The organism is Streptomyces sp. NPDC002566, assembly GCF_042889585.1.
Lineage (GTDB): Bacteria > Actinomycetota > Actinomycetes > Streptomycetales > Streptomycetaceae > Streptomyces.
On sequence record NZ_JBIARD010000008.1, the window covers coordinates 113151 to 169101 of the forward strand.

The 55951-nt window shown below is 72.1% G+C and carries 50 protein-coding genes, 4 tRNA genes and 1 pseudogene (1 of these 55 running past the window's edge); 34 read left to right on the forward strand and 21 right to left on the reverse strand.

Annotation, left to right across the window (positions count from 1 at the left end):
* The 7 genes from ACFYXA_RS29390 to ACFYXA_RS29420 form a co-directional block, all read left to right on the forward strand.
* Positions 1-580, forward strand: the 3' portion of a protein-coding gene (locus ACFYXA_RS29390) for an ABC transporter substrate-binding protein (protein WP_389038517.1). The gene continues 467 nt to the left of window position 1, outside the view; 580 of the gene's 1047 nt are visible here — the last part of the coding sequence; the start codon falls outside the window, past its left edge; the stop codon is at positions 578-580.
* A gap of 133 nt (positions 581-713) precedes the next feature.
* On the forward strand, positions 714-1577 hold the full coding sequence (locus ACFYXA_RS29395) for a siderophore-interacting protein (protein WP_389038520.1): 864 nt from the start codon (positions 714-716) through the stop codon (positions 1575-1577).
* Positions 1578-1768: 191 nt separating this feature from the next.
* Entirely contained in the window at positions 1769-3235 is a 1467-nt protein-coding gene (desA, locus tag ACFYXA_RS29400) for a lysine decarboxylase DesA (RefSeq protein ID WP_389038523.1), read from the forward strand.
* Positions 3219-4496 carry a lysine N(6)-hydroxylase/L-ornithine N(5)-oxygenase family protein gene (locus tag ACFYXA_RS29405; RefSeq protein ID WP_389038525.1) on the forward strand — a complete coding sequence of 426 codons (1278 nt, stop codon included), beginning with the start codon at positions 3219-3221 and terminating at the stop codon, positions 4494-4496. Before desA ends, ACFYXA_RS29405 begins: the two co-directional genes overlap by 17 nt.
* A complete protein-coding gene (locus ACFYXA_RS29410; protein ID WP_389038528.1) occupies positions 4493-5056 on the forward strand; it encodes a GNAT family N-acetyltransferase in 564 nt (187 codons plus the stop codon). The genes ACFYXA_RS29405 and ACFYXA_RS29410 overlap by 4 nt, the downstream gene beginning before the upstream one ends.
* A complete protein-coding gene (locus tag ACFYXA_RS29415) occupies positions 5053-6828 on the forward strand; it encodes an IucA/IucC family protein (protein WP_389038531.1) in 1776 nt (591 codons plus the stop codon). Before ACFYXA_RS29410 ends, ACFYXA_RS29415 begins: the two co-directional genes overlap by 4 nt.
* A gap of 70 nt (positions 6829-6898) precedes the next feature.
* A complete protein-coding gene (locus ACFYXA_RS29420) occupies positions 6899-7786 on the forward strand; it encodes a DUF4429 domain-containing protein (protein WP_352249711.1) in 888 nt (295 codons plus the stop codon).
* Positions 7787-7807: 21 nt separating this feature from the next.
* Here ACFYXA_RS29420 and ACFYXA_RS29425 read toward each other — a convergent pair whose 3' ends face one another.
* Positions 7808-9370, reverse strand: coding sequence for a purple acid phosphatase family protein (locus ACFYXA_RS29425; RefSeq protein WP_389038534.1), 1563 nt, complete (start codon positions 9368-9370; stop codon positions 7808-7810).
* A 186-nt stretch (positions 9371-9556) separates the two neighbouring features.
* Here ACFYXA_RS29425 and ACFYXA_RS29430 point away from each other — a divergent pair, with 186 nt between their 5' ends.
* Together ACFYXA_RS29430 and glmS are read left to right on the forward strand one after the other, a co-directional pair.
* On the forward strand, positions 9557-9814 hold the full coding sequence (locus tag ACFYXA_RS29430) for a hypothetical protein (protein ID WP_130437517.1): 258 nt from the start codon (positions 9557-9559) through the stop codon (positions 9812-9814).
* 24 nt (positions 9815-9838) lie between these two features.
* Complete coding sequence (gene glmS, locus ACFYXA_RS29435) at positions 9839-11656, forward strand: glutamine--fructose-6-phosphate transaminase (isomerizing) (RefSeq protein ID WP_130436637.1); 1818 nt, start codon at positions 9839-9841, stop codon at positions 11654-11656.
* Between the two features lie 92 nt (positions 11657-11748).
* Here glmS and ACFYXA_RS29440 read toward each other — a convergent pair whose 3' ends face one another.
* A complete protein-coding gene (locus tag ACFYXA_RS29440) occupies positions 11749-12276 on the reverse strand; it encodes a universal stress protein (protein ID WP_130436636.1) in 528 nt (175 codons plus the stop codon).
* Between the two features lie 310 nt (positions 12277-12586).
* On the opposite strand from ACFYXA_RS29440, the gene ACFYXA_RS29445 reads away from it, so the two are divergent.
* The 4 genes from ACFYXA_RS29445 (at position 12587) to ACFYXA_RS29460 (ending at position 15541) form a co-directional block, all read left to right on the forward strand.
* The gene (locus ACFYXA_RS29445) at positions 12587-12979 is read left to right on the forward strand and encodes a hypothetical protein (RefSeq protein ID WP_352249706.1); all 393 of its coding nucleotides are present in this window, start codon (positions 12587-12589) and stop codon (positions 12977-12979) included.
* 385 nt (positions 12980-13364) lie between these two features.
* Positions 13365-14627: a helix-turn-helix domain-containing protein gene (locus ACFYXA_RS29450; protein WP_352249704.1), complete on the forward strand. Its 1263-nt coding sequence runs from the start codon at positions 13365-13367 to the stop codon at positions 14625-14627.
* A 131-nt stretch (positions 14628-14758) separates the two neighbouring features.
* The gene (orn, locus tag ACFYXA_RS29455) at positions 14759-15361 is read left to right on the forward strand and encodes an oligoribonuclease (RefSeq protein WP_351090687.1); all 603 of its coding nucleotides are present in this window, start codon (positions 14759-14761) and stop codon (positions 15359-15361) included.
* A 107-nt stretch (positions 15362-15468) separates the two neighbouring features.
* Positions 15469-15541 (forward strand) — tRNA-His (locus ACFYXA_RS29460).
* 156 nt (positions 15542-15697) lie between these two features.
* Here the strand turns inward: ACFYXA_RS29460 and ACFYXA_RS29465 are convergent.
* Positions 15698-16753: a LacI family DNA-binding transcriptional regulator gene (locus ACFYXA_RS29465; protein ID WP_352249702.1), complete on the reverse strand. Its 1056-nt coding sequence runs from the start codon at positions 16751-16753 to the stop codon at positions 15698-15700.
* A gap of 390 nt (positions 16754-17143) precedes the next feature.
* On the opposite strand from ACFYXA_RS29465, the gene ACFYXA_RS29470 reads away from it, so the two are divergent.
* The 4 genes from ACFYXA_RS29470 (at position 17144) to ACFYXA_RS29485 (ending at position 22014) form a co-directional block, all read left to right on the forward strand.
* Complete coding sequence (locus tag ACFYXA_RS29470) at positions 17144-18514, forward strand: extracellular solute-binding protein (protein WP_352249700.1); 1371 nt, start codon at positions 17144-17146, stop codon at positions 18512-18514.
* Between the two features lie 5 nt (positions 18515-18519).
* Positions 18520-19530, forward strand: a complete 1011-nt coding sequence (locus tag ACFYXA_RS29475) for a carbohydrate ABC transporter permease (protein ID WP_389038895.1) — start codon at positions 18520-18522, stop codon at positions 19528-19530.
* 11 nt (positions 19531-19541) lie between these two features.
* Positions 19542-20444, forward strand: a complete 903-nt coding sequence (locus ACFYXA_RS29480) for a carbohydrate ABC transporter permease (protein ID WP_352249698.1) — start codon at positions 19542-19544, stop codon at positions 20442-20444.
* A gap of 133 nt (positions 20445-20577) precedes the next feature.
* Entirely contained in the window at positions 20578-22014 is a 1437-nt protein-coding gene (locus ACFYXA_RS29485) for a GH1 family beta-glucosidase (protein ID WP_389038543.1), read from the forward strand.
* A gap of 64 nt (positions 22015-22078) precedes the next feature.
* On the opposite strand, the pseudogene ACFYXA_RS29490 reads toward ACFYXA_RS29485, so the two are convergent.
* The 5 genes and pseudogenes from ACFYXA_RS29490 to ACFYXA_RS29510 form a co-directional block, all read right to left on the reverse strand.
* Positions 22079-22891 (reverse strand): annotated as a pseudogene (locus tag ACFYXA_RS29490) (carbohydrate ABC transporter permease); the annotation flags it as partial.
* Positions 22888-23808: a sugar ABC transporter permease gene (locus ACFYXA_RS29495; protein ID WP_352249692.1), complete on the reverse strand. Its 921-nt coding sequence runs from the start codon at positions 23806-23808 to the stop codon at positions 22888-22890. The pseudogene ACFYXA_RS29490 and the gene ACFYXA_RS29495, both read right to left, overlap by 4 nt.
* Positions 23808-25124, reverse strand: coding sequence for an ABC transporter substrate-binding protein (locus ACFYXA_RS29500; protein ID WP_389038546.1), 1317 nt, complete (start codon positions 25122-25124; stop codon positions 23808-23810). Before ACFYXA_RS29500 ends, ACFYXA_RS29495 begins: the two co-directional genes overlap by 1 nt.
* A gap of 203 nt (positions 25125-25327) precedes the next feature.
* The gene (locus tag ACFYXA_RS29505; RefSeq protein ID WP_389038549.1) at positions 25328-26725 is read right to left on the reverse strand and encodes an ATP-binding protein; all 1398 of its coding nucleotides are present in this window, start codon (positions 26723-26725) and stop codon (positions 25328-25330) included.
* On the reverse strand, positions 26722-27447 hold the full coding sequence (locus ACFYXA_RS29510) for a response regulator transcription factor (protein ID WP_389038552.1): 726 nt from the start codon (positions 27445-27447) through the stop codon (positions 26722-26724). Before ACFYXA_RS29510 ends, ACFYXA_RS29505 begins: the two co-directional genes overlap by 4 nt.
* Before the next feature lie 133 nt (positions 27448-27580).
* Between ACFYXA_RS29510 and ACFYXA_RS29515 the strand changes: the two genes are divergently transcribed.
* Entirely contained in the window at positions 27581-28177 is a 597-nt protein-coding gene (locus ACFYXA_RS29515; protein ID WP_389038898.1) for a hypothetical protein, read from the forward strand.
* Positions 28178-28199: 22 nt separating this feature from the next.
* Here the strand turns inward: ACFYXA_RS29515 and ACFYXA_RS29520 are convergent, their stop codons facing one another.
* On the reverse strand, positions 28200-29066 hold the full coding sequence (locus tag ACFYXA_RS29520) for a spermidine synthase (protein WP_389038555.1): 867 nt from the start codon (positions 29064-29066) through the stop codon (positions 28200-28202).
* 68 nt (positions 29067-29134) lie between these two features.
* On the reverse strand, positions 29135-29527 hold the full coding sequence (locus tag ACFYXA_RS29525) for a hypothetical protein (RefSeq protein ID WP_352249682.1): 393 nt from the start codon (positions 29525-29527) through the stop codon (positions 29135-29137).
* Positions 29528-29824: 297 nt separating this feature from the next.
* Here ACFYXA_RS29525 and ACFYXA_RS29530 point away from each other — a divergent pair, with 297 nt between their 5' ends.
* A complete protein-coding gene (locus ACFYXA_RS29530; protein WP_352249680.1) occupies positions 29825-31294 on the forward strand; it encodes a tetratricopeptide repeat protein in 1470 nt (489 codons plus the stop codon).
* A 93-nt stretch (positions 31295-31387) separates the two neighbouring features.
* Here ACFYXA_RS29530 and ACFYXA_RS29535 read toward each other — a convergent pair whose 3' ends face one another.
* Positions 31388-31981, reverse strand: coding sequence for a histidine phosphatase family protein (locus ACFYXA_RS29535; RefSeq protein WP_352249678.1), 594 nt, complete (start codon positions 31979-31981; stop codon positions 31388-31390).
* Positions 31982-32193: 212 nt separating this feature from the next.
* Here ACFYXA_RS29535 and ACFYXA_RS29540 point away from each other — a divergent pair, with 212 nt between their 5' ends.
* The 7 genes from ACFYXA_RS29540 (at position 32194) to ACFYXA_RS29570 (ending at position 38557) form a co-directional block, all read left to right on the forward strand.
* Positions 32194-33150: a phosphatase PAP2 family protein gene (locus ACFYXA_RS29540; protein WP_352249676.1), complete on the forward strand. Its 957-nt coding sequence runs from the start codon at positions 32194-32196 to the stop codon at positions 33148-33150.
* Entirely contained in the window at positions 33101-34222 is a 1122-nt protein-coding gene (locus ACFYXA_RS29545) for a hypothetical protein (RefSeq protein WP_352249674.1), read from the forward strand. The genes ACFYXA_RS29540 and ACFYXA_RS29545 overlap by 50 nt, the downstream gene beginning before the upstream one ends.
* Positions 34213-35826 carry a hypothetical protein gene (locus tag ACFYXA_RS29550; RefSeq protein ID WP_352249672.1) on the forward strand — a complete coding sequence of 538 codons (1614 nt, stop codon included), beginning with the start codon at positions 34213-34215 and terminating at the stop codon, positions 35824-35826. The genes ACFYXA_RS29545 and ACFYXA_RS29550 overlap by 10 nt, the downstream gene beginning before the upstream one ends.
* Positions 35823-37163: an AAA domain-containing protein gene (locus ACFYXA_RS29555; protein ID WP_389038564.1), complete on the forward strand. Its 1341-nt coding sequence runs from the start codon at positions 35823-35825 to the stop codon at positions 37161-37163. Before ACFYXA_RS29550 ends, ACFYXA_RS29555 begins: the two co-directional genes overlap by 4 nt.
* Positions 37164-37341: 178 nt before the next feature.
* Complete coding sequence (locus ACFYXA_RS29560; protein ID WP_352249668.1) at positions 37342-37710, forward strand: hypothetical protein; 369 nt, start codon at positions 37342-37344, stop codon at positions 37708-37710.
* Positions 37711-37863: 153 nt separating this feature from the next.
* On the forward strand, positions 37864-38493 hold the full coding sequence (locus ACFYXA_RS29565) for a bifunctional DNA primase/polymerase (protein WP_352249666.1): 630 nt from the start codon (positions 37864-37866) through the stop codon (positions 38491-38493).
* Positions 38484-38557: transfer RNA gene (locus ACFYXA_RS29570), tRNA-Lys, on the forward strand. Before ACFYXA_RS29565 ends, ACFYXA_RS29570 begins: the two co-directional genes overlap by 10 nt.
* A gap of 88 nt (positions 38558-38645) precedes the next feature.
* Here ACFYXA_RS29570 and ACFYXA_RS29575 read toward each other — a convergent pair.
* A complete protein-coding gene (locus ACFYXA_RS29575; RefSeq protein WP_352249664.1) occupies positions 38646-39944 on the reverse strand; it encodes a M6 family metalloprotease domain-containing protein in 1299 nt (432 codons plus the stop codon).
* A 284-nt stretch (positions 39945-40228) separates the two neighbouring features.
* Between ACFYXA_RS29575 and ACFYXA_RS29580 the strand changes: the two genes are divergently transcribed.
* On the forward strand, positions 40229-42097 hold the full coding sequence (locus tag ACFYXA_RS29580; RefSeq protein WP_389038571.1) for a putative bifunctional diguanylate cyclase/phosphodiesterase: 1869 nt from the start codon (positions 40229-40231) through the stop codon (positions 42095-42097).
* Here ACFYXA_RS29580 and ACFYXA_RS29585 read toward each other — a convergent pair.
* A complete protein-coding gene (locus ACFYXA_RS29585; protein WP_389038574.1) occupies positions 42076-43242 on the reverse strand; it encodes an LLM class flavin-dependent oxidoreductase in 1167 nt (388 codons plus the stop codon). The genes ACFYXA_RS29580 and ACFYXA_RS29585 overlap by 22 nt on opposite strands.
* 97 nt (positions 43243-43339) lie before the next feature.
* Complete coding sequence (locus tag ACFYXA_RS29590; RefSeq protein WP_389038577.1) at positions 43340-44071, reverse strand: decarboxylase; 732 nt, start codon at positions 44069-44071, stop codon at positions 43340-43342.
* Between the two features lie 331 nt (positions 44072-44402).
* Between ACFYXA_RS29590 and ehuB the strand changes: the two genes are divergently transcribed.
* The 6 genes from ehuB (at position 44403) to ACFYXA_RS29620 (ending at position 48473) form a co-directional block, all read left to right on the forward strand.
* Positions 44403-45320 carry an ectoine/hydroxyectoine ABC transporter substrate-binding protein EhuB gene (gene ehuB, locus ACFYXA_RS29595; RefSeq protein WP_352249658.1) on the forward strand — a complete coding sequence of 306 codons (918 nt, stop codon included), beginning with the start codon at positions 44403-44405 and terminating at the stop codon, positions 45318-45320.
* Positions 45317-45961, forward strand: a complete 645-nt coding sequence (gene ehuC / locus ACFYXA_RS29600; protein WP_352249656.1) for an ectoine/hydroxyectoine ABC transporter permease subunit EhuC — start codon at positions 45317-45319, stop codon at positions 45959-45961. The genes ehuB and ehuC overlap by 4 nt, the downstream gene beginning before the upstream one ends.
* Positions 45958-46608 carry an ectoine/hydroxyectoine ABC transporter permease subunit EhuD gene (gene ehuD, locus ACFYXA_RS29605; RefSeq protein ID WP_130436608.1) on the forward strand — a complete coding sequence of 217 codons (651 nt, stop codon included), beginning with the start codon at positions 45958-45960 and terminating at the stop codon, positions 46606-46608. The genes ehuC and ehuD overlap by 4 nt, the downstream gene beginning before the upstream one ends.
* On the forward strand, positions 46598-47380 hold the full coding sequence (gene ehuA / locus ACFYXA_RS29610) for an ectoine/hydroxyectoine ABC transporter ATP-binding protein EhuA (RefSeq protein WP_389038585.1): 783 nt from the start codon (positions 46598-46600) through the stop codon (positions 47378-47380). The genes ehuD and ehuA overlap by 11 nt, the downstream gene beginning before the upstream one ends.
* Positions 47381-47513: 133 nt before the next feature.
* Positions 47514-48272, forward strand: a complete 759-nt coding sequence (locus tag ACFYXA_RS29615; protein WP_389038590.1) for an IclR family transcriptional regulator — start codon at positions 47514-47516, stop codon at positions 48270-48272.
* 127 nt (positions 48273-48399) lie between these two features.
* Positions 48400-48473: transfer RNA gene (locus ACFYXA_RS29620), tRNA-Lys, on the forward strand.
* Here ACFYXA_RS29620 and ACFYXA_RS29625 read toward each other — a convergent pair.
* The 4 genes from ACFYXA_RS29625 to ACFYXA_RS29640 all read right to left on the reverse strand — a co-directional run bounded on the left by ACFYXA_RS29625 (position 48439) and on the right by ACFYXA_RS29640 (position 53365).
* Positions 48439-50106, reverse strand: coding sequence for an AMP-binding protein (locus ACFYXA_RS29625; RefSeq protein WP_389038594.1), 1668 nt, complete (start codon positions 50104-50106; stop codon positions 48439-48441). The two genes, ACFYXA_RS29620 and ACFYXA_RS29625, sit on opposite strands and share 35 nt — an antisense overlap.
* 55 nt (positions 50107-50161) lie before the next feature.
* Entirely contained in the window at positions 50162-50623 is a 462-nt protein-coding gene (locus ACFYXA_RS29630; RefSeq protein WP_389038597.1) for a DUF3592 domain-containing protein, read from the reverse strand.
* A 104-nt stretch (positions 50624-50727) separates the two neighbouring features.
* Positions 50728-51876: an SPFH domain-containing protein gene (locus tag ACFYXA_RS29635; RefSeq protein ID WP_389038601.1), complete on the reverse strand. Its 1149-nt coding sequence runs from the start codon at positions 51874-51876 to the stop codon at positions 50728-50730.
* Between the two features lie 124 nt (positions 51877-52000).
* A complete protein-coding gene (locus ACFYXA_RS29640) occupies positions 52001-53365 on the reverse strand; it encodes a peptidoglycan-binding protein (protein WP_389038604.1) in 1365 nt (454 codons plus the stop codon).
* 180 nt (positions 53366-53545) lie between these two features.
* Between ACFYXA_RS29640 and ACFYXA_RS29645 the strand changes: the two genes are divergently transcribed.
* A tRNA-Lys gene (locus tag ACFYXA_RS29645) sits at positions 53546-53619 on the forward strand.
* A 104-nt stretch (positions 53620-53723) separates the two neighbouring features.
* Here the strand turns inward: ACFYXA_RS29645 and ACFYXA_RS29650 are convergent.
* The 3 genes from ACFYXA_RS29650 to ACFYXA_RS29660 all read right to left on the reverse strand — a co-directional run bounded on the left by ACFYXA_RS29650 (position 53724) and on the right by ACFYXA_RS29660 (position 55932).
* Positions 53724-54389: a class F sortase gene (locus ACFYXA_RS29650; protein WP_352251399.1), complete on the reverse strand. Its 666-nt coding sequence runs from the start codon at positions 54387-54389 to the stop codon at positions 53724-53726.
* On the reverse strand, positions 54386-55018 hold the full coding sequence (locus tag ACFYXA_RS29655; protein WP_389038608.1) for a hypothetical protein: 633 nt from the start codon (positions 55016-55018) through the stop codon (positions 54386-54388). The genes ACFYXA_RS29650 and ACFYXA_RS29655 overlap by 4 nt, the downstream gene beginning before the upstream one ends.
* A 134-nt stretch (positions 55019-55152) precedes the next feature.
* A complete protein-coding gene (locus tag ACFYXA_RS29660) occupies positions 55153-55932 on the reverse strand; it encodes an HAD-IIA family hydrolase (protein ID WP_352251403.1) in 780 nt (259 codons plus the stop codon).
* Positions 55933-55951: the final 19 nt, after the last annotated feature.

A 55951-nucleotide genomic window follows, 5' to 3' on the forward strand; every position in this document is an offset into this window, starting at 1 on the left:
GGACAAGATCGCCAAGCTGGCCCCCAGCGTCGGCATATCCGTCTACGACCGCCAGCTCACCGCGCCTCTGGAGCGCATGTGGGCGCTGGCCGGGTCCCTCGGCGCGGACCTGACCGCCGCCAAGGCCACCGACGCCAAGAAGCGCTTCGAGGCCGCGGCCACCCGGCTGCGCGCCGCCGCCAAGGCCAAGCCCGAGATCAAGGTGCTGGCCGGTTCCGCGAGCGCGGAGCTGTTCTACGTCTCCGGCACCAACCTCTCCATCGACCTCGAGTACTTCAAGGCCCTCGGCGTGAACTTCGTCGAGCCGCCGGAGAGCGCCAAGGCGCAGGGCGGCGGCTGGTTCGAGTCGCTCAGCTGGGAGAACGTCGACAAGTACAAGGCCGACATCATCATGCTGGACGACCGCTCGCAGGCGCTGCAGCCGTCGGCGATCACCAAGCCGACGTGGAAGCAGCTGCCGGCCGTCAAGGCGGGGCAGGTCATCGGACGGTCGCCGGAGCCGATCCTGTCGTACGACAAGTGCGTGCCGCTGCTGGAGAACCTCGCGAAGGCGCTGGAGTCCGCGAAGAAGGTCGCCTGATCACGGTGGCCTGACGTCGCGGGTGAGCTGCGGGTCCGGCTGCGGCTGGTCGCGCCCACGCGGCTGAGCCGCATATCGACACAGCCCCGCGCCCCTGGGGTTGTCGCTCTGCCCCCCATTCCAGGAGTCCCCCATGACCACGGCCGTCGCAGCACCGTTCCGCTTCTTCGCCCTCCGGGTCGCCCGGACGACACGGCTCGACGCCTCTCTCGTCCGGGTCACCTTCACCGGGGAGGACCTTCGGTACTTCTTCTCCGACGGGTACGACCAGTCGCTCTCGCTCTTCCTGCCGCACCCCGGGCAGAGCGAGCCCCGGATCCCGTACGAGCTCGGGGACGGCTGGTGGCAGGCGTGGCGTGAACTCCCGGACGACGTGCGGGCGGTGATGCGCTCGTACACGCTCCGGTCGCTGCGCCGGGACGCCTCGGGGCGGACCGCGGAGATCGACGTCGACTTCGTGCTGCACACCCCGGCCGGTCCGGCCTCCCGGTGGGCCGCCCGGGCCGCCGCCGGGGACCGGGTGGTGCTGCTCGGTCCGGCGATCGCCGACAACCGGGCGATCCGCTTCCGGGCGCCCGAGGACACCGACCTGGTGCTGCTGTGGGGCGATGAGACGGCGCTGCCCGCGATCTCCTCGATCCTGGAGTCGCTGCCGGCCGGTCTGCGGGTGCGGGCCTGGCTGGAGGTCCACGACGCCGGGAGCATGCGGGGCCTCGCGACGGCGGCTGACGCCGAGATCACCTGGCTCGTGCGGGGCGAGGGCGAGCACGCCGGCGCGGAGGGCGACGAGGGCTCCCCCATGGCCCTCGACGCCCTGCGCGCCGCCCTGCTGCCGTCCGCCGAGCGGCCGTACGTGTGGATCGCGGGCGAGTCGGGGTGCGTGAAGCAGCTTCGCCGGCACTTCGTCGGCGAGCGCGGCATCGACCGGCGCCGGGTCACGTTCGTCGGTTACTGGCGCCGGGGCCTGTCCGAGGAGCAGCTGCGCGAGCAGGAGTGAGAGCGGGCAGTGGAGCGGCCAACACCCGTCCCTTCAAAGGAAGTTGACTGCCCGACAAACGTGAGGACCGTCACGGGAGCGGCCGGGCTTGAGGCGCTTCAACTTAGGTTAGGCTTGCCTAAGTAGAACCCGAGGTTCCGCCCCTGCGTCCGTTCCCCGAGCGGACCGTCCCCACCCGGAGGACCCCCACCATGCGCTCGCACCTGCTCAATGACACGACCGCGGAGCACTACCGCCGCTCCGTGACCGAAGGAGTCGAGCGGGTGGCCGCCAAACTCGCCGCCACCGACCGTCCGTTCACCGGCGTCTCGGTCGACGACCTCGCCCCCCGGATCGAGGGCATCGACCTGGACAAGCCCCTGCACGACACCGCGGCCGTCCTGGACGAGCTGGAGGAGGTCTACCTCCGCGACGCGATCTACTTCCACCACCCCCGCTACCTCGCGCACCTCAACTGCCCGGTCGTCATCCCCGCCGTCCTCGGCGAAGCCGTCCTCTCCGCCGTCAACTCCTCCCTCGACACCTGGGACCAGTCGGCCGGCGGCACCCTCATCGAGCGCAAACTGATCGACTGGACGGCCGAGCGCATCGGTCTCGGCCCCGCCGCCGACGGGGTCTTCACCTCCGGCGGCTCGCAGTCCAACCTCCAGGCGCTGCTGCTGGCCCGCGAGGAGGCCAAGCCGGGACGCGACGGATGGGAAGGGCCTGCCGCCCTCGGCAAACTGCGCGTCTTCGCCTCCGAGGTCAGCCACTTCAGCGTGAAGAAGTCCGCGAAACTGCTCGGCCTCGGACCGGACGCCGTGGTGTCCGTCCCCGTCGACCACGACAAGCGCCTGCAGACCCTCGCCCTCGCCCGCGAGCTGGAGCGCTGCACCGAGGCCGGCCTGATCCCCATGGCCGTCGTCGCCACGGCCGGCACCACCGACTTCGGCTCCATCGACCCGCTGCCCGAGATCGCCGAGCTGTGCGACCGGTACGGCGCCTGGATGCACGTCGACGCCGCCTACGGCTGCGGCCTGCTCGCCTCGGTGAAGTACCGCGGCCGCATCGACGGCATCGAGCGCGCCGACTCCGTCACCGTCGACTACCACAAGTCCTTCTTCCAGCCGGTGAGTTCCTCGGCGGTGCTGGTGCGCGACGCGGCCACGCTGCGGCACGCCACCTACCACGCCGAGTACCTCAACCCGCGCCGCATGGTGGAGGAGCGCATCCCCAACCAGGTGGACAAGTCCCTTCAGACCACGCGCCGCTTCGACGCGCTCAAGCTGTGGATGACCCTGCGCACGATGGGCGCCGACGGCATCGGCGCGCTCTTCGACGAGGTGTGCGACCTCGCCGCCGAGGGCTGGGAACTGCTCGCCGCCGACCCGCGCTTCGACGTCGTCGTCCAGCCCTCGCTGTCCACGCTCGTCTTCCGCTACATCCCCGCGGCCGTCACCGACCCGGCCACGATCGACCGCGCCAACCTCCACGCCCGCAAGGCCCTGTTCGCCTCCGGCGACGCCGTGGTCGCGGGCACCAAGGTGAACGACCGCCACTACCTGAAGTTCACCCTGCTCAACCCCGAGACCACGACCGCCGACATGGCCGCCGTCCTCGACCTCATCGCCGGCCACGCCGAGCAGTACCTGGGAGAACCCCTTGACCGCGCTTCCTGACACCACGGACACGACCTACGACTTCGTGGGCATCGGGCTCGGCCCCTTCAACCTCGGCCTGGCCTGCCTCACCGAGCCCATCGAGGAACTGAACGGGATCTTCCTGGACTCCAAGCCCGACTTCGAGTGGCACGCCGGCATGTTCCTCGACGGCGCGCACCTGCAGACGCCGTTCATGTCGGACCTGGTGACCCTCGCCGACCCGACCTCGCCGTACTCCTTCCTCAACTACCTGAAGGAGAAGGGGCGGCTGTACTCGTTCTACATCCGCGAGAACTTCTACCCGCTGCGGGTCGAGTACGACGACTACTGCCGCTGGGCCGCGAACAAGCTGAGCAACGTCCGCTTCTCCACGACCGTCGGCGAGATCGTCCACGACGGCGAGCGGTACGTGGTGCGCACCACCGCCGGCGAGGAGTTCCGCGCCCGCCGGCTGGTCCTCGGCACCGGCACCTCGCCGCACTACCCGGAGGCGGTCAGCGGCCTGGGCGGCGACTTCTTCCACAACTCCCGCTATGTGCAGAACAAGGCGGAGCTGCAGAAGAAGCGGTCGATCACGATCGTCGGCTCCGGCCAGTCGGCCGCCGAGATCTACCAGGACCTGCTGAGCGAGATCGACGTCCACGGCTACCAGCTGAACTGGGTCACCCGCTCCCCCCGCTTCTTCCCGCTGGAGTACACCAAGCTCACGCTGGAGATGACCTCCCCGGAGTACGTCGACTACTTCCGCGCGCTGCCCGAGGCCACCCGCTACCGGCTCAGCGCCCAGCAGAAGGGCCTGTTCAAGGGCATCGACGGCGACCTCGTCAACGACATCTTCGACCTGCTCTACCAGAAGAACCTCGGCGGCCCGGTCCCCACCCGCCTGCTCACCAACTCCGCCCTCACCGGCGCCACCTACGAGGACGGCGCCTACCGCCTGTCCTTCCGCCAGGAGGAGCAGGAGAAGGACTTCGAGCTGACCTCCGAGGGACTGGTCCTGGCGACCGGATACGCCTACACGGAGCCCGAGTTCCTCCGGCCGGTCCGCGACAGACTCCGCTACGACTCCCGGGGCAACTTCGACGTCGCCCGCAACTACGCCATCGACAGCACCGGCCGGGAGGTGTTCCTGCAGAACGCGGGCGTCCACGCCCACAGCATCACCTCGCCCGACCTGGGCATGGGCCCCTACCGCAACAGCTACATCATCCGAGAGCTGCTCGGCAGCGAGTACTACCCGGTCGAGAAGACCATCGCGTTCCAGGAGTTCGCCGTATGACCCCCACCACCGGCTCCCCCACCGGCATCGGGCCCCTCACCCTCCGGCCCCTCGACCCCCTGAAGGACGCCGAGTTGCTGCACGGGTGGGTGACGCACCCCAAGGCCGCCTACTGGATGATGCAGGACGCGACGCTCGTGGACGTCGAGCGGGCGTACATGGAGATAGCCGCCGACGAGCACCACCACGCCCTGCTCGGGCTGCACCGCGGCGCGCCGGCCTTCCTCATGGAGTACTACGACCCGGCCCACCGTGAACTGGTCGGGCTGTACGAACCGCGGCCCGGCGACATCGGCATGCACTTCCTGGTCGCCCCCACCGACCGGCCCGTGCACGGCTTCACCCGCGCGGTCATCACCGCCGTCATGGCCCGCCTGTTCGAGGACCCGGCGGTGCGGCGCGTCGTCGTCGAGCCGGACGTCTCCAACACGGCCGTGCACGCCCTGAACGAGGCCGTCGGCTTCGTCCCGGAGCGGGAGATCGCCAAGCCGGAGAAGAAGGCGCTGCTGAGCTTCTGCACGCGGGAGCAGTTCGCCGCCGCGACGGGGGTGGCCGTATGAACCTCGTCGACTCCGTGGCCCACCTCTCCCCCGAGCGCTGGGAGACCGCCAACCGTCTGCTGGTGCGCAAGGCCCTCGCCGAGTTCGCCCACGAGCGGCTGCTCACCCCCGAGCCGGAGGGCGACGGCGGCCGGTACGTCGTCCGCAGCGACGACGGGCTGACCGAGTACCGCTTCGCCGCCGTGCGTCGCGCCCTCGACCACTGGCAGGTCGACGCCGACTCCATCACCCGCAGCCGGGACGGCGTCGAACTCCCGCTCGCCGCTCTGGACTTCTTCATCGAGCTGAAGACGACGCTGGGCCTGAGCGAGGAGATCCTGCCGGTCTACCTGGAGGAGATCTCCTCCACCCTCTCCGGCACCTGCTACAAGCTCACCAAGCCGCGGCTCACCTCGGCGGAGCTCGCGCGCGCGGGCTTCCAGGCCATCGAGACCGGGATGACCGAGGGCCACCCCTGTTTCGTCGCCAACAACGGGCGGCTCGGCTTCGGCGTCCACGAGTACCTGTCGTACGCGCCGGAGACGGCGAGCCCGGTGCGGCTGGTGTGGCTGGCCGCCCACCGGTCGCGGGCGGCGTTCACCGCGGGCGCCGGCATCGAGTACGAGTCCTTCGTCCGGCAGGAGCTGGGCGAGGAGACGGTCGAGCGGTTCGAGGCGCGGCTCACCGACCGGGGGCTGGACCCGGCCGACTACCTGCTCATCCCGGTCCACCCCTGGCAGTGGTGGAACAAGCTGGCGGTCACCTTCGCCGCCGAGGTCGCCCGGGGGAACCTGGTGTGCCTGGGCGAGGGCGAGGACGAGTACCTGGCGCAGCAGAGCATCCGGACGTTCTTCAACAGCTCGCACCCCGAGAAGCACTATGTGAAGACGGCGCTGTCCGTCCTCAACATGGGCTTCATGCGCGGCCTGTCTGCGGCGTACATGGAGGCGACCCCGGCGATCAACGACTGGCTGGCGCGGCTCATCGAGAACGACCCGGTGCTGAGGTCGTCGGGTCTGTCGATCATCCGGGAGCGGGCGGCCGTGGGCTACCGGCACCTGGAGTACGAGGCGGCGACCGACCGCTACTCGCCGTACCGCAAGATGCTGGCCGCGCTGTGGCGGGAGAGCCCGGTGCCGTCTCTGAAGGACGGCGAGTCGCTCGCCACGATGGCCTCGCTGATCCACGTGGACCACGAGGGCAGGTCGGTGGCCGGCGCGCTGATCGAGCAGTCGGGCCTGGCGCCCACCGAGTGGCTGCGCCACTACCTGGAGGCGTACTACACCCCGCTGCTGCACTCGTTCTACGCCTACGACCTGGTCTTCATGCCGCACGGCGAGAACACCATCCTGGTGCTGCGGGACGGGGTCGTGCAGCGGGCGGTCTACAAGGACATCGCCGAGGAGATCGCGGTGATGGACCCTGACGCGGTGCTGCCGCCGGAGGTGCGGCGGATCCGGGTGGAGGTCCCCGAGGACAAGAAGCTGCTGTCGATCTTCACGGACGTCTTCGACTGCTTCTTCCGCTTCCTCGCCGCGGACCTCGCCGCCGAAGGGGTTCTGGCGGAGGACGAGTTCTGGCGCACGGTCGCCGAGGTGACCCGTGCGTACCAGGACGCGAACCCCGGACTGGCCGAGCGGTTCAAGCAGTACGACATGTTCGCGCCGGAGTTCGCGCTGTCCTGCCTCAACCGGCTCCAACTGCGCAACAACAGGCAGATGGTGGACCTGGCGGACCCCTCGGGCGCCCTCCAGCTGATCGGAACCCTGGAGAACCCCGTCGCCGGGTTCTGATCGCAAGGGACGGGCGCCCCCGAGTACGGTCCTCGGGGGCGCCCGTCGCCGTCTTTGGAAGAATCCTCCCATGGCGGAAATCATCCAGAAGGACGGCACCTGGGTCTTCGACGGCGACGCGCTGCGGCTGACCCCGGGGAGGGACAAGAACGTCGGCCTGTTACGCCGCACTCTCGGCGAACTCACGGTGCCGTTGGAGGCGTTGGCGGGGGTCTCGTTCGAGCAGGGGAAGAAGGCCGGACGGCTGAGGCTGCGGCTGCGGGACGGCGCCGACCCGTTGCTGCACGCGACGGGCGGCCGGCTCAGCGAGCCGCACGACCCGTACCAACTCCTCGTCGAGAGCGACCGTTTCGGTGTCGCCGAGTACTTCGCGGACGAGGTGCGCAACGCGCTGCTGCTGGAGGAGGTCCCCTCCGGCGCGGTGGAGGCGTATCTGCTGCCCGGGCCGTCGGTGCCGCTGTCGGTGTCCGCCGGGGACGGCACGGCGAGCTTCGACGGCGAGTGCGTGAAGCTGGAGTGGAACTGGAAGACGGAGGAGGCCAAGGCGGCCGCCGGGACCCGCACGCTGCCCGTCACCGAGATCACGGCCGTGGAATGGCATCCGGCGGCGGGCCTGGGCAACGGGCATCTGCGCTTCACCGTCCGGGGAGCGGCCACCAAGGCGCCGCCCAAGTACGACACGAACGCGGTCGAGTTGTGGGGCTTCAGGAAGGATCCGCTGATGGCGCTGGTGGCGGCGGCCGTGCAGGCGCGCCTGCCGCACCCTTCGGGCGCCCCCGAGGACGCGGCGCCCGGGCCGCGTGAACCACTCGCTCCCGCTCCCCCGGCCGTCCCCGCCGGGGACGAACACGACGTGCTGCTGCGGCGGTTGCGTGAGCTGGGCGGGCTGCACCGGGACGGGGTGCTGACGGACGAGGAGTTCGCCGTGGCCAAGCAGGCGGTCCTCAAGCGGATGTGAGGACCGCCCGCGCGCACGGGACTACTTCGCCTTGCGCGCCACCGTGAAGTGATCGACCCGCTCACCGCTCTCGGCGATGCCGCGCACGGTGAGCGTGGCCGTGCGGCCCTCGGCGGCGGGGGCGACGTCGACGCGCAGGAACGAGTAGTCGAGGTAGCGCACCCGGGACCAGGCGACGGTCTCCTTCTGCTTTCCGTCCTTGGTGTTGACGAACGAGGCGACGGACTCCACGTCGCCGACATGGCCCTCGTAGGACAGCGGGGCGGTGAAGGAGTACAGGCTGCGTCCCGCGGCGCCCGCGGTGACGTAGACGACGCCGTCGGTCTCGGGATAGGCGGTGCCGCCGATCGGGAGTTCGCGGGTGACCTTGCCGCCCTTGATGACGTCGGTGCGCTCGTACTGGTGGTTGTGGCCGTTGATGACGAGGTCCACGGTGTACTTCTCGAACAGCGGCACCCACTCCTGGCGCACTCCCCCCTCGGAGGCGTGGGCGGTGGAGGTGCAGTAGGCGCAGTGGTGGAAGAAGACGACGACGAAGTCGATGTCCTTCGCCGTGCGGTACTTCTTCAGCTGGGCTTCCAGCCAGGTGGTCTGGGTGCCGCCGGAGATGCCGAGGTTGGCCGGGATCTCGAAGGAGACGTCGTTGGCGTCGAGGGAGATCACCGCCGTGTTGCCGTAGACGAAGGAGTAGACGCCGGGGAGGTTCCTGCGGTCGGGGCCGTTGCCGGGGAGGTTCCAGCGGGCCTCCTCGCCGCCGTAGCCGTTGGGCGAGTACCAGGCCTCCATGTCGTGGTTGCCGAAGGCCGGCATCCAGGGGACGGACTTGGCGACGGACTCGGTCTGGGCGAGGAACTGGTCCCAGATCCGGGAGTCGAAGCCGGTGTCGGCGGTCTTGCCGGCGCCGGAGGGGTCGGCGTAGGCGATGTCCCCTGCGTGCAGATGGAAGGCGGGGTTCTGGCCGAGGAGGAGGCTGTTGTTGGCGAGGCCGTGGTAGCTGACGCCCTCGTCGCCGAAGGCGGTGAAGGTGAACGGCCCCTTGTGCGCGGGGGCGGTGGTGAAGGTGCCCACGGTGCCGGCGAAGCGCGGGTCGGCCGGGTCGAAGCCGTCGTGGCCGACGCCGTAGAAGTACGTCCTGCCGGGCTTGAGACCGGTCAGCCTGGCGTGCACGTAGTACTGGGTGTGGTTGCCGCTCGCGCCGACTCCCGCCGGGGTGAAGAGGGTGCGCACCTCGGCCTCGATCTTGACGGAGAGGTGCGAGGCGTGGGTGCCGATCCGGACGAAGGGCTTCTTCACCGCAAGCGGCACCTGCCAGGAGATGCCGATCTCCGTGCGGGGGTCGTCGCCGAAGGCCAGGTGGCGGCCGAAGGGGGCCACCAGGGAGCCGTCGACGGTCTCGGCGGCGGCGAAGGTCTGCGTGGGTACGGCGGCCTGTGCGGTGGCGCCGGGGACGAAGGCGCCGCCGGCGACGGCGCCCAGGGTGACCGCGCCGCCCCTGATCATCGTGCGCCGGGAGAATCTGGTGCGCAGGTACTCGTGCTGCTCGGCCATGCTCATGCGGGCGGCGAGCCGCTCGGGTACGCCCATGCGAGGAGTGTCCATGAGGCCCGAAACTCGCTGCCCCGGGCAACGGTTCGCGGGCGCGGGGGTGGACGGCGCGCGAACAGCCACTCATGACAGATCCAATGTTGTGCCAAAGATCGTCCGCAAGCGGTTGCCCGTAATCGGGCAGGATTCTTGCGAAACCCGCTCCGGTACCTCAGGATCTACCGGGTGCACGACGAACTCGTTGATCATCTGACGCGCTCCTCGCCCCTGCGGCGGGGCGAGGCGCTGCGGGTGATCCAGGACGTGCTCGCCTACTTCGACGAGACGACCGAGGACTACGTCCGTCGCCGCCACCGCGAGCTCCAGGCCCAGGGCCTGGTCAACGCGGAGATCTTCGAACGGATCGAGGCGGACCTGAAATACCGTGCGGTGGCCCCGCCGGAGCTCACGCTCCGGCAACTGCGGCGCATCGTCTACGGGTGATCGAAAGCTTGGGGAAACGTATACATGTGCGGAATCGTCGGATACATCGGGAAGCGTGACGTCGCCCCGCTGCTCCTGGAGGGCCTTCAGCGCCTGGAGTACCGCGGCTACGACTCGGCGGGCCTCGTCGTCACCTCCCCGAAGGCGGCCGGCCTGAAGATGGTCAAGGCCAAGGGCCGCGTCCGCGACCTCGAGGCGAAGGTCCCGGCCCGCTTCAAGGGCACCACGGGCATCGCCCACACCCGCTGGGCCACCCACGGCGCCCCCTCCGACGTCAACGCCCACCCGCACATGTCGGCCGACCTGAAGGTCGCCGTCGTCCACAACGGCATCATCGACAACGCCGCCGACCTGCGCCGCAAGCTGGAGGCGGACGGCGTCGAGTTCCTCTCCGAGACGGACACCGAGGTCCTCGTCCACCTCGTCGCCCGGTCCCAGGCCGACAAGCTGGAGGACAAGGTCCGCGACGCGCTGCGCGTGGTCGAGGGCACCTACGGCATCGCCGTCATGCACGCCGACTTCAACGACCGGATCGTCGTCGCCCGCAACGGCTCGCCGGTCGTCCTCGGCATCGGCGAGAAGGAGATGTTCGTCGCGTCGGACATCGCCGCCCTGGTCGCCCACACCCGCCAGGTCGTCACCCTGGACGACGGCGAGATGGCCACCCTCAAGGCCGACGACTTCCGCACCTACACCACCGAAGGCACCCGCACCACCGCCGAGCCCACCACCGTGGAGTGGGAGGCTGCCTCCTACGACATGGGCGGCCACGACACCTACATGCACAAGGAGATCCACGAGCAGGCCGACGCCGTGGACCGCGTGCTGCGCGGCCGCATCGACGACCGCTTCTCCACCGTGCACCTCGGCGGCCTCAACCTGGACGCCCGCGAGGCGCGCCAGATCCGCCGCGTGAAGATCCTCGGCTGCGGCACCTCGTACCACGCGGGCATGATCGGCGCCCAGATGATCGAGGAGCTGGCCCGCATCCCCGCCGACGCCGAGCCCGCCTCCGAGTTCCGGTACCGCAACGCGGTCGTCGACCCCGACACCCTGTACATCGCCGTCTCCCAGTCCGGTGAGACGTACGACGTGCTGGCCGCCGTCCAGGAGCTGAAGCGCAAGGGCGCGCGGGTGCTGGGCGTGGTGAACGTGGTCGGCTCGGCGATCGCCCGTGAGGCGGACGGCGGCATCTACGTGCACGCCGGCCCCGAGGTGTGCGTCGTCTCCACGAAGTGCTTCACCAACACCACGGTCGCCTTCGCCCTGCTCGCGCTGCACCTGGGCCGCACCCGCGACCTGTCGGTGCGCGACGGCAAGCGGATCATCGAGGGGCTGCGCAAGCTGCCCGGCCAGATCGCGGAGATCCTGGAGCAGGAGGCCGAGATCGAGAAGCTGGCCGAGCAGTTCGCCGAGGCCCGCTCGATGCTCTTCATCGGCCGCGTGCGGGGCTACCCGGTGGCCCGTGAGGCCTCCCTGAAGCTCAAGGAGGTCTCCTACATCCACGCCGAGGCCTACCCCGCCTCGGAGCTGAAGCACGGCCCGCTGGCCCTGATCGAGCCGGCCCTGCCGACGGTCGCGATCGTCCCCGACGACGACCTGCTGGAGAAGAACCGCGCCGCCCTGGAGGAGATCAAGGCCCGCAGCGGCAAGATCCTCGCGGTGGCCCACGAGTGCCAGGAGAAGGCCGACCAGACGATCGTCGTCCCGAAGAACGAGGACGAGCTCGACCCGATCCTGATGGGCATCCCGCTCCAGCTGCTCGCCTACTACACGGCGAAGGCCCTCGGCCGGGACATCGACAAGCCGCGCAACCTGGCGAAGTCGGTCACCGTCGAGTAGAAGAAGCGACACGGGTGGGCCCCCTGACGGGACGTCAGGGGGCCCACCCGCATAGAAGCCTCAAGTCACTCCGACGAGGGACGCGTCGGGGGTCAGGGGATGACGACGACCGGCCGCTTCGCGCGCTTGGCGAGCCGGCCGGCGACGGAGCCGAAGATGCGCCCGACGATGCCGTGCGTCGAGCCGACCACGATCGCGTCGGCCTCGTACTCCCGCCCCACCTCTTCGAGTTCGTGGCAGATGTCACCGCCGCGCTCGACCAGGATCCAGGGCACCTCGGAGAGGTAGTCGGCGCAGGCGAGCTCCAGCCCGAGCACCTCGGTGCGGTGGTCCGGCACATCGACGAAGACCGGCGGCTCGCAGCCCGCCCACACCGTGGTGGGCAGCCGGTTGGCCACGTGGACGATGATCAGCCCCGAGCGGGAGCGATGGGCCATGCCGATGGCGTACGCGAGGGCGCGCTCACTGGACATGGAGCCGTCGAAACCGACGACCACCCCGTGCTTGAAAGCGGGATCGCAGGACGGGCGTGTCTCTTCCGCCGCCAGGGGCTCGGCCGCCGTCGGGTCGGCGACGGGCCGCTTGCGGTCCGCGGGTTCGAAGAATTCGTGACCGGCCATGGCTGTCTCGGCGTATCGATCCTTAATACGGGTGGGACGAGCGGGAGTGGTGGAGCGTGTCCGGGAAACGCCTTCCCCGGCCCATACCCCCAAGGGTACGGCGGCAAGCCCCGTTGGCCCAGATCCCGCGCTTGTCCCCTGGGGGGTTCCAGGGAGCATGCACGAGGGCCGCCCGTAACGCAATGCTCGCTGCCCCGTACAGGCGGTTTGCGCAGGGTGCGCTCACCGGGGGCAGTGACCGAGCCGCGGGAGGGGCGTTGAACCCCTTGAGCCATCGCCCCTCCGGAAGTGGCCAGGAAGAAGCCGCCCCATGCCCGCAGCCCGCCGAGCCCCCGACGCCCGCGCCGGGGACGACCGGACCACCGACCTGATCCGCTGGGCGGCCTTCAGCTGTGTCCTGGTCCCCGTGGTCCTGGTCTGGTTCGGCGCCTCCCTCGCCGGCGCCCTCGGCACGGCCCTGGGCCTGGCCGCCGTCACCGCCGTCTGCCGGCTGCTGCTGCGCCGCTCCGAGCGGTGCGCCGCCGGACAGCGGGCGCAGGAACACGCGGCTCACCTCTCGCAGGGTCCCCGAGAGTCACATGAGTCACTCGGGGAACAGGGGGCACAGGCCCCTTACCGGTCCCGGCGCGGGGCCCGGCACCGCACCGAGGGCGGAGGGCGGCGTGGCGGTCGTCACAGCGGCGGAAGCGCACCGGTCGGCTGACCGGTTTTCACACCCCGAGGCATCGGTTTTCAGCCAACTTCCAAGAACCCCGCACCTCTTGCCCTGACCACCCCCCTCCCCCCGTCCCACCTGCACGAAGAGGGTCTGACGGGCCCCGCGCACCCTACGTGGATTGGCCACTGCCACAAGGCGCACTTCCCTGCACGGCCCCTGAGTGCAACCCTTCGTGATCGAATGCTTCACGCCAAGTTGCCATGTCGACAATCTGTCGGGTGCTGAACCGGCCATGCCGGCGGCGCACGACACAGTAGATTCGATCTTGACTGTCTACGGCGGGGGACTCGTGCAGACCGAGGGGAAACGTGCAGGAGCGACAAGCCCGACAAGTTAGGGGCGCCGCGACCACCAAGGGGGGCTTAGCAGGATGAGCCACGACTCCATCGCCGCGCCGGAGGCCGCGGCCAGGAAACTGTCGGGGCGACGCCGCAAGGAGATCGTCGCGGTACTGCTGTTCAGCGGCGGCCCGATTTTCGAGAGTTCCATTCCGCTGTCGGTGTTCGGGATTGACCGCCAGGACGCCGGCGTACCGCGCTACCGACTACTGGTGTGCGGCGGTGAGGACGGCCCACTGCGGACCACAGGGGGCCTGGAACTCACCGCACCGCACGGCCTGGAGGCGATATCCAGGGCCGGCACGGTCGTCGTGCCGGCCTGGCGTTCGATCACCTCCCCGCCGCCCGCGGAAGCGCTCGACGCACTGCGCCGGGCGCACGAGGAAGGCGCCCGCATCGTGGGCCTGTGCACCGGCGCGTTCGTGCTGGCGGCGGCGGGCCTGCTGGACGGGCGTCCGGCCACCACACACTGGATGTACGCGCCGACGCTGGCCAAGCGCTATCCGTCGGTGCACGTCGATCCGCGGGAGCTGTTCGTCGACGACGGCGATGTGCTGACGTCCGCGGGCACGGCGGCCGGGATCGACCTGTGTCTGCACATCGTGCGGACGGACCACGGCAACGAGGCGGCCGGCGCGCTGGCCCGCAGGCTCGTGGTCCCGCCGCGCCGGTCCGGCGGTCAGGAGCGCTACCTCGACCGGTCTTTACCGGAGGAGATCGGCGCCGACCCGCTCGCCGAGGTCGTCGCCTGGGCGCTGGAGCACCTCCACGAGCAGTTCGACGTGGAGACGCTCGCCGCGCGCGCCTACATGAGCCGGCGCACCTTCGACCGGCGGTTCCGCTCGCTCACCGGCAGCGCTCCGCTGCAGTGGCTGATCACCCAGCGGGTGCTTCAGGCGCAGCGGCTGCTGGAGACCTCCGACTACTCCGTCGACGAGGTCGCCGGGCGGTGCGGGTTCCGCTCGCCGGTGGCGCTGCGCGGGCACTTCCGGCGGCAGCTCGGCTCGTCCCCGGCCGCCTATCGGGCGGCGTACCGGGCGCGCCGGCCGCAGGGAGACCGGCCGCAGACCGACAGTGAGCCGCCTGCGCCGGTTCCGGTGGGGCCGGGCATGGGCGGGCTGCACCCGGAGGCGGGTGTGCCGCCGCAGGTGCGGCGCACGCCGGGACCGACCGCCCCGGCGGGCGCGCCGCACACGGCGTCGGCCGCTGCTCTGTCCGCGGAGCACGGCCAGCACGCACGGGAGGCCTTCGCGGGATCGCGGGCGAGCCTGCCGGGACCGCGTAGCGGCATGTGAGGACGGGCGGGGCGGCGGGGGCCGATGCGCCCCCGCCGCCCCGCCCCTCCCGTTCCGTCCCGCCCCAGGCGCCGGGGAAGTCGAGCCCACCGGGGCATCGCGTCGGCCGATGTCAGCCTTAGGGTGGTCGCATGAACGATCGCATGGTGTGGATCGACTGCGAGATGACCGGCCTCTCGCTGTCCGACGACGCTCTCATCGAGGTAGCCGCCCTCGTCACCGACTCCGAGCTGAACATCCTCGGCGACGGCGTCGACATCGTCGTCCGTCCGCCGGACTCGGCGCTGGAGACGATGCCGGAGGTGGTGCGTCAGATGCACACCGCGTCCGGCCTGCTGGACGAGCTCGCCGCCGGCACCACGCTGGCCGACGCCGAGGAGCAGGTCCTCGCCTATGTGCGCGAGCACGTGAAGGAGCCCGGCAAGGCCCCGCTGTGCGGGAACTCCGTCGGCACCGACCGCGGCTTCCTCCTGCGCGACATGCCGACCCTGGAGAGCTACCTCCACTACCGGATCGTCGACGTCTCCTCGATCAAGGAGCTGGCCCGGCGCTGGTACCCGCGGGCGTACTTCAACAGCCCCGAGAAGAACGGCAACCACCGCGCCCTCGCCGACATCCGCGAGTCCATCGCCGAACTGCGCTACTACCGCGAGGCCGTCTTCGTACCGCAGCCCGGCCCGGACTCCGACACCGCCAAGGCCATCGCCGCGAAGCACGTCCTGCCGGGGCGGTGACGACGCCGATCCGGCCCCCCGGGAAAGCCGTGCGCGAGCACCCCTTCGGACCCTGTACACTTTTTCTCGGCCGGTAGGGGAAACCACCCAGTGAACCGCCGGTCATGGTGGGTGTAGCTCAGCTGGTAGAGCACCTGGTTGTGGTCCAGGATGCCGCGGGTTCGAGTCCCGTCACTCACCCTCACCCGTCAAGGGCTGATCCGTGAAAGCGGGTCAGCCCTTGACGCGTTTCGCCCCTTGTACAGGACACTCCCCGCGCAGCACCCTCCCCGCCGGCCGGTGAGCTTCACCACCGCCACGCTCGAAGGGCCCTGCGCGGGACGCGACGCGCCCCGCTTACGACGACGCCCGCTGCACCAGTTCCGTCGCCAGGACCACCTGGCGGGGTTCCAGTTCGCGGGAGGCCGTCGGGCGGCGGTCCGCGATCTCGGTGAGGAGGAGGTCCAGCATGCGGCGGCCCATCTCCTCGATGGGCTGGCGGACGCTGGTCAGCGGCGGGTCCATGTGGCGGGCGATCGCCGAGTCGTCGTAGCCGACCAGGGCCACGTCGTCGGGGATACGGCGGCCCGCCTCGCGGAGCGCCTGGCGCGCGCCGGCCGCCATGACGTCGGAGCCCGCGAAGACGGCGTCCAGTCCCGGAGTGCGGGCGAGCAGGTCGGCCATCGCACGCCGGCCGCCCTCCTCGGTGAAGTCCCCGGGCTGCACGAGACCCTCGTCCACCTCGCACCCCGCGTCGCTCAGGGCGTCGCGGTAGCCGTCGACGCGGCGCTGGGCGCCGTACACGTCGAGGCGGCCGGTGATGTGCGCGATCCTGCGGCGGCCCTGGGCGAGCAGGTGCTCCACGGCGGAGCGGGCGCCGCCGTAGTTGTCGGAGTCGACGGACGGCAGGGTCTCCGCGGCGGAGCGGGGGCCGCTGATCACGGCCGGGATCTCCAACTGGGCGAGGAGGTCCGGGAGCGGGTCGTTCGCGTGCACCGAGACCAGCAGGACGCCGTCCACCCGGTGGGCCGCGAGGTACTGGGCCAGCCGTCGCCGCTCACGGTCGCTGCCCGCGAAGATCAGCAGCAACTGCATCTCGGTGTCTGAGAGTTCGGCGCCCACACCGCGCACGATGTCCGAGAAGTACGGTTCCGAGAAGAAGCGGGTCTCCGGCTCGGGGACGACGAGGGCGATGGCGTCCGTGCGGTTGGCGGCGAGGGCGCGGGCGGCGGTGTTGGGCACGTAGCCGAGTTCGGCCACCGCCGCCTCCACGGCCGCGCGGGTCGCGTCGCTGACCCGGGGCGAGCCGTTGATGACCCGCGAGACCGTGCCCCGGCCCACGCCGGCGCGCGCGGCCACCTCTTCGAGGGTGGGCCGCCCACCGCTCCGGCTCCGCGCTGAGTGGCTTGCCATGAGCCCCGCCTTCCCGCGTCGTCATCCCGCTGGCCTGGAATCTAACAGTCCCGCCCGTTCGGCCCGCCGTCACCGGGGCTCTCACCTCGGCTCCCTCGGGCCCGCGGCCACCGGGCGCCCTCGCGCCCGCCCACCCCGGCTCCGGCCGAAAAACATCACCCGCCGTAGTTAGTTAACAGGCCGATAACTGAACACATCCTTCCGCGCTCCCACCCTTGACACCCCCGGCCGAACCCGCGACTCTTCAACACATCACTTGTGGGAGCGCTCCCACGGTACCTGACACATACACATCCCGCACGTTCCCCGCCCGAGCCGCAGCGAGAAACTAACGGGCCCAACCATGCAGTTGGCCGGGGGGTCGGCACGTCAGGGCAACAGGAGGACGCAATGCGAGCACGTACCCTCCCCCACTCCCGGCTTCGGTCGGGCGGGGGCACCCGTATCGCCCGCGGGACGCGCAGGACGGTCGTCATCGCGGCCGCGGCCGCACTGGGCGCCGGGCTGCTGGCAGGCTGTGCCGACGACGGCAAGAAGGACGACGACAAGGGCTCGTCCGGAGACGGCAAGGGCAAGACCACGATCACGCTGGGCCTGTTCGGCACCATGGGCTTCAAAGAGGCCGGCCTCTACGCCGAGTACGAGAAGCTCAACCCGAACATCAAGATCGCCGAGAACGTCATCGAGCGGAACGAGAACTACTACCCGGCGCTGGTGAACCACCTCACCACCAACAGCGGCCTGCAGGACGTCCAGGCCATCGAAGTCGCCAACATATCCGAGGTCACCACCACCCAGGCCGCCAAGTTCCAGGACATGTCCAAGGTTTCGGGCGTGAACAAGAGCAACTGGCTGGACTGGAAGTGGGCCCAGGCCACGACCAAGGACAACAAGACGATCGCACTCGGCACCGACGTCGGCCCGATGGCCATCTGCTACCGCACGGACCTGTTCAAGGCGGCCGGTCTGCCCACCGACCCGGCGGCGGTCGGCCAGCTGTGGGCGGGCGACTGGAACAAGTTCATCGAGACCGGCAAGAGGTACAAGTCGAAGGCTCCGGCGGGCACCTTCTTCATGGACTCCCCCGGCGGTCTGCTCAACGCCGTCCTCTCCAGTGAGAAGGAGAAATTCTACGACTCCTCCGGCGAGATCATCTACAAGACGAACCGCGCCGTGCGGGCCGGCTTCGACCTGACCGCGAAGGCCGCCCAGGAGGGCCTGGTGCAGGGGGTTCCCCAGTTCCAGCCGAGCTGGGACCAGACGATCGCGAACAGCAAGTTCGCCACGGTGGCCTGCCCGCCGTGGATGCTCGGCACCATCAAGGGCAAGTCGAAGCCCGACTCCTTCGGCAAGTGGGCCGTCGCGGTGGCCCCGAAGTCCGGCAACTGGGGCGGCAGCTTCCTGGGCGTCCCCTCCAGCGGCAAGCACGTGAAGGAGGCCGAGAAGCTGGTCGCCTGGCTGACCGCGCCCGAGCAGCAGGCCAAGCTGTTCAAGGTGCAGGGCTCCTTCCCGAGCGCGCCCGGCGCGTACACGATGCCCGAAGTCACCGGCGCCACCAACCAGATGACCGGCAGCGCCAACATCGGCACCATCTTCGCCGAGGCCGCCAAGTCCGCCCCGGTCCAGGTGATCGGCCCGAAGGACCAGATCATCCAGCAGGGCCTGAGCGACAACGGCGTCATCCTGGTGACGAAGGGCAAGTCCACCGAAGAGGCCTGGGCCAACGCCACCAAGACCATCGACAACAGCCTGGACAAGTGACCCGCATGGCCACCCGCCACGACACCGCCGCGCCCCCCGTGAAGGAGGGGGGCGCGGCCCCGGGCCGCCCGCCCGTCGAACCGACACAGGCGGAGCAGCGGCGCCGCGCCCGGCTGTCCCGCCGCTGGCAGCGGGACCTGCGCTGGAGCCCGTACGCCTTCGTCTCGCCGTTCTTCCTGCTGTTCCTGGCGTTCGGACTGTTCCCGCTGCTCTACACGGGCTGGGCGTCGCTGCACCAGGTGGAGATGACCGCGCCGACCGACATGAACTGGGTGGGGCTGCGCAACTACACCCGGATCTTCGACGACGAGTTCTTCTGGAACGCGGCGCGCAACACGCTCACGATCGGCATCATCTCCACGGTGCCGCAGCTGCTGATGGCGATGGGCATCGCGCACATCCTCAACTACAAGCTGCGCGCCTCGACCTTCTACCGGGTCGCGATGCTGGCGCCGTACGCGACGTCCATCGCAGCCGCCTCGCTGGTCTTCGTGCTGCTCTTCGGGCGTGACTACGGCATGATCAACTGGGGCCTGGACCTCGTCGGGATCAGCCCCGTGGACTGGCAGAACGACAAGTGGCCGTCGCAGTTCGCGGTGTCCTCGATCATCATCTGGCGCTGGACCGGCTACAACGCCCTGATCTACCTGGCGGCGATGCAGGCCATCCCGCAGGATCTCTACGAGTCGGCCGCGCTGGACGGCGCGAGCCGCTGGCAGCAGTTCTTCCATGTGACGCTGCCGTCGCTGCGGCCCACGATCCTGTTCACCGTGGTCGTCTCCACCATCGGCGCGAGCCAGGTCTTCGGCGAGCCGCTGCTGTTCGACCCGAACAAGGGCGCGTCCGGCGGCGCGGAACACCAGTTCCAGACGCTGGGCCTGTACCTGTACGAGCAGGGCTGGGTGAACCAGCACCTCGGCCGCGCCTCCGCGATCGCCTGGACCATGTTCCTGATCCTGATCGTGATCGGCATCGTCAACTACGTCATCTCGCGCCGGCTGCGCGCCAGTAGTTAGGAGTACCGGCCGTGACGACGACACTGACCCCGCCGGATACGACCGTGAGCAAACCCGGCCGTGCCCGGCGGCCCAAGTCGGCCCGCGCCGGCGGCACGCTGCACGCCGGCCCCCTCTCGTACGTGATCCTGGGCCTGTTCACCCTCGGCTCGCTGTTCCCGCTGGTGTGGACGGCGATCGCCGCGTCCCGCGACAACAACCGGCTCGCGCAGACGCCGCCGCCGTTCTGGTTCGGCTCGAACCTCTTCACCAACCTCGACGAGGCCTGGAACGGCGCCAACCTGGGCAAGGCGTTCGTCAACACGACGATCGTCGCCGGGACTTCGGCGGCCACCATCGTGTTCCTGTCCACGATCGCCGGATTCGCCTTCGCCAAGCTGAGGTTCAAGGGCCGGGGCGCGCTGATGCTGATCGTGATCGGCACGATGATGGTGCCGCCGCAGCTGAGCGTGATCCCGCTGTACATGATGGTCGCCAAGCTCGAGTGGACCGACCAGCTCCAGGCGGTGATCCTGCCCTCGCTGGTCAGCGCCTTCGGCGTGTTCTTCATGCGGCAGTACCTGATGCAGGCGCTGCCCGACGAGATCATCGAGGCCGCCCGGGTGGACGGCGCGAGCAGCTGGCGCGTGGTGTGGCACGTGGTGTTCCCCGCGGCGCGCCCCGCGATGGCGGTGCTCGGCATGCTGATGTTCGTGCAGACGTGGAACGACTTCCTGTGGCCCTTCCTGGTGCTGAGCCAGACGGGCAACCCCACCGTGCAGGTCTCGCTCGCGGCGCTGGGCCGCGGCTACACGCCGGACCAGTCGCTGATCATGGCGGGCGCGCTGCTGGGCACGCTCCCCCTCCTGCTGGTCTTCGCGATCTTCGGCAAGCAGATCGTGGGCGGCATCATGCAGGGCGCGGTGAAGGGCTGAGGCCCGTCCGTCCTCGTCTCCTGGCGGGGCCGGGTCATCGTCGCCTCGGCCCCTCCGTACCAACCGCATCACCTCACCCCCCATCCTCCGTCGGTCGGCGACGACCTCGACGACCAACCATGGGAGCGCTTCCATGTCTGAGTCCGCACAGTCGGCCACCCCGGTGACCTTTCCTCCCGCCTTCCTCTGGGGCGCCGCGACCTCCGCGTACCAGATCGAGGGGGCGGTGCGGGAGGACGGCCGCACCCCGTCGATATGGGACACCTTCAGCCACACGCCGGGCAGGACCGCCGGCGGCGAGACCGGTGACATCGCCGTCGACCACTACCACCGCTACCGCGACGACGTGGCGCTGATGGCGGAGCTGGGCCTGTCGGCGTACCGCTTCTCCATCTCGTGGTCGCGGGTCCAGCCGACCGGGCGCGGCCCCGCCGTCCAGGTGGGCCTGGACTTCTACCGCCGTCTGGTGGACGAGCTGCTGGACAAGGGCATCAAGCCGGCGATCACCCTGTACCACTGGGACCTCCCGCAGGAGCTGGAGGACGCGGGCGGCTGGCCGGAGCGCGACACGGCGCACCGGTTCGCCGAGTACGCGCAGATCGTCGGGGAGGCGCTCGGCGACCGGGTGGAGCACTGGATCACGCTGAACGAGCCGTGGTGCAGCGCGTTCCTCGGCTACGCCTCCGGTGTGCACGCGCCGGGCCGCACGGACCCGGCGGCCTCGCTGCGCGCCGCGCACCACCTGAACCTGGCGCACGGGCTGGGCACGTCCGCGCTGCGGTCGGCGATGCCGGCCCGCAACTCGATCGCGATCAGCCTCAACTCCTCGGTGGTGCGGCCCCTTTCGCAGACGGAGGCAGATCTCGCCGCCGTCCGCACGATCGACGACCTGGCCAACGGCGTCTTCCACGGCCCGCTGCTGCGCGGCGCGTACCCGGGGACGCTGCTCGCCTCGACGTCGTCGGTCACCGACTGGTCGTTCGTCCTCGACGGCGATCTGCGCGCGATCCAGCAGCCGTTGGACGCGCTGGGCCTCAACTACTACACGCCCACGCTCGTCTCGGCGGCGGACGCCGACCCGAAGGGCCCGCGCGCGGACGGTCACGGCGCGAGCTCGCACTCCCCCTGGCCGGGCGCGGAGGACGTCGCCTTCCACCAGACGCCGGGCGAGCGCACGGAGATGGGCTGGACGGTCGACCCGACGGGGCTGCACGACCTGATCATGCGGTACACCAAGGAGGCCCCGGGCCTGCCGCTCTACATCACGGAGAACGGCGCGGCCTACGACGACAAGCCGGACGCCGACGGCCGGGTGCACGACCCGGAGCGCGTCGCCTACCTGCACGGCCATCTGCGGGCGGTCCGCCGTGCCATCGCGGAGGGCGCTGACGTCCGGGGCTACTTCCTGTGGTCCCTGATGGACAACTTCGAGTGGGCGTACGGCTACCAGAAGCGGTTCGGCGCGGTGTACGTGGACTACGCGACGCTGGCCCGCACCCCGAAGTCGAGCGCCCTGTGGTACGCCCAGGCAGCGAAGACGGGGACGCTCCCGGCACTCGAGACCACCTGACCCTTCCGGGGGAGCGGGGGACGGGGCGCGGCACACCGGGGGGGGTGCGCCGCGCCCCGCGCATGATCGCGGTGAGGAGCGCGCCGGCGGCGACGAGGTTGGGGTCGGTGAAGTACTGGCCGGAGAGGTTGTTGAGGGCGGAGGTGATCGGCATGTTCTCGCCGGTGGAGATCAGGACGAGGGCCCAGAAGAAGTCGTTGTAGATCCAGATGGAGAGCAGGGTGGCCAGGGCGGCCATCGCGGGCTTGCACAGGGGCAGCACGATCTGCCGGTAGAGCCGCCACACGGAGGCGCCGTCGACGAGGGCGGCCTCGGTCAGCTCGTGCGGCAGGGAGCGCATGTAGTTGCTCAGCACGAAGGCGCAGAAGCCGGACTGGAACGCCACGTGGATGAGCACGAGCCCGAGGGCGGAGTCGTACAGCTTGCCGCTCACCGTGATGCCGGGCAGGTCGATGAGCAGGTACAGGCGGTACAGCGGGGTGATGACGACCTGTTGCGGGAGCAGGTTGCCGGCGGTGAAGACCAGCAGCAGCGCCAGGTTGAGGCGGAAGTCGAAGCGGCTGACGTAGAAGGCGACCATCGAGGACAGGAACAGCGTGAGCACCACCGCCGGGACGGCGATGATCACCGTGTTGCCGAAGTAGTGCAGCATGTCGGACTGCTGGAAGGCGTCGGTGAAGTTGTCCAGGCTCAGCTTGTCGGGCCAGGAGACGTAGCCCTTGCTGCTGGTCTCGGCGTACGGGCGCATCGCGGCGAGCAGCGCCCACAGCAGCGGGGCGAGCCAGGCCAGTGCGGTGACGACCAGGAAGGCGTGCAGCAGGATCCGGGCGGGGCGGACGGGGGTGCGCTGCCTGCCCGCGGCGCTCGCGGTGCTCATGCGCGCCGCTCCTTCCGGAAGGTCGCCACCAGGTAGGGAATGATCACGACGAGGGAGATCACCAGGAGGACGACGGCGATGGCGGAGCCGTAGCCGATGCGGCTGGACTCGCCGATGATGTTGTCGGTCACCAGGATCGACAGCAGTTCGGTGCCCTGGGCGCCCTTGTTGAAGACGAAGACGAGGTCGAAGGCGCGCAGCGCCTCGATGATCGTGACGACGAGGACGACGGTGTTGGTGGGGCGCAGGGCGGGGAAGACGACGTTCCTGAACGTCTGCCACTCGCCCGCGCCGTCCAGTGCCGAGGCCTCGCGCAGCGCCGGGTCGACGCTCTTCAGGCCGGCCAGGTAGAGGATCATCATGTATCCGGCGTGCCGCCAGGAGGCGGCTACCAGGACGGCCCAGAGGTTGAGGTCGGGGTCGCCGATCCAGTCGATGTAGTGGCCGGGCCGGTTCGCTCCGATGAGGCTGTTGATCAGCCCGGTGTCGGGGTTGTACACGAGCTGCCAGACGAATCCGATGACGGCCAGGGACACCACGACGGGCAGGAAGAACGCGGTCTGGTAGACCCGGCTGAAGCGGATCCTCTTGTCCAGCTGCACGGCGAGGAACAGGCCGATCGGCGTCGGGATCAGGATGAGGACGGCGAACCAGACGACGTTGTGCTCGACGGCCGGCCAGAACTGCGGGTTGGTGGTGAACAGTTCCTTGAAGTTGGCGAGGCCCACCCAGCGGATGGAGTCGAAGCCGATGCCGTCCCAGGTGGTGAAGGCCAGCGCGATCGAGGCGAGGGCGGTGACCCAGACGAGGGCCACGTGCAGGACCGTGGGCACACCGGCCATCAGCCCGAGCGTGAAGCGGTCACGCCGGGTGAGCAGACGGCGGTGGCCCGTCGTGTCGTGGGTGTCGGTGCTCATCAGCCGGACGCGAAGATCGTCTTCTTCTGCCGCTCGATCGAGGTCAGCAGGCTGTCGACGCCCTTGGGGTCGCGGACGAACTTCTGCAGCGCGGGCTGCATCACCGTGGAGGTGAAGTCGGGCCGGCTGTCGCGGTCCATGAACTGGGTGAGGCTCTTGGCACCGGTGATCATCGCGTACGCCTTCTTCTGCAGGGCGGTGTACGAGGAGGTGTCGGCCTTGGTGGAGGCGGCGACGACGCTCGGGTCGGCCTTGAGGTAGACCGCCTCGGCCTGCGGGGTGCCGAGGTACTCCAGCAGTTTCAAGGCGCCCTGCTTGTTCTTGGGGGCCTTGCTGAGCATGAAGCCGTCGGTGGGCGCCTCGACGGTGTCCTGTCCGTACGCCGGGTCGATCTCCGGGAAGGCGAAGAAGTCCAGGTCGTCGAGGTCGGCCTGGTCGGTGAACTGCTGTGCGACGAACGTGCCCAGCAGGTACATGCCGGCCTTCTTGGAGACGAGGGTCTGCGCGGCGTCCTGCCAGGTGCGGCCCACGGCGCCGTCCTGGTGGTAGGGCAGGATCTCGGCCCAGTGGTCGAAGGTCCTGCGCACCTTGGCGTCGGTCCAGGAGGCCTTGCCCGCCATCAGCTCGACGTGGAAGTCGTAGCCGTTGGTGCGGAAGTTGATCTGGTCGAAGGTGCCGAGCGCGGGCCAGGCGTCCTTGTCGCCGAAGGCTATCGGCACGAGCTTGTCCTGCTGCATCCGCTTGCACAGCGCGACGAGCTGGTCCCAGGTGGTGGGGACGGTGTAGCCGTACTGCCGGAAGACGCTTCTGCGGTAGAAGAGCGCCCACGGGTACGTGTACAGCGGGACGAAGTAGTACTTGCCGTCCTCGCCCTTGCTGAGCGCCTTCATGGCCTCGGGGAAGTCGCCGCCGATCTTCTGCCACACCTCGTCGACCGGGGTGGCGAGCTTCTTGGCCGCGAAGAACTGCATGCGGTAGCCGGCGAACCAGTGGAACACGTCGTCCGGGGTGCCCTGGAGGTAGGAGTTGATCTGCTCCTGGAAGGTGTTGTGGTCCTTGGTGTTCACGTGGACCTTGATCCCGGACTGCCGGGTGAAGGCCGCGTAGATGTCGGCGAAGGCCTTCTTGGGCACGGGGTCGGACGCGTTGGAGCCGACGGTGACCGTCTTGGGGTCGGCGGCGGCCGTGCCGCTGCCGCCGCAGGCGCTCAGCAGGGGGATGCCGGCGCCGAGGACGGCGGCGCCGCCCATGCCGCGCAGGAGGGTGCGGCGACTGGGGGCGCGGTGGGCGAGGCCGGAGGGGGAGAGGTCGTGCATGTACGGCTCCAAGGGCAAGGTTCGGCCACACAGCCCGGCTGAAAGCGGACCTTAATTGACCAGAAACGAACTTGACCGAACACGGTTGCGCAATGACAGCCCCGTTTCCCGGCACGCGTCAAGAGATGAGAGCGCCGGTTGTCGAACCGTAATCGACCCGACTCGGCCCGTTTCGCCCGGTGTGAGATCCACGACGGGGCAGGTCACGCGCGGGGGAAGACCGATCCCGGGCGGCGCGGGCGGCCCGCGCGGCGTCTGCGGACGGCCCCGCGGTGTCCCCGGCGCGGCGGCTCGTGCCCGCTCAGCTGGAGCCGGACGCGCACCTCGGTCCCGCCCAGCACCGAGGACCCGATCCGCACGTCCCCGCCGGTCGACTCCGCGAGCCGGCGCACGATGTCCAGCCCGAGCCCGGTCGAGCCCGCGTTCCCGGAGCCCCGGCCGCGCGCCATCGCCGCCTCGGGGTCGGGTATGCCGGGGCCGGCGTCCGACACCAGCACGATCACCGCGTCCTCGGCGTCGTGCACGTCGACGGCGAAGGCGGTGCCCTCCGGGGTGTGCCGGAAGACGTTGCCGAGCAGCGCGTCCAGCGCCGCCGCCAGGTCGGCGCGGGCCACGGGGATGCGCACCGGCCGGTCCACTCCGGCCACCCGCACGGTGCGGTCCTCGTCCTCCGCGAGGGCGGACCAGAACGCCATCCGCTCCCGCACGACCTCGGCCGCGTCGCAGCCGGCGCCCGGTCCGGCGGCGGCCGTCTGCGGCTTGGCCTCGCGCGCCGTGCGGATGATCGTGTCGACCTCCCGCTCCAACTGGGCGACCGCGGCCCGGGTCTGCTCGGCGGCCGGGGAGTCGCCGAGGGATGCCGCGTTGAGCCGCAGCACGGTCAGCGGCGTCCGCAGCCGGTGGGACAGGTCCGCCGCCAACTCCCGCTCGTTCGCGAGAAGTTGTACGACCTGGTCGGCCATGGAGTTGAACGCGACTGCCGCCAGCCGCAGTTCGGTCGGCCCGTCCTCGGGCACCCGCGCCCCGAGCTTGCCCTCCCCCAGTTCGTGCGCGCCCTGCGCCAGCCGCTGGGCCGGGCGCACCATCCGCACCCCCAGCCGGTCGGCGACGGCGACCGAGCCGACGATCAGCGCGGCGCCCACCCCGGCCAGCACCGCCCACGCCGTGGCGACGCCGTTGCTGACCTCGGCCTCGGGGACGTACACCTCGATCACCACGGTGCCCAGGCCCAGCGCCACGGGCTGGAGCAGCACGGAACCTCCGGGCACGCCGGCGGTGGAGGCGCGGCCCAGGGCGCGCACGGCCTCGACGTCGGAGTCGGCGGCACGCGGGCGGCCCAGGCGGGCGGCCTGGCGGCCCTCGCCCGCCGGCAGGTGCACCGCCATGTCGTCACCGGAGCCGGCGGAGGCCACGACCCGCTCCAACTCGCCCCGGTCGGTGGTGATGGACAGCGCGGGGACCACGACGGCGGCCTCCCGCTCGGCGTTGGAGAAGGCGCGGTCGCGGGCCATCTCCTTGATGACCAGTCCGAGTGGGACGGCGAAGGCGACCACGACCATGGCGGTGACGGCCAGACAGACCTTGACCAGAGCCCACCTCACGGCGGCCCCCCGGGGTCCTGCGGTGAGTCCTGCGCCGAGGGCGGTTCCAGCTTCACGCCGACGCCGCGCAAGGTGTGCAGGTAGCGCGGGCGGGCCGCCGTCTCGCCCAGTTTGCGGCGCAGCCAGGACAGATGGACGTCGATGGTCTGGTCGTCGCCGTAGGACTGCTGCCAGACCTCGGCGAGCAGTTCACGGCGGGGGACGACGACGCCGGGCCGGCCGGCGAGGAAGGCGAGCAGGTCGAACTCGCGGCGGGTGAGGTCCAGCCGGGCCCCGTCCAACTCCGCCTGGCGGCGCAGCGGATCGACCGTCAGTCCGCCGACCCGCAGCACCGCGGCCGGCGGGGCCGACCCCGCCCCGGCCCGGGACCGGCGCAGGACGGCCGCCATCCGTGCGGAGAGGTGCTCCACCGAGAAGGGCTTGGTGAGGTAGTCGTCCGCCCCGGCGTTCAGCAGCCGGACGATCTCCGTCTCGTCGTCGCGGGCGGTGGCGATGATGACCGGCACGTCGGTGATGCCGCGCAGCATCTTCAGGGCCTCGGAGCCGTCCAGGTCGGGCAGTCCGAGGTCCAGGACGACCACGTCGAAGCGGAAATGGGCGACCTCGCGCAGCGCCTCCAGCGCCGTCCCGACGCTGCGCACGAGGTGCGAGGCGTCGGTCAGGTGCCGGATCAGCGACGAACGCACGAACTGGTCGTCCTCGACCACGAGCACACTTGCCATGCGCGGCAACCTACGCCATGCCGGCGAGCCCGGTTCGGGCCTGTGGACAACTCGTCGCATGTGGACAACCGGTGAGGTGTCCATGCGGTGCTGGCGTACGTCCGTGCGACACCCGTGGGGCGTGTGGGGCAAGATGGCCGCGATGCGCAGCGGACTCGTACACCTGCTCGCGTGGTCGCTCGCCACGGGCGCGGCGGTCACGCTGTCGTGGTGGGGCGTCCACACGGTGATGGCCGGCACGGCCTACGACCCGCCGCGCGCCCTGCCGCTGACGGCGGGTGAGGCGACCGGGCGGGCCGGGGCGAGCGAACCGCCGGCGGCCGGGACGAGCAGCCCCTCGCCCTCCCCTTCCGCCGACGCGTCCCCGGCACGGCCGAGCCGCACGCCGGACACGTCGTCGGCACCGCCTCCGTCCCCCTCCGGCCCGTCCGCCTCCGGCCCGTCCGCCTCGGGCACGTCCGCCTCCGACGCTTCCAGGGCTGCGGCCCCCGGCGGGCCCGGCTCGTCGGGCGAGGTCAAGAGCTATGACACCGAGGGCGGCCGGGTGGTCCTCGACCTCGGCACGACGTCCGCGTCGCTCGTCTCGGCGACACCGGGCGCGGGCTGGTCCATGCAGGTGTGGAAGACGCAGTCGTGGATCCGGGTGGACTTCGCCTCGGGCGCGGACCGGGTCACGGTGTTCTGCACCTGGCACGACGGGCCGCCCCGGGTGGACGTCAACACCTACTGAACTCCGGTGCGGGGTCGGGCTCTTACTCGAAGACGGAGGGCGGCGGGGCCGGTGACGCCACGGCCGCGGCGTCCGTGACCGGTGCGGCTCCGCCGGTGAAGTCGAGGAGCGGCCTGCCGTGTTCGACGCGGCCGGGGTGCGGGTCGGAGGCGGCCCGGCGGGTCAGTTCGGCGACCGGCAGGGGCAGGTCGCAGGCGACCAGGACGGCGTTGCCGAACCGTCTGCCGCGCAGCACGGCGGGGTCGGCGACCAGGGCGAGTTCACGGAAGCGGGCGGCCGCGGTGGCTATCTGGCCGCGCAGATGGGCCAGCGGCGGGCCGTCGGCGATGTTGGCGGCGTAGAGCCCGCCGGGCTTCAGCGCTCTGCGGACCTCGTCGAGGAACTCGGCCGACGTCAGGTGCGCGGGGGTGCGGGCCCCGCTGAACACGTCGGCCATGACCACGTCGGCCCATCCGTCGGGCACCTTGCCGAGTCCTTCGCGGGCGTCGGCCGACCTGACCCTGATCCGCGCCCCGGGGTCCAACGGCAGTTCACGCCGGACCAGTTGGACGAGACGCGCGTCGCGTTCGACGACCTGCTGGGTGGAGCGGGGGCGGGAGGCGGCGACGTACCGGGCGAGGGTGAAGGCGCCACCGCCGAGGTGCACCACGTGCAGGGGCTTGCCCGGCGGCGCGGCGAGGTCGAGGACGTGGCCGAGGCGGCGCTGGTACTCGAAGGACAGGTACGTCGGGTCGTCGAGGTCGACGTGCGACTGCGGCGCCCCGTCGATCAGCAGCGTCCAGGCCCGCGCGCGGTCCCGGTCCGCCACCAGCCGGGCCTGCCCGCCGTCCACGGGTTCGACGACGGCTTCGGCGTCGCGCTCGCGACGAGAGGTGCGGGACCGTGCCATGAGGGCATTCTCGCAGGTGCGTTGCCGGGTCTCAGCGGCAGTTGTCCGCCGCCTCGATGACGCGGGTCTCAGCGGCAGTTGTCCGCCGCCTCGATGACGCGAGCCGCCTCGCCCAGCGCTCTTCGCAGCACCGCCGGATCCGTCGCGAGATCCGCCTCGCCGGGCGGGACCAGCCAGTCCGCGCCCTCGACCGGCGGCTCGGGGGGCAGCCGCAGCCCGCGGCCGTCCGTCCCCGTACAGGTGCTGCCGGGCACGTCCCAGGCGGCGGCCGTGCCCGCGGGCACCACGAAGCCGAGCGTCCCGCCCCCGTCGTCGTGCAGCACGGGTCCCACCGCTTCTCCCGGACCCCGCCTGCGCAGGATGTCGACGGCCTCCAGCCCCTGCCGCGTGGGGACGGTGACCACGTCACACCCCGGCTGCGGCTCACTGCACTCGACGTCGACGTTCCGGCTGGTCTGCATCCCGGCCTCCACCACTGAACCCCTCCTTCGGCGAGCGGCGCGGGAGTCGGGCGGCTCCCGGTCCACAGGGCTCAACGCGTCACGCCCGTCAAGGGCTACGGCGGAAGTCCGCCGCAAAGGATGGCAGTTCATGGCAGATCTCGTAGGAGATATCCGGTTTGTGGCCAAACACCGCGTGGCGGTCCGGTCACAGCAGGTACGTTCTTGCCGCCGGACAACAGGGTGATCACCTCGGACGATCGATCGGCTCGCCCCGCGCCCGGCATGGTTGGACGGTTCGCACGAGAGGACCCGGCCATGGCGTCGTCGACGGTGCCCCCACCACGGCCCGACCGGCCCCAACGACCCAACCTCGCCTTCCGGCGACTGCGCGGACAGCGCTCGCCGGCCGAGTTCGCCGCGCTGGTCCGGCGGGCCGCGCGCGAGATCGGCGAGCGGGTCAGTTGCGACGCGCGCTACATCGGCCGGGTCGAGGCGGGGGAGATCCGCTGTCCCAACTACGCCTACGAGCGGGTGTTCCTGCACATGTTCCCCGGCCGCACACTCACCGACCTGGGGTTCGCACCCCGTTCGTCCGTACGCGGGCGGGGGGCGCGCATGGAGGAGGAAGCGCCTCTTGCGTACCCCGGCCGCCCGACGCGTTCCCCCGCGGGCGCGCCGGGCGCCGGTGAGACGCGCCGGACGTACGAGCCGTATGACACGCAGGACCCGTACGACACGCACCACGACCACGAGGAGAGCGACGTGCTGCGTCGCGCATTCATGACCGGCGGAGGCGCCACGGTGGCCGCCGCCTCGCTGGGCCCGCTCGGGTTCGCCCTGGAGGCGCCCGCCCCGGAGCGTCCCGTCCGCCGCGCCTCGAGCAGCCATGCCGGCGCCCTCGAAGAAGCGGTCCGCAGGATCCGGCTGCTGGACGACCGGCACGGCGCGGACGGCCTTTACCGGCGCGCCGCGACACCGCTGCGTGCCGCCTACGCGCTGCTGGACGCCGGGGCGACCCGGCAGGCCACCGTCGACCGGCTCCACTCGGGCGCCGGCGAACTCGCCATCTCCGTCGGCTGGCTGGCGCACGACTCCGGCCGCTTCGACGACGCCCGGTCCCACTACGCCGAGGCTCTCGCCACCGCCCGGATGACCGGCGACCACGCGCTGGAGGCGCACGCCTTCTGCAACACCGCGTTCCTCGCGCGCGACGCGGGCCGCCCGCGTGAGGCGGTGCGGGCCGCCCAGGCCGCGCAGCGCGTCGCCCGCCCGCTCGGCTCACCCCGGCTGATGTCCCTGCTCGCGCTGCGCGAGGCGGGCGGCTGGGCGGGGCTCGCCGACCGCACCGGCTGCGAGCAGGCCCTCGCCCGCGCCCAGGCCCTCTACGCGCGGGGCGACACGGACGCCGACCCCGAGTGGATGTCGTTCTACGGCGAGGCCGAGCTGGAGGGACTCGAGGCGCAGTGCTGGTCGACGCTGGGCGACTGGCCGCGCGCCGCACGCCACGCGCGCCGGGCGGCGGACCTCCAGGACCCGCACTTCACCCGGAACATCGCCCTGTACACGGCCGAGCTGGCGGACGACCTCGCACGAGGGGGCCGGCCCGACGAGGCCGCGGCGGCGGGCCTGCGGGTCCTTAACCTGCTGAGCCAGGTGCAGTCCTCACGCATCCAGACCATGCTCGCCGGCACAGCCAGGGTGCTCCTCCCCCACCGCCGTGCCTCGGGGGTGTCGGACTTCCTGGAGAAGCACGCGTCGACACCGCGCGGAGTGACGCCGGTGTGAGGCGGGCGTGACGCGACCCCGGCACCCACCGGGCACGGGGCGCCTGGTCTTCAAGCCAGGCGCCCGGGGCGAGCTCCCTGCGCCGACTCCCCTTTACGCCAAGTGCCCCACGTCGTTCCAGCTCTCGATCGCCGGCTCCCCGTAAGCCCATCCCAGCACCGACAGCGACGTCGGGTTCAGCCGTATCCGTCCGGCGAAGGACAACGGCAGTCCCAGCCACCGCGCCCCGATCGACCGCAGTATGTGCCCGTGCGCGAACACCAGCACATCCCGCTCGGCCGAGCGCGCCCACGCCACGACCTCGTCCGCCCGCGCCGTGACCTCGGCGAGGGACTCCCCCTCCGGCACCCCGTCCCGCCAGATGAGCCAGCCCGGCCGCAGCGCCTGGATGTCGTCGGGGGCCAGCCCCTCGTACGCCCCGTAGTCCCACTCCATCAGCGTGTCCCACCGCGCGGCCCGCTCGCCGAAGCCCGCGATCTCGCACGTCTCCCGCGCGCGTGCCAGCGGGCTGGTGCGGACCTCGACGTCGGGCAGCCCGTCGAACGGCGCCCGCCGCAGCCGCTCGCCCAGCAGCTTCGCGCCCCGGCGGCCCTCCTCCAGCAGGGGCACGTCGGTCCTGCCGGTGTGCTTGCCGGACAGCGACCACTCGGTCTGTCCGTGCCGGGCCAGCAGGATGCGCGGTGCCATGGGGGACCTTTCCGGGAGAACCCTGGGAAATCCAGGGGACGATTCGGCGGCGAAGTCCCTCCATCATCGCTCACCCTGGGTGTGGGCAACCCGACGGGCGGCCCCGGCGTCTATGAGGGCCGGGGACGTCCTTGCAGGGGGCGCGAGCACACGCCGTACAGTGGCACCTCCGTGCCACCGGCGCGGCAGCGACGAGAAGGGGGAGGCATCGGATGCCGCAGACCGAGACACCGGACACCGGGGCTATCCCGCGGACCCGGCTGCGCTGGTGGACCGAGCTGCCGCTGATCCTGCTGGTCTACGCCTGCTACACGGCGGGCCGTCTGCTCGCGCGCGGGGACGTCTCCACGGCCGTCGACCACGGCCTGGCCATCCTGCGCGTGGAGAAGTTCCTCCGCCTCAACGCCGAGCACCCGCTCAACCGCCTCTTCACGGACCAGGCGTGGATCGGCATACCCGCCGACTTCTGGTACGCGTCGCTGCACTACGTGGTGACGCCGGCGATCCTCGTCTGGCTGTTCCGCTCGCGCGCCCTGCACTACCGCGCAGCCCGCACCTGGCTGATGGCGTCGACCCTCATAGGCCTGATCGGCTTCACGCTGCTGCCCACCTGCCCGCCGCGTCTGCTCTCGGCGGAGCACGGCTTCGTCGACACGATGGCGCAGTACAGCTCGTGGGGCTGGTGGGGCGGCGCGGCGAGCGCCCCGCGCGGCATGGGCGGCATGACCAACCAGTACGCGGCCATGCCGAGCCTGCACGTCGGCTGGGCGCTGTGGTGCGGGGTGATGCTGTGGCGGCACGGCCGCACCCGGCTGGCGAAGACGGCGGCCGTCGTCTACCCGCTGGTGACCACGATCGTGGTGATGGGCACCGCGAACCACTACTTCCTCGACGCGGTCGCGGGCGCGGCCGTGATGGGGGTCGGTCTGCTGGTTGCGCCGCTGGTGCTGCGCCGCGCCGAGCGGGTCCGCCAGTGGCGCGCGACGCGCGCCGAGCTCGCCCCGGCGGCGGCCTCTGTCGCCACCCCCGCCCCGATTGTCAGTGGCGGATGCCAGACTTCCACGGGTGAGCGAATTCCACGGCAGCGCGAGTCACGGTCCGGGAGCGGAGCCGAACCAGGTGCCTCCCCCTCGGACGCGGGGGACGGCGCTGCGGCGGCGGCTCGCTGAGCTGCGCGGCCCCGACGTACCGGCCAAGGCGCTCGACGCCCGTGCTCTCGCGGCGCTCGCCGCGAACCCGGGATGCAGCCGGCGCGCCATCCTCGACGGCGCCGGGGTGAACAAGACGGCGCTGGCGAGCGCGCTGGGCTCGCCGTCGGCCTTCGGCCAGTCGCAGTTCGCCCTCACGCGCGGCAACGCCTTCGAGGCGAAGGTGAAGGCGGACGGCGGCACGGAGCTGCTGCGCCTGGTGCACGAGAGGCTGGACCCGCACGCCGAGCCCCCCGCCGGGGCGAGCGTGCCCGATCTGACGGCGGTCGGCCCCGAGGGCCGCACCGCGCGGACGGCGCTGGCCCTGCGGGAGGCCACCGCCGCGGCCGGGACGTGGACGCTCCTGGACCATCCGATGCTCGCGCTCGACGTCGCCGGCTCCCCCGCGTTCCTGGAGCCGGACGCCGTCGTCGTGCACCCCGACGGCAGCTGGACCGTCGTGGAGATCAAGTCGTTCCCGATGCTGGACGGTTCGGCGGACCCGGCGAAGGTCGGCGCGGCGGCCCGGCAGGCCGCGGTGTACGTGCTGGCGCTGGAGCGGGTCGCCGCCCGGCTCGACCCCGCGCCGCCCGTGCGCCACCGGGTGCTCCTGGTGTGCCCGAAGGACTTCTCCAACCTGCCCACCGCCTCCGCCGTGGACGTCCGCAAGCAGCGCGCGGTCACGCACCGCCAGCTGGCCCGGCTCACCCGCATCGAGGACATCGCCGACGCGCTCCCGGAGGGCACCTGCTTCTCCCCGGAGCTGCCCGCCGACCAACTCCTGGCCGCCGTCGAGTCGGTCCCGGCGACGTACGCGCCCGAGTGCCTGTCCGCGTGCGAGCTGGCGTTCCACTGCCGCGGCCGCTCCCGCGAGGCCGGCGCGGTGACGACTCTGGGCCGGCCGGTCCGCGCCGAACTGGGCGCGCTGACCACCGTCGAGGACGTGCTGGCGGCCGCGCGCGGGGAGGCCGGCGATCCCGACGACCCGGCGGTCGCGGCCCTGCGGCGGGCGGCGCGGCTGCGCGGCGAGGCGCTGGAGGCGATGTGTCGCTGATCACGACCCTCGCCCGGCTCGAGGCCGTCGCCACCGGTCGGGCCCAGCCCGCCGCGACCGTCCGCCACCGGCATCTGTCCGCGCGGCCGCTGGTGTTCGTGCCGCTGACCACCGCCGGCGAGGCCGGCGCCCCGCTGGGCGCGCTCGTCGGCACCGACCGGGACGCGCCCCGTCTGCTGGTCGTGCCCCAGCCGCGCGACCGCGACCAGAGGTTCGCCTTCCTCGCCGAACTCGCCGACGTCGTCCTGCCGTACGTCGACTCCTACGCGGACGTCGTGGAGGCGGCCGAGCGCACCGAGACCGACCCGGAGAGCGGCAAGCGGGTCAAGGTCGAGGTCGACCTGTGCGCCGACGCGCCCCAGCTGATCGTGCCGAGCCGCGCCGGCGTCGAGTTCGTGCGGCTCCTGGGCCGTTCCATGCGGTTCCGCCGTACGGCGGAACAGGACCCGGAGACGCCGTATCCCGCGCCCCCGCGCGTGCCGCTGCTCGGCCGGTGGCTGACGCACTACGCGGAGCGGGCCCGGGTGCCCGGCTCCTCGCTGCTGCTGGCCGCGACCGAGGTCCTCGGCCGGCACTGGGCCACGGGGCAGTCCAGCCTGGAGGACCAGCACCTCGGGGCGCTCCTCGCCTGGATCGACCCGCCCGGGGACGCCACGGGCGCCGAGGCCGCGCTGCGCGCCGAGCTCGCGCGTGACGCGCACGGCCAGCTGCTGTGCCCGCCGGCCGGTCCTGCGACCGACCCGGCGTTCGACAACAAGCTGCTCGCCCCGGCCGTCGAGCGCTACGACCGGGCGCGTCTCGCCCTGGCCGCCGCCGAGGACGGCGTGGAGGCCGACGAGCGGCTGGGCGCGCTGTCCGCCGCCGAGCGGGAGATCCGCGACCTGGTGGCGAGCCGGACGCGGCCCACCTGGGACGCGGTGTGGCGCGGCCTGGACCTGCTGCGGACGCTGCCCGCGGGGGCGCACGTCGAGGAGCGGTGGACGCGCGACCGCTGGTCGTTCACCGGCCACCGCGACCGGGTCGTGGCCGGCGAGCCCCCGCAGCCCCGCCGCGACGACGCCGTCACCGCGGCCGCCAAGCTCGCCACCCGCGAGCGTGAGCAGGCCCGCCTGGAGGCGCAGGAGGCGCTCGACGACCCGCTGGTGATGGCGGGACGGCGGCTGGCCGGGGAGGCGTTCGCGGGCGAGGTCGTCGACGTCGTCATGGCGTACAGCGAGAGCAAGCGGCCGAGCCCCCGCCCGCTGGTCACGGTCCGCACGGACGACCGGCCGCATCTGGCCGAGCGGGCGAAGGTGTACCGCTCCCTGGGCGGCAAGCCGCAGACCGCGGAGTTCGCGGGCCGGGAGGAAGGGGACGACGGGGCGCGGGACGGCGGGGAGCTGCTCGTGCTGCGGATCGTCGACAAGATGGGCCGCGGCAGGGAACCCGAGCCGGGGTCGGTGCCGGAGAAGGGCGACCGGGTCTGCTTCACGCTCTTCGAGCACGAGCAGCGCGGCGGTGCGAAGCTGCCCGACCCGGAGGAGACGCCGTGGACGCACGGCGGGCCGCCGGGTGAACAGGCCCCCGAAGCACCCGACTCCGTCACCCGGGAGGACCTCCTGTGACGACCGACACCGCCCTCGACCCCGGTACGGCCGCCGCGCGCGCCACCGGCGCGATCCTCCGCGACACCCTGCACGGCACCGCGCGCGGCGTCGTCGTGGACTCCCCGCCCGGCGCGGGCAAGTCCACCCTCGTCGTCCGCGCGGCGCTCGAACTCGCCGACGCGGGACGCCCGTTGATGGTGGTGGCGCAGACCAACGCGCAGGTCGACGACCTGGTGCTGAGGCTCGCCGCGAAGAACCCCGAGCTGCCGGTGGGCCGGCTGCACAGCAGCGACGCCGACGCCTACGACAAGGCGCTGGACGCCCTGCCGAACGTGCGGACGTCGGCGAAGGCGGGCGAGCTCTCCGGTCTGCCCGTGGTGCTGTCCACGGCGGCGAAGTGGGCGCATGTGAAGGTCGACGAGCCGTGGCCGCACGCCATCGTGGACGAGGCCTACCAGATGCGTTCGGACGGGCTGCTGGCCGTGGCCGGGCTGTTCGAGCGGGCGCTGTTCGTGGGCGACCCGGGGCAGCTGGACCCGTTCGCGATCGTCGGCGCCGAGCAGTGGGCGGGCCTGTCCTACGACCCGTCGGCGTCGGCGGTGTCGACGCTGCTGGCGCACAACCCGGAGCTGCCGCAGCACCGGCTGCCGGTGTCCTGGCGGCTCCCGGCGTCGGCGGCGCCCCTGGTCTCCGACGCCTTCTACCCGTACACGCCGTTCCGCAGCGGCACCGGCCACGGCGACCGGCGGCTGTCCTTCGCCGTGCCGTCGGACGGCTCCGGCCCGGACCGGGTGATCGACGAGGCGGCGCAGTCCGGCTGGGGGCTGCTGGAGCTGCCCGCGCGGCGCACGCCCCGCACCGACCCGGAGGCGGTGCGGGCGGTGGCCGCGGTCGTGCGCCGCCTGCTGGACCGGGGCGGCGCGGCGACGTCCGAGAGCTCGGACGCGCCCGCCCCGCTGACCGCCGACCGGATCGCCGTCGGCACCGCCCACCGCGACCAGGCGGCCGCGATCCGCGCGGCGCTCGCCGAGCTGGGCGCCGCGGGCGTCACCGTCGACACGGCGAACCGGCTCCAGGGCCGGGAGTACGACGTCACGGTGATCCTGCACCCGCTCTCCGGCCGCCCCGACGCCACCGCCTTCCACCTGGAGACGGGCCGCCTCTGCGTTCTGGCCTCCCGCCACCGCCACGCGTGCGTGGTGGTCTGCCGCGAGGGCGTGAGCGACCTCCTGGACGACTACCCGTCGACGGAACCGGTCCAACTGGGCACGCTGGTCCGCTTCCCGGACGGCTGGGAGGCGAACCACGCCGTGCTCTCCCACCTCGCCGAACACCGCGTGCGATGGCGCCCCTGACCGGTGCCCGATCGGGTGGCTTTCGGCGTCGTCACGGGACCTCGGGGTGGGTAGGGAACAACGCGGGGAGCGGGGGCCTTGAAGGGTCGGGGCTCAGGCCCCCTTGTGTGAGCGGGGGACAATGGAAGGTGGTCCGCTCACCAGTGGTGCCATCCCGACCGTAGGAGGAGGACCAGACATGGCGGAGCCCACGCCGCGCCGGAACGAACCGCGGCTACGCCCCGCGCCCCTGCTCTTCGAGCCCGCGGAGGCCGCAGGCGATCCCGAGCACTTCTTCGACCTGGAGTCGATCGACGACCCGGGCGCGCTGCTCACCCGTGCGACGGAGCTGACGGTGGCGTTCCAGGCGGCGGCCGACCGGGCGCTGGAGTTCCAGGCGATGGCCGCGGCGCAGCTCGCCGATCCGCGCCGGTTCGACCGGATCACCCCGGCGGACATCGCCGCGCGGGCGGAGTGGACCGAGGACTACGCGAAGAAGATGGTCGAGTTCGGCCGGGACCTGCTGCGGGGGGACGTGGAGGGCCGGGGGCACGTCGATCCCGTCTGACACCGCCGGCGACACCGCGCCGCACACCACGAGTGAAGGCATGGCATATGCCAGGCGGGCAACTCGCGGGCAAGATACCGTCTCCCGCCCGCTCCCGTCCCGGATTCCCGCAACTCTGGGCGATCATAGCCTCACCCCCGGTAGACATCAGGCATGAGCAGCGCTTGGGACGCCTCCTCCCCCGCCCCCCTCACCGGTCACACCGGTCAGTCGGGCGTCGCCGCCGTCACGGCGGACGGCGCCGCCTGGCTGGCCTCCGCCGGCGCCTACCCGCGCAGCACGCTCGCCCTGTGGGAGGAGCGGCCGCACGCCCCGGTCGTCCTGCCCTGCGGCCCCGTCTTCGACGTGGTGAGCGCGCCCGTGATGTTCGGCCGGCTGATGCTGGACCGGCTGTGGGGCGAGGGGCCGGGCTCCGGGCCGGTGGCCGCGTTCCGCGGGCGGACGCTGCTGTTCGCCGCGCCGGGCACGGCCCAGCGGCTGCCGTCGCTGCTGGAGTGGGAGGAGTGGAGCGCCGACGGCCGCCCGGACGGCCGTACGGGCACGGTCCCGCCGCTCCTGTGCCACGGCAACGGGGACGCGGTCACCGTGCCGGCGCCGCTCGCCTCCCCGGGGGACACCTCCACCCGCTGGGTGGTCGCCCCGGACACCCGTCATCCGTGGCTTCCGGGCCCCGAGATCCTGCTCTGGGCGGCCGTGCGGGCGGCCCGGTCAGCTGTGCGGATATCGATTTCTCACCCCGCCGACCAGGATGCTAAGGTCTACGACGTCAGCAGGCGCCGCTAGCTCAGTTGGTTAGAGCAGCTGACTCTTAATCAGCGGGTCCGGGGTTCGAGTCCCTGGCGGCGCACGACAATCGACGGCGGGGCCGGTTCACACAGTGACCGGCCCCGCCGTCGTCATGCGTGCCCCGTCGAGCCGTCCCGCAGGCGCACGCCTCATACCCGTCGCCCCGTGGTGATGTCCACCGTCCACGCCCCCGCCAGGGTCCGCCCCCGCACCTGGACCCGCACGTCCTCCCCCGGCACGGTGAAGGTCTCGCCCAGCGAGACCGGGGCGTCGGCGAGGGGCGGGTAGACGGAGTTCTCCCAGCAGGCCTCGGTGCCGGGGTGGGCGTCGACCACCTCGACCGGGCCGCGCCCGGACTCCTCGCCGCTGTGGACACGGTAGACGAGGACGCCCGCACGGCAGGCCGAGCGGTCGTTGCCGACGGGACCGCGCGCCTCGAAGGCGAGCACGCTGTCGGCGCCGGTGCGCACGACGGCGAGTTTCACGCCACCGCCCAGCCCGAACGCCGTCGACCCCGTCGGCAGCGTCATCGGCGTGCCCGGCCCGGCGCCGAGCGGCTCCAGCGTCAGCCGGGCCCGCTCCCCGCCTCGTACGCACACCACCTGCCGCGGGTCGAGCCAGCCAAGCTTCCACTTGTGCCAGGCGAACAGGTCCGGGGCCAGTCCGAACTGGCTGCCCATCAGGTCCCAGTCACCCACATGGGTGTCCCAGTCGCCCTTGCCGTCGGTGGGCCGGCGGTAGAGGTCGGGCAGGTCGAAGACATGGCCGGTCTCATGGGCGAGGACCAGCCGGTCCGGCGGATGCCGCTCGAACACGGTGACGATCCGGCGCAGGTCGGCCCCGTCGGCCCGCAGCGGGGTGCGCAGGTTGACGACCTTGGTGGCGTCCGAGTCGACCCCGGGCGCGTCCGGGTCTGCGACGAAGTAGACGACGTCGTAGCGGGAGAAGTCGACCTGGGCGTCGGAGGCGGCGAGCGCGTCGCGCAGATAGGCGGACCGGTCCTTCGCGGCCCAGTCGCGCCGTATGGCGTACGCGGTGGACGGCTTCGGCATCCGGACCCAGCGCCGGAGCGAATGCGGGCGCAGACTGAACCTGCCGTAGGACGCCCGGCGGAAGTAGTCGCTGGTGGCCGGGAAATGGTCGGCGGCCAGCTCGGCCGGGGAGTTCACCGGCTTGAAGTCCGGGAACGACAGGAAGACCATCACGGCGTCCAGCCCGCGGGCCGGCCGCGGATAGGAGGCGTTCCAGGTGTCCAGGCCCTCCGAGTGGTGGGCGGCGGTGCGCTTGAGAGCGCAGGGCGCCGCCGCGTACGGCATGCTCGGGCGGGCGCTGACGATGCAGCACGAGGCGAACGCCGTGAGGGTGGTGAACAGGGCCGCGGTGCTGCGCAGTCGGGGACGCGAGAGCGTACGCGGCACGGAGACCTCCGGGAACGGTTCACGGGACACCGCACCCAGCCTGTGTGGGTTTGTCGTACTACGCCCTGTTTTTCTGCCCCGGACGAGTGAGAGGGCGGAACCGGGACACCGGCGCCGACACCCCGGAACACTCACGGAACGTCACAAGCGGTCGGCGATCTACGGAACCGGGCCGGGTGCGGGCAGAAACGATCTGTCAGAAGCACCGGTTGTTCCGGGACACTGGGCAGTGGCTGCGCGCGTCCGTGGGCAGCCTCTATGATCGGCACACTTTCCTGCGCGGACAGAGATCGAGTGCACTGCGGGAGCGAGCGGTGAGCGGAACGTCCGAAGGGCCGACGCCCGCGGCAGACCTCGACCGGTCCGCCGCCACAGAGAGTGAGACCCCTGCATCTCCAGGTGGCGAGCCCCTGGACGGAGCCGGCGGTGGCCCGCCCGCGGTCCGTCGCGTCCGCTCCGCCTACCGCTCCGTCTTCGCGGCGGCGCCCCTCGCCATGGCCGTCGTCGACCGCGCGGGCCTGATCACCGACGCCAACGAGGCGTTCACCCTGCTGCTCGGCGGCGGGAGCGAACCCCTGGCCGGGCGGCCGGCCGCCGATCTGCTGGAGCTGGCCGCCGACGGCAGCACCCGGCACGCCTACCGCGAGGTGCTGTGCGGCCGCCGGGCCGAACTGCGCTGCACCCGCCGGCTGAAGCAGCCGGACGGCCGAACGCTGTGGACGCAGATCACCCTCACGCCCCTCGACGAGGACGGCGACGGCCTCCTGCTCTCCGTCACCGACATCAGCGCCCACCACGACCTCCAGGCCCGGCTGCGCCACCTCCAGATGCACGACCCGGTCACCCGGCTGCCCAACCGCACGCTGTTCTTCGAGCGGGTCACGGCCGCGCTGGAGGCGGAGGTCCACAACGAGCGGGGCACCGGCCGGATCGGGCTGTGCTACCTGGACATCGACGGGTTCAAGGCAGTCAACGACACCCTCGGCCACCGGGTCGGCGACCGGCTCCTGGCCGCCGTCGCCGAGCGGCTCACCGCCTGCGCCGAGGAGGCGGGGCGCACCCGGCCGAGCGTGCCGCTGGTGGCCCGGCTCGGCGGGGACGAGTTCGCGCTGCTCGTGGCGGACTCCACCGGCACCGAGCAGGTCGCCGACCTCGCCGAGTCGGCGCTCAAGGCGCTCCAGGCGCCGTTCGACCTGTCCGGGCAGCGGCTGAACGTGTCCGCGTCGATCGGGGTCGTCGAACGGCACGCGGCCGGCACCACCGCCACCGGGCTGATGCAGGCCGCCGACACCACGCTGTACTGGGCGAAGGTCGACGGCAAGGATCGCTGGACGCTGTTCGACCCCGAGCGCAACGCCCATCTGATGACCCGCCAGGCGCTGGCCTCCACGCTGCGGCCCGCCATCGAACGCGGTGAGTTCCGGCTGGAGTACCAGCCGCTGGTGGGCATGGCGGACGGACGGCTGCGCGGGGTGGAGGCGCTGGTGCGCTGGGACCATCCGCGGTTCGGCCCGCTGCCGCCGAATCGGTTCGTCGCGCTGGCCGAGGAGGACGGCTCGATCGTGCCGCTCGGCCGCTGGGTGCTGGACACCGCCTGCCGGCAGGCCCGCCGCTGGCAGACGGACCACCCCGACGAGCCGCCGCTCTTCGTCAGCGTCAACGTGGCGGTCCGTCAGGTGTGGGACTCCGACCTGGTCGCGGACGTGGCGCGGATCCTCGCCGAGACCGGGCTCTCCCCGCGGCTGCTCCAGCTGGAGCTGACCGAGTCGGCGGTGATGGGCTCGGCGGGGCAGCCGTTGCAGACCCTCCAGGCGCTCAGCGACATGGGTGTGAACATCGCCATCGACGACTTCGGCACCGGCTACTCCAACCTGGCCTATCTGAGCCGGCTGCCGGTGTCGGTGCTGAAGCTGGACGGCTCGTTCGTGCGCGGCTTCCAGCACGAGGGGCCGGACGCCCCGCCGAACCCGGCCGACGAGGTCGTCGTCGAGGCGATGATCGCCCTCGCCCACCGGCTCGGGCTGACCGTCACCGCCGAGTGCGTGGAGACCTCAGCGCAGGCCACCCGGCTGCGCAGCATCGGCTGCGACACCGGGCAGGGCTGGCTGTACTCCCGCCCGGTGACGCCGGACCGCATCTCGGAGCTGCTGGAGAGCACCTCCTACGCGGTCGGCAACCCGTAGGCGTCGGCGACGAGTTCGTAGGATCGCAGCCGCAGGTCGCCGCGGTGGGCGTGGCTGGTGAGCATCAACTCGTCGGCGCCGGTGCGCTTGTGCAGGCCGTCGAGACCGGAGCGGACCTCCTCGGCGGTGCCGTGGACGATGTTCGCCGTCCAGGAGTCGACGAACTCCCGCTCCAGCGGGCTGTATTCGTACGCCTCGGCCTCCTCCGGGGAGGGGAACAGGCCGGGGCGGCCGCTGCGCAGCCGGACCATGTTCAGGCCGGTGGCCCGCACCTGGCGGCGGGCCTCGCGCTCGTCGTCGGCGGCGAGCACGGAGACCCCGATGACGGCGTACGGCGCGTCGAGGACCGCCGACGGCCGGAAGGACTCCCGGTACAGGTCGAGCGCCGGAACGGTGTTCTGCGCCGAGAAGTGGTGGGCGAAGGCGAAGGGCAGGCCCAGCAGTCCGGCCAGGCGGGCGCTGAACCCGGAGGAGCCCAGCAGCCAGATCGGCGGGCGGTGGCGGGACTGCACCCCGCCGGGCGAGGTCGCCTGGACCGGGCCGGGCACGGCGTGCACCCGGCGGTAGGGGTGGCCGTCGGGGAAGTCGTCGTCGAGGAAGCGGGTGAGTTCGGAGAGCTGCTCGGGGAAGTCGTCGGCGCCCTCGTGCGGCCGGTCGGTGCGGCGCAGGGCGGCCGCGGTGGCGCCGTCGGTGCCGGGGGCCCGGCCCAGGCCCAGGTCGACGCGGCCCGGGGCGAGGGCCTCCAGGGTGCCGAACTGCTCGGCGATCACCAGCGGGGCGTGGTTGGGCAGCATCACACCGCCCGAGCCGAGCCGGATGCGGTCGGTGTGGGCGGCGAGATGCGCGAGGATCACGGCGGGCGAGGAGGAGGCGACGCCCGGCATGGAGTGGTGCTCGGCCACCCAGTAGCGGTGGAAGCCGCGGGACTCGGCGAGCCGGGCGAGTTCGACGCTGGTGCGCAGCGCGTCGCCGGCGGTGCGGCCTGAGCCGACGGTGACCAGGTCCAGCACGGACAGCGGCGTGGGGGCGGCGCCGTACGCCTCCCCCCTGATCCCGTCGGCCGCCCGTCGCTCGTCCGCCGGCGTGCGCGTCCCTCCCGGGGTCCGCTCCGGCTCGGGGCCTGCCGGCGTCTCGTCTGCCGTCACGGGTTCCTCCTGAATTCGGCGTGCGCTGTCCTCGCACGGCTAACAGGAGGCTGTCCCCGCTTATTCCTCGTCCCGCGCGCCGCGAGCGTGCGCGGGCTCACACCTGCACGATCGGCTCCCGGGTGAACAGCGCGCCCAGGCCGGGCGCGTTGACGCGGCGGTCGGCCAGGCGCAGACCCTCCCAGACGGTGACCTGGTTGGCGGTGAGGACCGGTTTGCCGAGCTCCTTCTCGAGGGCGGGCAGATGGGCGGCCGTGTGCAGGGCGGTGTCGGGGAGCAGCACCGCGTCCGCGTCGGGGGTGTCGGCGGCGCGGGCCAGCGCGAGGACCTCGTCCTCGCCCCACGCGCCGACCTCGGCGGCCGTGACGCTCCCGGAGCTGTGGACCGCGCTCACCTCGATGCCGCCGGTCCGCAGGAACTCGGCGAACAGAGCGGCCACGTCCTCCGGGTAGGGAGCGCCCACCGCGACCCTGGCGGCGCCCACCTCCTTGGCCGCGTGCACGAAGGCGAAGGACGTCGAGGAGGCCGGCAGCCCCGCCGTCACGGCCAGCGAGCGCACCTGCTCCGGCGCGCCCTCCCAGCCGTGCACGAAGCCGCCGCTGGTGCACGCCCACACGACGGCCTCCGCGCCGGACAGCCGCAGCTGCTCGACGCCCTTCGCCAGCCGCTCCGGCGTGCCGATCTGCCGCAGCACTTCGAGGCGGTGGGCGTCCTCGCCGACGTCCGTGTGGACCAGGTCCACCCGGATGTCACTGCCCAGGAGCTGCTCGATGCGGGCGTAGTCGTCCTCGGCGAAGTGGCCCGGGTAGAGGAGTCCGAGTGCGGTCATGACCAGCCTTCCTGCGGTTCTTCCGGCCGTACGGGGGGCCGCTGCCGCGCCCCCTCGTCCGGCGGGGCCGCATCGGGCCCCCTGGCCCGGGTACCCAATCGTCGCCGCGCCGCCCACATCGGGGCCGCCTCGGTCGGTATCGCCGGGGTCGGCAGCCGGGACCGCGGACGCTCACCGGACGCAGCCCCGCCGGATTCGCGAACTCGTCGGGGAAACAGCCCGATTCGCGTGTGCCGGGCCGGACATCGGTGAACGTATTCACCGAACAGCGCGGGCACATAACGCGAATCCGGTCCGCATAAGTCGTGTCGTCCCGGGTAGCCGCGCCGCCATGGCTCCACCGAACAGGTATGTCAGACAAAGCCCACGGTCGTCGACGGGCACAAGCCGACGGTCGCTGCTCGCGGGGGTGGCGGCGCTCGGCGCGCTGGGTGCCGCGGGCTGCTCACGCGTGGCCAAGGCCTCCACCGAACCCGGCGGTGACCTGCTGGAACGGCTGCGCGCCCAGGGGGTCGTACGGCTCGGGATCGCCGGTGAGATCCCCTTCGGGTACATCGACAAGGACGGCCGGCTGACCGGCGAGGCGCCGGAGTTGGCCCGGGTGATATTCAAGCGGCTCGGCATCGACGAGGTGCAGCCCGTGCCCACCGAGTTCGGTTCCCTCATTCCGGGGCTGAATTCCCAGCAGTTCGATGTCGTGGCCGCCGGTATGTACGTCACCCCGGAACGCTGCGGGCAGGTGATATTCGCCGACCCCGACTACCAGATGCTCGATTCCTTCATCGTGCGGAAGGGAAATCCCAAGAATCTTCACAGTTACCGGGATGTCGTGGAGAAGAAGGCGAAGTTCGCCACGGGTACCGGTTACGCGGAGATCCAGTACGCCGTCGAGGCGGGGTACAAGGAGAGCGACATCCTGATCGTGCCGGACCAGGTGGCCGGTCTGAACGCCGTCGAGGCGGGCCGTGTCGACGTGTTCGCGGGGACGGCGGTGACCACCCGTGAGGTGGTGAAGAAGTCCGCGAAGGCGGAGGCGACCAAGCCTTTCAAGCCGATCGTGGGCGGCAAACCGCACGTGGACGGCGGCGCGTTCGCGTTCCGGCAGACCGAGACGAAGCTGCGGGACGCCTTCAACGTCGAGCTGCGCAAGCTGAAGAAGAGCGGCGAGCTGCTGCGCATCCTGAAGCCCTTCGGGTTCACCGAGGCGGAGATGACCGACCTCACGGCCAAGGAGCTCTGCCGAGGATGACTTCCGGACTCTGGGACCTCGTCCTGCGCGGGATCTGGACGACCGTCCAACTCCTCTTCTTCAGCGCCCTGCTGGCGGCGGCCGTGTCGTTCACCGTCGGGATCGCGCGCAACCACCGGCGGTGGATCGTCCGCTTCCTCGCGGGCTTCTACACCGAGGTGTTCCGCGGCACGTCGGCACTCGTCATGATCTTCTGGGTGTTCTTCGTGCTGCCGCCCGCCTTCGGCTGGCAGCTGGTGCCGATGTGGGCGGGCACGCTCGCGCTCGGCCTGACCTACGGCGCGTACGGCTCGGAGATCGTCCGCGGCGCGCTCGGCGCCGTCAACCCCGCCCAGGCGGAGGGCGGCATCGCGCTCGGCTTCACGCCCGGGCAGCGCATGCGCAAGATCCTGCTGCCGCAGGCGGTGCCGGAGATGATCCCGCCCTTCTCCAACCTGCTGATCGAGCTGCTCAAGGGCACCGCCCTGGTGTCCGTCATGGGCATGGGCGACCTGGCCTTCAGCGGCAACCTGGTGCGCCTGGCGCTCCAGGAGAGCGCGGAGATCTACACGTACGTCCTGCTCCTGTACTTCGTCATCGCCTTCCTGCTGACGCGGGTGATGCGCGGTCTCGAGCACCACCTGAAGGCGGGTGTCCGATGAACTGGGACTGGAGCGCCGTCTCCGACTTCATGCCGATGTTCTGGGACGGCCTGCTCGTCACCCTCCAGGCGCTGGTCCTCGGCTCGCTGATCTCCTTCTCGCTGGGCCTGGTGTGGGCGCTGCTGATGCGGACGCCGACGCGATGGGTGCAGTGGCCGGTGGGGGTGGTCACGGAGTTCGTCCGCGACACTCCGCTGCTGGTGCAGCTGTTCTTCCTCTTCTACGTGCTGCCCGAGTGGGGCGTGACCCTGTCCGCGCTGGCCACCGGGGTCCTCGCGATCGGCCTGCACTACTCGACGTACACGATGCAGGTCTACCGGGCCGGCATCGACGCGGTTCCCGTCGGCCAGTGGGAGGCGGCGACGGCGCTGAACCTGCCGAGGACGAGGACCTGGCGCGCGGTGATCCTGCCGCAGGCGGTCCGCCGGGTGGTGCCGGCGCTGGGCAACTACGTCATCGCGATGCTCAAGGACACCCCGCTGCTGATGACGATCACCGTCCTGGACCTGCTGGGCCGGGCCCGGCTCTTCTCCCAGGAGCACTTCCAGTTCACCGAGCCGCTGACGGTGATCGGCGTGGCCTTCATCGTCATCTCCTATCTCGCCTCCCTCCTCCTGCGCACCCTGGAGCGACGCCTTGTCCGTTGAGACCAGCAAGACCACACCCGACACCGTGCCGCAGGGCACCGAGCTGATACGCCTGGAGCAGGTCACCAAGCGGTTCGGGGACAACACCGTCCTCGACAACCTGGACTTCTCCGTGCAGCCGGGCCAGCACGTCACGCTGATCGGCCCCTCCGGGTCCGGCAAGACGACGATCCTGCGGCTGCTGATGACCCTGACCAAGCCCGACGAGGGCACCATCACCGTCGACGGGCAGCGCCTCTTCCCCGCTCCGGAGAAGCAGGTCCGCGAGGTCCGCAAGAAGATCGGGATGGTGTTCCAGCAGTTCAACCTGTTCCCGAACATGAGCGTGCTGAGGAACCTCACGGAGGCCCCGGTGACCGTCCTCGGCCTGTCCAAGGACGAGGCGGAGGAGCGGGCGCGCGAGCTGCTGGACATGGTGGGCCTCGCCGACAAGTGCGACGCCAAGCCGTCGCGGCTGTCCGGCGGGCAGCAGCAGCGGGTGGCGATCGCGCGGGCGCTGGCCATGCGGCCGCAGATCCTGCTGCTCGACGAGGTGACCTCGGCGCTCGACCCCGAGCTGGTCGCCGGCGTCCTCGACCTGCTCCGGGACATCGCCCGCTCCACCGACATCACGATGCTCTGCGTGACCCACGAGATGAACTTCGCCCGGGACATCTCCGACCAGGTCCTGATGTTCGACTCCGGCCGGGTCATCGAGTCCGGTCCCCCGGAGAAGATCTTCAGCGCCCCGGAACAGGAGCGCACGAGGGAGTTCCTCGGCGCCGTCCTGTGACCCGCTGAGCACGCGCTGCGAGCGGGACGCCCCGGATTCTCGCCGACACCCCCTCCCCGCCGCCCCCTCGGCCGTTATCGTGGACTTGATTCGCCGTCAGGATCAGCCCGGAAAGCGACCGCAGGGGGAGACCGTGGCGCTGACGCACGAGCCGACCGCGCCGTACCACTCGGCCCAGGACGCCCTGCGCGTCCTGGAGACAGTGGCCCGGCACAGCAGCGGCGTCACCGACGCCGACCTCGCCCGCCGGACCGGCCTCGGCAGCCGCCGGCTCACCCCGCTCCTGCGGATGCTGCGCCGCGAGGGGTACGTGGAGCAGCTCGCCGAGGGCGCCTACGTCACCGGCGCCGCCCTGACCCGCCTGGGCTCCGCGCACCGGCGTGAGCAGGCGCTGCGCGACAAGCTCCAGCACGTCCTGGACGAGCTGCGCGACCGGGTCGGCGCCGCCGTCTACGTCAGCCGGTACGTCGACGGCGAGGTGACCGTCACGCAGTACGCCGACGGCCCGGCCACCCCCGCGGTCAACGAGTACGTCGACTTCCGCTCCTGCGCGCACGCCACCGCGCTCGGCAAGAGCCTGCTCGGCCAGCTCGACCACAACGGCCGGCGCGACCATCTCTCCCGGCACAAGATGGCCCGGCTTACTTCGCGCACCATCACCAGCGACAAGCTGCTGCTCTCCCGTCTGGAGTCCCAGCCGCCCACCGTCCCCGTGCTCGACCTCCAGGAGTACGCCGTGGGCACGGTCTGCGCGGCCGTGCCGATCACCGCCGGCGGCACCGCGGGCTGCCTGGCGCTGTCGCTGCCCGTGGAGCACGCCCACCGGCTGCGCCGGGCCGCGGACACGCTGAACCACGGCGCGACGCCGGTACTGCTCTCGCTGGTCCTGTGAGACCCCGGCCGGGAGCCCCTGTCGGCGGCTTCCGCCGGGAGCCCCGGCCGGTGGTCCGGAGCACCCATCCAAGCCAGGTATTATTTTCTTCGTCGCCGGCCGCGGGAACGCGGTGGGCGGGAGTCATGCGCCGCTAGCTCAGTTGGTTAGAGCAGCTGACTCTTAATCAGCGGGTCCGGGGTTCGAGTCCCTGGCGGCGCACCGATGAAGGGCCCCTCGTGCAAACGAGGGGCCCTTCGGCGTCCTCCGGGGTGAGTCTGCGGTAGGTCCCCTCGCCGGGCGGCCGCCACCACACCGGGTCCGCGCACCGCAGGCCCTCACGCCTGAGCCGCGCCCGCTGGATCTTGTCGGTGGCCGTGACCGGCATCTTCTCCACCACCCGCACGAACCGGGGCGCCATCTTCGTCCCCAGGTCGGGCTGGTCCCGCAGGAACGCGGCGAACGACTCCGGTTCGAACTCCCCGGCGAGCGTCGCCATCACCTGGTCCCCGGTCACCGGGTCCGGCACCGCGTAGACGGCGACCGCGAGCGCCCCCTCGTAGCGCGCGAGGATGTTCTCGATCATCGCCGCGGCCAGGTTCTCGCCGTCGACGCGCAGCCTGTCGTCGGTGCGACCCGCGAAGTAGAGGTAGCCGTCCGCGTCGCGGCAGAAGAGGTCGCCGGTCCAGTACGCGCCGTCCGCGCCCCTGCGCCGTTCGGCCTCCGCGCCGGGGTTGCGCCAGTAGCCCTCGAAGGGGTTCGGCCCCCGGTTCACCAGCTCACCGATCGCCTCCTCCCCGTTGAGCAGCCGCCCGGCGGCGTCGAACCGGGCCGGCGGACACTCTGCGCGCGTGTGCGGATCGAGGACGACGAGGCCGGGCCCCGCCCTCCCGACCGCGCCCGCCGGCGTCCCCGGCGACCACTGCACGGCCGCGCCGCCCTCCGAGGAGCCGTACCCCTCGACCAGCCGCACCCCGAACCGCCGCTCGAACGCCGCCGCGTCCACCGCCCCCGCCTCGGTGCCGAAGCCGAGCCGCAGCCGGTGGTCCCGGTCGTGCGGGCCCGGCTCGGTGGCCAGCACGTACTGGATCGCCCGGCCCACATAGGTGAAGTACGTCGCCCGGTGACGCCGTACGTCCGCCAGGAACTCCGACGCCGAGAACCGCCGCCGCAGCGCCACGCCCGCCCCGGCCGCCAGCGCGGGCGCCCAGTCCGCGATCACGGCGTTGCCGTGGAACATCGGCATGCACACGTAGTGGACGTCGTCCGGCGTCACCGCGAACCGCGCCGCGAGGGAACGGCCCGCGGCGGCCAGCCGGCCCTGGCTGCAGAGCGCGGCCTTGGGCGCGCCGGTCGAACCGGAGGTGAAGCACAGGAGCAGCCGGTCGGCGAGGGCGGCCCGGGAGGGGTCCGGGCGGGCGCCGGCGCAAGGGGCGAGCAGTTCCCCGTACTCCGGCGTGCCGGTGATCAACAGGCGGACCCCGGGCAGGTCCAGCCCCCGCAGGAGGGGGAGCCGGGCCTGCTCGGTGATCAGCAGCCGGCACTCGGTGTGCAGGATGTCCCGGGCGAGCTCCGGGCCGCGCCGGGTGGAGTTGATCCCGGCGACGGCCGCCCCGGCGAGGGCCGCGGCCGCCAACCAGAGCGGGAACTCGGGGGTGTTGTCGAGCAGCACCCCGATGTGCGGTGGCACGCCGGGCGGCAACAGCTCGTCCAGCAGCGCCGCCCGCGCGGCGGCCCCGGCCGCGAACTCGTGGTGGGTGAGGACGCCGTCCTCCCACCACAGCCCCGGCCGGTGGTCACCCCACCGGGCGGCGACGAGTTCGGCGACGGTCCCGGCGCTCCCCATGGACTCCATGGAGGCGCAAGATAACTGACGCTCCGTCAAATGTGGAGAGAGGCCGGCGCCTTCGTCAGGGCAGCAGGTCGCCGCCGACGGAGAACATCGTGTGCGCGACTGCCATGAAGCCCACGCAGAAGGCGATGAACACGGCGCAGAAGGCCGTCATGCAACCGGCGCCGGCCATCAGCGCGCCGCGTCGCGGGGTGAGCGCCGTCGCCCCCTCCGGCCGGTCCGGCACGTAGTACACGGTGACGACGTCGCCTTCGAGGGTGGTGCCCGGACCGCCGCCCTCGTCGAAGCGGACGCAACGGCCGTCGCGCGCGGTGAACTCGTAGACGTGGTGCAGCGTGGTGCGCACCGGGCTGTCGCCACCGCCGCTGGTGCGCGTGTAGGTCCGCAGACAGCGACCCTCCGCCGTGACACCGCTGCTCCAGGCCGCGTTCACCTGCCGGGTGCGGCGAAGGGCGCGGTGCAGGACGAAGAGCACGCCCGCGATCATGAGCGACGGCACGACGTAGAAGAAGGCTTCCATGAGTTCCCCCGGTTCCGTGCGCCGGGCGGTCGTACCGGCGTGCGGGGAACGTACCCGTACGCGGGCCCGGGGGAGCTCAAGGGAGGCTCAGGGTTCCTCCGCCGTCAGGGCGACTGCTCCCCCCGGCCCGCGCAGAACGCCACCGTCAGGTCCTTCACCAGCGCCTTGCGCTCGTAGTCGTCGAGCTCCACCAGCCCCCGCATGGTCAGCCGGGTCACCGTGTCCTCCACCGAGTCGACGACCGAGGTCAGCACGGTCGCCCGGTGCTGGGCGTCGAGCGCGGCGATCCGGCGGCGGTTCATCGCGGCGGCGACCTCCGGGGCGTACTCCACCCTGACCGGCTGCACCGAGAACACCTCCAGGCCGATCGCGCCCGCGTCCCGCGCCACCCGCCGGGTCAGCGCCTCCCCGGCCGCCTCCACCGACCCCCGCCCCGAACCCGGCGTCTCCACCGGGATCCGGGCGATCGCCGCCTCCACGCACTCGCGCAGATACGTCTCGTGGTCCTCCACGCCCAGCGTCGCCCGCGCGGTGTCCCGCACCCGCCACACCACGAGCGCCACCACCCGCAACGCCACCCCGTTGCCGTCCGCGGCCGGCATCGGCTCGCTGCGCCAGTGCCGCAGCCGCACGTCGACCCGGCGGCGCAGCAGCAGCGGGTTCACCCACAGCAGCCCGGTCCGCCGGACCGTCCCCCGGTAGCGGCCGAACAGCGCCAACGTCCAGGCCCGCCCGGTCCGCCCGCGGGCCAGCCCGCCGAACCCGAAGAGGCCGAGGGCGCCCGCCCCCGCGTACGCCGCCCACTGCGCGGGGCCCAGTCCGGCCCCCGCGTACCCGGGCAGCCGCAGCGCCTCCACCACCACCGGCGGCAGGACCCCCGCCCACCACGAGGCGGCCACACAGCCGACCGCGCCGCAGGCGCCGGCGGCCACGCCCGCCGCCCCGGGCAGCACCCGGGCGGGCCGCTCGACGAGGTCGGGGTCGACCTCCGCGAGGGGCCGCTCCCGCGCCGGCAGCGGCCTGCGGAACCTCGGCTGCTCCCCCGTCCCCCGCAGCCGCGGCTGTTCGCCGGTGCCGGCCCGGCTGCCGACGACGGCGGGCCCGAGGGGCACCGGCCGCGGCTCGGGCTCGTCGCGGAACAGCAGGTGGACGGGGATCTCGGTGGTCGCCTCGTTGTGGATCAGCCGGACGGGCCGGGGGGTGGGCCCCTCGGGCTCGGGCGTCTGGGGAGTGGTCGTGTCGGTCGTGCTCATGCGTGCCTCCAGCCTCCGCGCCAGATACGTCATGACAGTGAAGGGATGCCTGTGGGCTCCGCCTGTGAGCCCGCGTCGGGCCCCGCCGGCGGGCCCCGCGCACGAGCCCGCCGCGCGGGTCCGCCTATGAGAAGAGCCTCCGCCAGGTCTCCGGCCCGGGGTAGCCGTCCGCCGCGCCGCCGCGCCAGCCCTGGGCGCGCTGGAAGGCCTCGACGGCACGCCGGTCCGCCTCGCCCCAGCGCGGGCCGGGTCCCTTCGCGTAGAACCGGCCGAACCCCTTCTTCACGAGCTGCCGGCCCAGCTGGGTGACATGCGCGCCCGCGGCCCCCGGCCGGAACACGCCCCGGCCCGGATAGGCGGGGGCGCGTGCGGCGGCGGAAGCGGGCCCCGCATGGGCCGCCGACGAGGCGGGCGGCAGCGGCGCGCCGAGCGGGATGTCCCTGCCCGTGCCGGCGGCCAGCAGCCGCCAGGTGCTCGGGCCGGGCACCCCGTCGGCGTTCGCGCCGCTCCAGCCCTGGGCGAGCTGGAAGGCCTGGGTGGCCCTGCGGTCGGCCTCCGACCAGCGCGGACCCGGCCCCGAGGCGTAGAAGTGGTCGGCGCCGCGCTCGACGAGGAGCTGGCCGAGCAGTGTCACGAACGGGTTGTTCGCGCCCGGCCCGAAGTAGCCGTGCCCCGGGTACGCGGACGCGGAGCCTTCGTACTGCGCGCCCGCGCCCACGCTCACCGGGGCCTTGCCGGTCTCCTGCGCCGCCGTGCCCGCGGTGAGGCCCTTGTAGCGGTAGGGCACGTAGCGGTCGGAGTTGGACCAGTAGGCGTAGGGGGTCGCCAGCCGGCGGGTGTGCGGGCGGGTCTGCTCGTAGGCGACGTAGTAGGTGCGGGTGCTGTCCGTCCAGCCGCCGAAGAGGATCACGTGCGACCCGTTCTCCGGGTTGTCGGGGTTGTGGAAGAGCAGCATGTCGCCGGGCTGGAGCTCCGCCTTCGTGATCCGCGTCGCGAACTGGTGGAGGCTGCCCGTCCACTCGTTGCCGGGGAGCCCCCAGGCCATCGACACATAGCCCGAGCAGTCCTGCCGGTACCCGTCGGGCCAGAAGGCGCTCAAGCTGTAAGGCACCTGCGCCGTGACCCAGGTCTGGGCCCGTCGGATGATCTCCGCCCGGGTGGTCGCCGGCGTCTTCACGGTGTCCGCCGGCAGCGCCGGCTTGCCGCCGGGCCCGTGCAGCGGCGCCTTGTGGCCCTGCGGGGTCTGCGGCTCGTCGTCCACGGGGACGCCCGGCCGGCCGGGCGCGTGCGGTGCGGCGAGCGCGGGGGCGGCCTGCCCCGCGCCGAGCGCCGCCGAGGCGGCGGTCGCGACGACGACCGCCCGCTGGGCGGCCGGACGGCCGGCGAACCCTGCGGACCGGGGGCGCGCGGTCAGCCGCCGCTGGTGGACGCATCCGGGGCAGTCGCAGTCGCTCGCGGGATCGACCTCCTCGAACACCGGAGTCTCCATGCGCTTCCCCTCACACTCCAGATGGAAATGTCCGCGATGTGCACGTTCGCCAGTCTTTCCCAACTGTGGGGCGAACGCGCCCGCTGACGGTCCGAATGACGTACGCGGCCCCCGCGGGCGGCCGGGCGGACGTGGTCGGGAGCACCGTCGTACGTCCTGTAGAGTTGTCGACGTCAGCAGGCGCCGCTAGCTCAGTTGGTTAGAGCAGCTGACTCTTAATCAGCGGGTCCGGGGTTCGAGTCCCTGGCGGCGCACGACACGGAAGCCCCTCGCGGAAGCGGGGGGCTTTTCGCTGCGCCTCCGACCGTCTCCGCCGCGTCAGGCCCCACGCCGCTTCGTCACGCCCCACGCCGCTTCGTCAGGCCCGCGTGCCCGTGAGGTACGCCGACACGATCACGTTGGCCGTGTAGCTGCGGCTCACCCGGTCGAAGGCGCCACCGCACGTGATCAGCCGCAGCTCGGCGCGGCCCGGCTCGCGCACCCCGTAGGCCCGGCGGGCGTCGAAACCCACTCGCGGGACGACGGCGACGTCGTCCACCGTGAACTCGGCCATCTTGCCGTCGTCACGGGCGACGCGGATCGTCCCGCCGGCCTTCAGCGTGCTCAGCTTGTAGAACACGGCCGGCCGGGTCTCGGTGTCGACGTGCCCGACCATCAGCGCGGTGCCGACGGCGCCGGGCCGTACGCCGGCCGCGTACCAGCCGACGACGCCCGCCTGGTCGTAGGGCGGCGGGTCGATCGCGCCGCGCGCGTCCAGGCCGCGGGCGACCACCGGGGCCTGCACCCCGAGCTCCGGGATGTCCACCCGCCGCGGCAGCGCGCCCCGCAGCGGCTCGGCGGCGGGGGGCAGCGGCATGCCGGCCGGGCGGCCCGCACCGGTCACGTCCCCGGTGGCGGCGGTGGACGCCCCGGGCCGCACCCCGGTCGCCTCACGCCCCCACAGCCACAGCCCGAGCAGCAGCACCACCCAGGCCAGCGCGGTGAGCAGACGCCCGGAGGAGCGCTCCCGGCCGGCCGCCGTCATCCCGCTCCGCTGCGCCGCCGTACGGTGCGCAGCGCCACGGCGACGGTGGCCGCGCCCGCCAGGACCAGGCCGGTGACGGCGTGGGCGGCGCCGGGGCTCCGGACGCGGCCCTCGTCGGCGGATGCGAGCGGAGCCGCGCCGCCGCCGCCCGCGAGGACGGGGGCGACGGGGGAGGCGGGGGCGGAGGCGGAGGCGGTGGTGTCGTCGGACTTCGTCCCGTCGGACGCGCCGCCGTCGGTGTCGTCGTCGTCGGACTGCCCGTTCTCCGTGCGGCCGGCCGGCCCTGCGACGATCACGATCTTCTTCTCGAGCCGGAAGTCGGCGCAGGTGATCGTCACACCGTAGGACCCGGTGCGGAGCGAGGTGCGGATCCGGGTCTCACCGGCCAGGACGTTGCCGTCGGAGCCGACGAGCCGGGCCGCCGAGACGAAGGCGGCCGAGACCGCGGTGCCGGTCGTCCCACGGCAGCCGCTCACCTCCAACGACACCTCGGAGCCCAGAGAGGGCGTCGAGGGCGTCACCGAGACGCCTTCTCTTCCGCCCTCCCCGTCCGCCGCGTGGGCCGTCGGACCGAGTGCCGCGGTGAGGGCGGCGGCTCCCGCACAGAGAGCGACTTTCAGTGAACTCATCGTGAACCTCCCAGCTACCTGGAGGCTCCTCCCGGGCGCCGGTCACCGCACCTCCAGCGGGGGGGCGGGTACGCCGATCGGGTGAGTGGGGTGGCGTGGGAGTGACGAGGGCCGGGACGAGTCGCCCGCCCGGGTCAGATCCGGTCGACCAGGTCCGCGATGGAGTCGACGACCTGGGACGGGCGGTACGGGAAGCCCTCGACCTGGTCGGGCCGGGTCAGCCCGGTGAGCACCAGGAACGTCTGCATCCCGGCCTCCATGCCGGCCAGCACGTCGGTGTCCATGCGGTCGCCGATCATCGCGCTGGTCTCGGAGTGCGCGCCGATGGCGTTCAGCCCGGTGCGCATCATCAGCGGGTTGGGCTTGCCCGCGAAGTACGGCTTCTTGCCGGTCGCCTTGGTGATCAGCGCGGCGACGGCGCCGGTGGCGGGCAGCGGGCCCTCGGTGGAGGGGCCGGTCTCGTCCGGGTTGGTGCAGATGAAACGGGCGCCGTCGTTGATCAGCCGTACGGCCTTGGTCATCGCCTCGAAGGAGTAGGTGCGAGTCTCGCCGAGGACGACGTAGTCCGGCTCGTGGTCGGTGAGGATGTAGCCGATGTCGTGCAGCGCCGTGGTCAGACCGGCCTCGCCGATGACGTACGCCGACCCGTCGGGCCGCTGGTCGTCCAGGAACTGGGCGGTGGCCAGCGCCGACGTCCATATGTTCTCGATCGGCACGTCCAGGCCCATGCGGCGCAGCCGGGCGTGCAGGTCGCGCGGGGTGTAGATCGAGTTGTTGGTCAGCACGAGGAACGGCTTGCCCGACTCGCGCAGCCTCTTCAGGAAGGAGTCGGCGCCGGGGATCGGGACGCCTTCGTGGATGAGCACCCCGTCCATGTCGGTGAGCCACGACTGTATGGGCTTGCGGTCTGCCATGTGGTGCGTCTCCTGGCGT

Excerpts from the sequence above, each read along its gene's own strand:
- ACFYXA_RS29440 (WP_130436636.1), bottom strand. The coding sequence starts at position 12,276 with ATGGCCGGTCACGAATTCTTCGAACCCGCGGACCGCAAGCGGCCCGTC.
- ACFYXA_RS29500 (WP_389038546.1), bottom strand. The coding sequence starts at position 25,124 with ATGCACGACCTCTCCCCCTCCGGCCTCGCCCACCGCGCCCCCAGTCGC.
- ACFYXA_RS29465 (WP_352249702.1), bottom strand. The coding sequence starts at position 16,753 with ATGGCAAGCCACTCAGCGCGGAGCCGGAGCGGTGGGCGGCCCACCCTC.
- ACFYXA_RS29510 (WP_389038552.1), bottom strand. The coding sequence starts at position 27,447 with ATGGCAAGTGTGCTCGTGGTCGAGGACGACCAGTTCGTGCGTTCGTCG.
- ehuB (WP_352249658.1), top strand. The coding sequence starts at position 44,403 with ATGGCTCCACCGAACAGGTATGTCAGACAAAGCCCACGGTCGTCGACG.
- ehuC (WP_352249656.1), top strand. The coding sequence starts at position 45,317 with ATGACTTCCGGACTCTGGGACCTCGTCCTGCGCGGGATCTGGACGACC.
- ACFYXA_RS29485 (WP_389038543.1), top strand. The coding sequence starts at position 20,578 with ATGTCTGAGTCCGCACAGTCGGCCACCCCGGTGACCTTTCCTCCCGCC.
- ACFYXA_RS29445 (WP_352249706.1), top strand. The coding sequence starts at position 12,587 with ATGCCCGCAGCCCGCCGAGCCCCCGACGCCCGCGCCGGGGACGACCGG.
- ACFYXA_RS29420 (WP_352249711.1), top strand. The coding sequence starts at position 6,899 with ATGGCGGAAATCATCCAGAAGGACGGCACCTGGGTCTTCGACGGCGAC.
- ACFYXA_RS29450 (WP_352249704.1), top strand. The coding sequence starts at position 13,365 with ATGAGCCACGACTCCATCGCCGCGCCGGAGGCCGCGGCCAGGAAACTG.
- ACFYXA_RS29650 (WP_352251399.1), bottom strand. The coding sequence starts at position 54,389 with ATGACGGCGGCCGGCCGGGAGCGCTCCTCCGGGCGTCTGCTCACCGCG.
- ACFYXA_RS29425 (WP_389038534.1), bottom strand. The coding sequence starts at position 9,370 with ATGGGCGTACCCGAGCGGCTCGCCGCCCGCATGAGCATGGCCGAGCAG.
- ACFYXA_RS29625 (WP_389038594.1), bottom strand. The coding sequence starts at position 50,106 with ATGGAGTCCATGGGGAGCGCCGGGACCGTCGCCGAACTCGTCGCCGCC.
- ACFYXA_RS29395 (WP_389038520.1), top strand. The coding sequence starts at position 714 with ATGACCACGGCCGTCGCAGCACCGTTCCGCTTCTTCGCCCTCCGGGTC.
- ACFYXA_RS29660 (WP_352251403.1), bottom strand. The coding sequence starts at position 55,932 with ATGGCAGACCGCAAGCCCATACAGTCGTGGCTCACCGACATGGACGGG.
- ACFYXA_RS29410 (WP_389038528.1), top strand. The coding sequence starts at position 4,493 with ATGACCCCCACCACCGGCTCCCCCACCGGCATCGGGCCCCTCACCCTC.
- desA (WP_389038523.1), top strand. The coding sequence starts at position 1,769 with ATGCGCTCGCACCTGCTCAATGACACGACCGCGGAGCACTACCGCCGC.
- ACFYXA_RS29590 (WP_389038577.1), bottom strand. The coding sequence starts at position 44,071 with ATGACCGCACTCGGACTCCTCTACCCGGGCCACTTCGCCGAGGACGAC.
- ACFYXA_RS29655 (WP_389038608.1), bottom strand. The coding sequence starts at position 55,018 with ATGAGTTCACTGAAAGTCGCTCTCTGTGCGGGAGCCGCCGCCCTCACC.
- glmS (WP_130436637.1), top strand. The coding sequence starts at position 9,839 with ATGTGCGGAATCGTCGGATACATCGGGAAGCGTGACGTCGCCCCGCTG.
- ACFYXA_RS29470 (WP_352249700.1), top strand. The coding sequence starts at position 17,144 with ATGCGAGCACGTACCCTCCCCCACTCCCGGCTTCGGTCGGGCGGGGGC.
- ACFYXA_RS29515 (WP_389038898.1), top strand. The coding sequence starts at position 27,581 with ATGGCCGCGATGCGCAGCGGACTCGTACACCTGCTCGCGTGGTCGCTC.
- ACFYXA_RS29630 (WP_389038597.1), bottom strand. The coding sequence starts at position 50,623 with ATGGAAGCCTTCTTCTACGTCGTGCCGTCGCTCATGATCGCGGGCGTG.
- ACFYXA_RS29530 (WP_352249680.1), top strand. The coding sequence starts at position 29,825 with ATGGCGTCGTCGACGGTGCCCCCACCACGGCCCGACCGGCCCCAACGA.
- ACFYXA_RS29535 (WP_352249678.1), bottom strand. The coding sequence starts at position 31,981 with ATGGCACCGCGCATCCTGCTGGCCCGGCACGGACAGACCGAGTGGTCG.
- ACFYXA_RS29540 (WP_352249676.1), top strand. The coding sequence starts at position 32,194 with ATGCCGCAGACCGAGACACCGGACACCGGGGCTATCCCGCGGACCCGG.
- ehuD (WP_130436608.1), top strand. The coding sequence starts at position 45,958 with ATGAACTGGGACTGGAGCGCCGTCTCCGACTTCATGCCGATGTTCTGG.
- ACFYXA_RS29520 (WP_389038555.1), bottom strand. The coding sequence starts at position 29,066 with ATGGCACGGTCCCGCACCTCTCGTCGCGAGCGCGACGCCGAAGCCGTC.
- ACFYXA_RS29635 (WP_389038601.1), bottom strand. The coding sequence starts at position 51,876 with ATGAGCACGACCGACACGACCACTCCCCAGACGCCCGAGCCCGAGGGG.
- orn (WP_351090687.1), top strand. The coding sequence starts at position 14,759 with ATGAACGATCGCATGGTGTGGATCGACTGCGAGATGACCGGCCTCTCG.
- ACFYXA_RS29475 (WP_389038895.1), top strand. The coding sequence starts at position 18,520 with ATGGCCACCCGCCACGACACCGCCGCGCCCCCCGTGAAGGAGGGGGGC.
- ACFYXA_RS29560 (WP_352249668.1), top strand. The coding sequence starts at position 37,342 with ATGGCGGAGCCCACGCCGCGCCGGAACGAACCGCGGCTACGCCCCGCG.
- ACFYXA_RS29415 (WP_389038531.1), top strand. The coding sequence starts at position 5,053 with ATGAACCTCGTCGACTCCGTGGCCCACCTCTCCCCCGAGCGCTGGGAG.
- ACFYXA_RS29495 (WP_352249692.1), bottom strand. The coding sequence starts at position 23,808 with ATGAGCACCGACACCCACGACACGACGGGCCACCGCCGTCTGCTCACC.
- ACFYXA_RS29565 (WP_352249666.1), top strand. The coding sequence starts at position 37,864 with ATGAGCAGCGCTTGGGACGCCTCCTCCCCCGCCCCCCTCACCGGTCAC.
- ACFYXA_RS29525 (WP_352249682.1), bottom strand. The coding sequence starts at position 29,527 with ATGCAGACCAGCCGGAACGTCGACGTCGAGTGCAGTGAGCCGCAGCCG.
- ACFYXA_RS29640 (WP_389038604.1), bottom strand. The coding sequence starts at position 53,365 with ATGGAGACTCCGGTGTTCGAGGAGGTCGATCCCGCGAGCGACTGCGAC.